We start from the raw sequence: 42,421 nt of genomic DNA, 5'->3' as shown, positions 1-42,421 counted from the left end.
TTGACCACGATGTTGTTCAACCGGCCCGCGCGTCGCGTGGGACCGAAGATGCCGGAGGGCGAACTCGCCCTCCAAGAGCCGCCACCGGTACCGGAATCGAAGAGCATGGCATCCCGAACGCGCCCGACTCACTGCCCGGGCTGTTCGTGGGAATCCTGTTGCCGGGTGTGCTGGTTATGTGCGGTTTCTGATCACTATTCTTCGGGTGCTGCTTCTTGCCGGAGGCAGATTGTCGGGTTTCCTTCACGGGGTGCCGCGAGAATGCGCGAAAGTTGTTGCGAGCAATGCATTTTCTCGGTTCCCAACGAGAATTCGACAGCCGTAGTCGCTGCGCGCGGCGACCCGCCGCTTCACCTACGGGCTCGGCCGGGCCGAAGACCTCGCCGGGCTGGTCATCCTCGCGATGATCGCGGCTTCGGCGGCGATGGCGGGCTGGGAGGCGATCCGGCGGCTGATCGACCCGCAGCAGGTCGATCACCTGGGCTGGCTCGCGGCCGCCGAGCTGCTGGGCTTCGCCGGGAACGAGCTGGTCGCCCGCTACCGCATCCGGGTGGGCCGGGAGATCGGTTCGGCCGCCCTGGTGGCTGACGGGCTGCATGCGCGCACCGACGGGTTCACCAGCCTCGCGGTGCTCGGCTCGGCCGGTGGCGCTGCGTTGGGCTGGCGGTGGGCCGACCCGGTGATCGGCCTGCTGATCACCGCGGCGATCGTCGCGGTGATCTGGGGCTCGGCGAAGGAAGTCCTCGGCCGGGTGCTAGACGCGGTGGACCCCGAGCTGGTCGGCCGCGCGGAACTGGCCTTGGCCAGCGCGCCCGGGGTGCGCGGGGTCGACGGGCTGCGGATGCGCTGGATCGGTCACGCGCTGCACACCGAGGCCGAACTGGACGTCGCCCCGGAGCTGAGCCTGGCGTATGCGCACCGCATCGCGCACGACGCCGAACACCGCCTGTGGCACGCCCTGCCGAGACTCGGCGGCGCGGTGATCCACACCCACCCGGCGGGCCCACAGGCAACCGCCGACCACGACCTGGTCGCACACCACCGGCGCTGAACAGGACCGCAAGCCGTTGAGCCGCTATCGAGGCTGTTCGGCACGCGGCGTTGTGGTGGGGCGCCTCGTGTCTCTGAAGCGTCGAGGCGCTCAAACTACCTACGGCAAATCCAGCGATGGGTGCGAGTGAACGGCCCGTTTGTGGCGTCTATGAGCCTGTTGCAATATCACGCCACTACGAACGATGATCAACCGATCACGGCTGAGATGGCCGCTGACAGCCGAACGGCAACGATCGAACCGGTTTTGGTGGGTCGGTTCGGCCGTTCTCGTCGAAAACACAACAGGCTCCTGTCCTTGTCACACCCAAAAAGGTCTACCCCCATCGGCCGTCGGCTGCGTAGCTTCGCGTGATCCAAGACGTGGGAGGTAGCGATGGCTGTGCCGGATCCGGATCGGGCAGAACTGCAAGCCGCAGCAGCGGAACTGGGGCTCGACCTCGACGATGCGACAACCGACTCCTACCTGGCGCTCATCGCGGCGAACGTAGAGGCGTACCGGGTGGTCGACGCGCTCTCGGAGCCTGTGGTGGAGATCCCGCAACGGCAGTGGCACGAGCCCGATGACGATACGTTGGGCGCGTGGTACGCGCGCACGGAGCTGCGCACCCGCGACGACGGGCCGCTGGCGGGTCGCACCGTTGCGCTGAAGGACAACGTGTGCCTCGCCGGGGTTCCGATGATGAACGGCTCGTCGACGCTGAAGGGGTACGTCCCGGACATCGACGCGACGGTGGTGACGCGGCTGCTCGACGCCGGCGCGACCATCGCGGGCAAAGCGCACTGCGAGTACTTCTGCTTATCCGGCGGCTCGCACACCAACGCCGACGGGCCCGTCCGCAACCCGCACCGGCCGACGCACTCCGCCGGCGGCTCCTCCTCTGGGTCGGCCGCGCTGGTCGCCGCCGGGCAAGTGGACCTGGCCATCGGCGGGGACCAGGGCGGTTCCATCCGGATCCCGTCGTCGTGGTGCGGCGCGGTCGGGATGAAGCCGACGCACGGCCTGGTGCCCTACACCGGGATCATGCCGATCGAGGCCACCATCGACCACGCCGGTCCGATCACCGCGAACGTCGCTGACAATGCGCTGCTGCTGGAGGTGATCGCCGGGCCGGACGGCCTCGATCCGCGCCAGGTCGGCACCCGGACGGGGGAGTACGGGAGGGCGCTCACCGGGGACTGCGCGGGCCTGCGGATCGGTGTGGTGCGCGAGGGTTTCGGCCTGGCTGGGTCCGAAGCCGACGTGGACGAGGCGGTGCGCGAGGCGGCGGGCGTGCTGGCCGGGCTCGGCGCGAAGGTCGCGGAAGTATCGGTGCCACTGCACAGCTCGGGCGTGGCGATCTGGAGCCCGATCGCCTTCGAAGGGCACGTGTGGCAGATGCTGCTCGGCAACGGGTTCGGCATGAACTGGCGCGGCCAGTACGTCACGAGCCTGCTGGAGGCGATGCGCGGCTGGCAGGCGCGGGTCGACGAGTTCAGCGAGCCGCTGAAGGCGTCGATGCTGGTCGGGAACCTGTTCCGGCGCCGCTACGGCGGTGCCACCTACGCGAAGGCGCAGAACCTGGCCCGCACCCTCACCGCCGCCTACGACGCGGCGCTGGCGGACTTCGACGTCCTGCTCATGCCGACGCTGCCGATGAAGGCGACACCGCTGCCGCCTGAGGACGCCTCGCGCGAGCTGATCGTGCAGCGGGCGTTCGAGATGATCGTCAACGTCGCGCCGTTCGACGCCACCGGCCACCCCGCGCTGAGCCTGCCCTGCGGGACCGGCGACGGCCTGCCGATCGGTATGATGCTCATCGGCCGCCACTGGGACGAGGCGACCCTCTACCAGGTCGCCCACGCCTTCGAGACCAACTCGGAAGCAGGCTGATCCGCGATCAAGGCCCGTGAGTGCTTTCTCTGCTATAGAGGCTGTTTCCGAACTCGTCCGGCGTGGCGCACTTCTCCACCATCAGGAACTTCGACGCCCACAAGCCCGGCCGGAACCGCCGGGGCGAGCCCGCGTGCGGCAAGCCCGCCGCGATGACGCGGGCTCGCCCCTCGGACGGCCGCGTCGTTCCCCTGTTCAAGGCCGTCGAGGCCGCACACGGAATCGTCTGGGTGGGCTGGTCCGAGGAGGGCCACCCGGACGCCGCCGAGAAGGAGGAGATCCCCGAATGAGCATGACCGCCATCGTCGGTGGCATCACCGACCCGGAGGAGCGTGAGGCCGCAGCGTCTCGCCTCCTCCGCGAGATCCGCCGCCGGAGTGCCGCCGCCGACACCGCCGAGCCCCGCATCACCCGCGCCGCGAAGCGCTGCCCATCCTGTGGCACGGTCAAGCCCGCCGCCGAGTTCGGACAGAACACCTCGCGCCCGGACGGCCTCCAGTCCGTCTGTCGTGCGTGCGCTAACCGAAGGCCCCGTCTCCCTCGTTGGGAGGCGGGGCCTTTTGCGTTTACACGGGTCGTGAGCGTTGCGGCACGGCGCGGCGGAGGGGCTGGAGAGTGGGGTTTTGGCCCTCAGAGTGGGATTTTGACCCCTTCTCCGTATCAACCCCTTATAGGACTCTCTCTATAAGGACTCAATACAGAGAGCCCCAAAACCCCACTCTCAGGCCCAAAACCCCACCTACTCGCCCGCCGCGTTTACACCCACCCACGTGAGCAATGAATCACGGCGCTCGCAGATATCACTAGTAGACCCCCTCGGACCTTCGAGGTCTGCCGATTGCGCGAGCCTGTTGGGGCGCCGCTGACCGGTCCAAGAGTGCGGGCGGGAGTGCGGCACTAGTCGCCCCGCCTGCCCACACCCCGCCGTGTGCGCTCCTCCTCTGCTACCGGGAGTTCGAGCGCCCGGCGGGACCTTTCCCCGCTAGCTCAACGGCAGAGCACCCGGTTGTTACCCGGGTGGTTCGAGGTTCGCTGATCAAAGATCTCCAGCAGTGATCAACTCGATCTCGGGTTTCGGGATCCATCGGCTGCCGACGATGCCACCTGCACCTTCGAAACCACCCGCAGCTGCGGCCTCCAACCTCTGCCCAAGCTCTACAGCAGATCCAGGCTGCGCGCTTTGGTGATTGCTTCGATCCTGTTGCGGGCGTCCAGCTTTCGCAGCGTGTTCTTCATATATCCCTTGACCGTGTTCGGGGAGAGGAACATGGCCGCCGCGATTTCGGTGGTGCTCTCGCCCAGCGCGGCCCTGCGCAGCACGTCGTACTCGCGGGTGGTGATCAAGCCGCGCTTCCGACGGCGCGGCGGTTGGGGAAGCCCATCCCCACGGGCGACCACCAGCAGGGTGCGCACGATCTCGCCGCGTCCCGCTTCTTTCGGCAGCACCCCGCGGGCCCCGGCGTTCATCGCGGCTTTCGCGATGGCGTGCTCCGGGGAGGAGGTGAAGACGACGGCGCGGACGTGCGGGTCCCTGCGCCGCAGTTCGGTGATGATCTCGGGCGCGAGCAGGTCGCTGAAGCACAAGTCGAGCAACACGACGTCTGGATGCGTGCGGGCGCCCGTCTCGATCGCTTCGCGCCCCGTCCCCGCGGACCCCACGAGCTTCAACGCCCGGCCGCCCCCGAGCAGTAAGCCGACTCCGGACCGCACCACAGGGTGGCGGTCCGCGACGAGCACTCGGACTTGCGAAGGGTTTCGCTGGTCGCCGAGTTGACGCTTCGCTTCCATGGCCGCTCCGTTCCACGCATCCGTTCCGACGGCCCGGCGGGGATTCCCCGGGGCCGGGTGTAGCCGGCTGCCGAGTGTGACCGGGCCGCCTCGACAGCGATCGAGAAGCAATCAGCGGACCAGGGTCCGCGGGACATCGGTCACCCGGACCCCGGCATGGGCCCGGTACCTGCGGTTGATGGAGATCAGGTTGGCGGTGAGCGCCTCCACCTGGCGGGAGTTGCGCAGCCCGCCGGCGTAGATCCCGCGCATGCCCGGGATGGTGTCCGCCAGTTCGATGACCGCATCGGTGGCGGCGCGGTCGTCGCCGACGACCATCACGTCGGTCTCCACCAGCGGTACCGACGGGTCCAGCAGCAAAGCCGCGGAGACGTGGTGGAAGGCGCCGACCACCCGGCTTTCCGGGCAGATCTGCTGCGCCTGCAGGCAGGCGCTGCCCTCCGGCACGTCGAGCGCATGGGCCCCGCGCTTGTCGAACCCCATCGGGACCACGCAGTCGACGACGATCTTGCCGATCAGCTCATCGGCCACTTTGGACAGGATCGGCGCGTGGCTGTCCCACGGAACCGCCACAACGACCAGGTCCGCGCGTGCTGCGCACTCCGTGTTGTCCATACCGGTCGCGATGGGGAGGTCTCGCGCGATCGAACGCGCCCGATCGGCGGATCGGGAACCGATCAGGACTTCGCGCCCGGCCAGGCCGAGCCGGCGGGCCAGGCCGCGACCTTGATCGCCGGTGCCGCCCAGCACACCGACCACCATGTCGGCTGGGCTCAGCGGGTTCTCAGCGGCGCGCGGGGCAGGCACCTTGACGTTCTCCTTCATCATCGGAATTCCTAGTCGCGTAGTTGGGGTAGAAATTCTGGCTGTTCGCCGGCCTCCGATGAACGGTTCGGCTACTGGCGGGAGGCGAGGACCCGCCAACACGCCATGCAGGTGTCCTCGCGTACCCAGGCGATCTCCGGTGCGATCCGCTGCAGTTCGTCAGTACTGACATCGACGCCGCACAACGCCTTGGCGACCAACCCGGGTTCGGCGTTTCGTGCGGCCCGATCGAAGGCGTGCCGACCACGGCTGACCGGCTGCCACCGCCCGATCTTCGTACCATCAGGCAACATTTCGACTCCTTCCGCTGATCGGCACTTGTCCGCTGACAGGCCATCTGGGAATTTGCTGCGACTGCCCCGCTCGCCTGTCGCCCGTGGCCGTGAGGCCCGCCGGTGACTGCCGGCCACTGCGAGAGCCTTGCGCTCTGGTCAGGTGCCCGCCGTCAGCGCGCGATTGTGATGGGCAGGTCCAGGAGGTGTCCGAGCCGGTCCCGCTTCGCCGTGAGGTAGTCGATGTTGTGCTGCGTGGGCTGCGTTTGCAGGGGCACCCGCTCGACCACCGGGATGCGGTGCTGCTGGAGGGCGTGCTGCTTGTCCGGGTTGTTGGTCAGCAGCCGAACGCGTTGAACGCCCAGTTCGGTGAGGACCTCCGCGGCGACCCCGTAGTCGCGGGTGTCGACCGGAAGCCCCAGGTGGGTGTTGGCGTCGACGGTGTCCAACCCCAGCGACTGCTGGACGTCGTACGCCTGCAGCTTCCGCCCGATGCCGATCCCGCGTCCTTCCTGCCCACGCAGGTACACCACGACGCCTCGGCCCACCCGCGCGATGGCGGCCAGCGCGGCCTGCAGCTGCGGCCCGCAGTCGCAGCGCAGGGAGTCGAACAGGTCGCCGGTCAGGCATTCGCTGTGGATGCGGACCAGCACTGGTTCGCAACCGCGCACCTCGCCGTGGACCAGCGCGACGTGCTCGACACCGTCCGCGGCGCGGTAGGCCACCGCCTGGAAATCTCCGTGCGGCGTGGGAATGGTCGCCCGACCTGAACAAGTGGTTGACCCGGTGGTGTCCACCGCGGGATGGGACATCGTGCCGCCTCCCTGACATTCGAACCGGACGCGGCGTCCGGTCAGTGACGTTGCCGTCGATCACGGTATGCACCGGCGGCGGTCGAACCGCCCGGACAATGAAATGTTGAGAATTACTTGATGGTGGTCTGATCTCGCCGGGCAACGCTGTTGCCGTGCTCACAAGAACGCTGACCGCCGGTGACGGGCGGACGCTGCACGGCTTGCTGGCCTGGCACGCCACTTACGCGCCTCGCCGCCCCTTCCTCGCCTTCGAGCAGGATCCGGGCCAGGTGCGCACGACCAGCTACGGCGAATTCTTCCTGCGGGCCCGGCAGGTCGCCGGTCTGCTCCGCGATGCCGGGATCCGCCCCGGCGACCGCGTCAACGTGCACCTCACGAACCAACCCGAGTTCTACGAGAGCTGGTTCGGCGCGGCGCTGGCGGGCGCGGTTCTGGTACCGACGAACCCGCTGGCCAGCGCGGACGAACTCGGCTTCGTGCTGCGGCACGCGAACTGCCGAGCGGTCATCACCGAGCGGGATCTACACCCAGTGGTGGTGGAGGCCGCAGCCGGAACACCCGTTTTCGTGGTCGGTTCCGGCGGTGCGGACGACTTCGACGCATGTGTCCGTGCCAGCTCGCCGCACGCGGTCGAGGACACGACGTCGGAGCAAACCGCCAGCGTCCTCTACACATCGGGAACCACCAGTCGCCCCAAAGGAGTTCTGGTCTCGCACGCCGCCTACGCCGCGGCTGGCGAGACGGTGGCCGGGCAGTTGCGGCTCGGGCCGGACGACCGGCAGCTCGTGGTGCTGCCGCTGTTCCACGGCAACGCCCAGTACTACTCGACGATGTCAGCCCTGGTGACCGGCGCGTCGATCGGCCTGGCACCGAAGTTCAGCGCTAGCCGGTGGTCGGCGCAAGCAGCAGCGCTCGACACCACGGTCACGAGCCTGTTCGCGGCCCCCATGCGCATGATCCTGGCGGCCGAGCCGTCAGAGCACGACCGCAGGCACCGGCTGCGGGCCGGGATGTTCGCCCAGAACGTCTCCGAAGCCGCGCTGCGGGAGTTCGAAGCCCGGTTCGGCGTACCGGTGGTGCAGCTGTACGGGATGACCGAGACCGTCACGCCGCCCACCATGGGGCCGTTGCACGGAGATCGCCGCCCGCACAGCATCGGCCGCCCGGTTCCGGGAGCCGTGCTGCGGATCGTCGACGAGTCGGGGAAGGACGTCGAACCCGGCGAGGCAGGCGAGCTGCTGGTCGGCGGCGAGCCGGGCCGGACGCTCATGACCGGTTACCTCGACGACCCGGACTCGACCTCGAAAGCACTGCGCGACGGGTGGCTGCACACCGGGGACACCGTGCGCGCCGATCAGGACGGCTACCTGCACTTCGTGGACCGCGCCAAGGACGTCATCAAGCGGTCCGGGGAGAACGTGGCGTCCACCGAGGTCGAACGCGTGCTCAACGAGCACCCCGCGGTCTTCGAGTCCGCGGTCGTGGCCGTGCCCGACTCGATGCGGGACGAAGCGGTCAAAGCCTTCGTGGTCCTGCACGCCGCCGCCGAAGCCGCCGCCGAGGAACTGCGGCAGTGGTGCGCGCAGCGGCTCGCGAAGTTCAAGGTCCCCGAGTTCGTGCAGTTCGTCGACCGTCTGCCGCGCACCTCGGTGGGAAAGATCCAGAAGCACCTGCTGCGCAACGAGTCTTCCGGCACTTCGCCGGAAATGTGAAGGGAGAACCATGGAGTTCAAGAAGGTCGTCGGCACCCGGCGGTCGATCCGCTACTACCAGCCGTGGCGCCCGGTGGATTCGGCGAAGATCCAGAAGGTGCTGGAAGCGGCCCGCCTGCAGTCCAACCACGGCAACGCCCAGCTGATCCGCAAGGCCGTCGTCGTGGTGCGGGAGGAGACGCCCAAGGAGATCTGGGACGGGCTCTGCGAGGCGCTGTACAACCAGCCGGCCGCGGCGCAGGCCCCGGTGCACATCTACTGGACCATCGACATGAGCGGCTGGGAGAGCATGCGTCCCGAACTGCTCAAGTTGATCGAAGTCGGCGCCCTGACCTCCAGCTACGGCTGGAGCGAGCAGTTCGTCGACGAAGTCCCGATGAAGACGCCGGACTTCAACGTGCTGGCCGGTGACGAGCGCTTCGCCGAGTGGCTGAGCGCGATCGAGATGGGCCTGGCCATCGGGGCCACCCTGCTCGCCGCTGTCGACGAAGGGCTGGGCACGGGCTTGTTGACCGGCAAGCGCGACCGGATCCGCGAGCTGCTGGGCATGCCGGAGCACGCCACCCCGGCGCAGATCCAGCTGCTGGGCTACCCGGCCGAGGACGCCGAGGCGGGCGGTCAGCGGCCGCGCCCGGACTTCGAGAAGCTGTACTTCCGCGGCAAGTGGGGCGAGAGCTTCGAGCGCGACCCGGAGGTCGTGCAGGAGCTGGTCGAGGCGGGCGAGATCCAGGCGGCTGCCCCGCAGCCGTGGCGCAAGGCGGAGATCCGTGCTCTGGCGGGGCTTTTCGGCCTGCCGGAGTGACGTGCCGGCGGCGATGTCGCGCTGCCGACATCGCCGCCACCCACCGCCGCAGTTCCACTTCGGGAGAGTCAATGTCACAGAATCTGTTCACCGACTTCGAAACCGTTCGCCGCTACGCCGACCAGCTCGACTCCGACCTGACCGAGGACGAGCGCGTGGGCCGCCTCGACACGCTGCGCGCGTTCGCGGAGTTCGTCGAGCGCACCCCGGACGAGATGGTCGCCGAGATCTTCAACACCCAGACGCGGAAGTACCGCAAGCGCGGCTTCTACACCGCGAAGATCAAGGAGTTCTCCGAGCAGCTCGACGTGCCCAGGGGGAAGCAGGTCGCCAAGGGCAACGTCATCCGGGCGTTCTTCATCGCCAACGGGCGGCGTGTGCCGCCGGAGATGCCGGAGTGGTTGATTTGATCACGCTGCTCGGGGGCGGCATCGGCGCCGCCCGGCTGTGGTGCGGCATCGCCGAGATCGCCGAGGAACCGCTGACCTTCGTCGTCAACACCGCCGACGACCTGTGGTTGCACGGGCTGCGCATCTGCCCGGACCTCGACACCGTCCTGTACGCGTTGTCCGGGCGCCAGGACACCGAACGCGGGTGGGGGATGGCGGACGAGACTTTCCGGTGCATGTCAGAGCTCAGCGGGCTGGGGGAGCAGACCTGGTTCCAGCTGGGCGATCGCGATCTGGCCACCCACCTGCTGCGGACCGGGCTGCTGAAAGCAGGCCGGACGCTCTCGGAGGTCACCGCCCGGTTGGCCGTCGGCATGGGAGTCCACCACCGGGTGCTGCCGATGACGGACGCCGAGGTCACCACGTTCGTGCGGGTGGCCACCGGGGAGACCCTTCATTACCAGGAATTCCTGGTGCGCCGCGGGGCACGCGACGCGGTCGAGGCCGCGAACTACCGCGGGATCGACGGCGCGCTCCCGGCTCCCGGCGTGCTGGAAGCCATCGCGCAGTCCAGGTTGGTGGTGCTGGGGCCGAGCAACCCGGTGGCCAGCATCTGCCCGGCGCTCGCTCTGCCGGGCGTGCGCGATGCGCTGCGAACGACCCCGGCCCAGGTCATCGCGGTGACCCCGGTGGTGTCCGATGTTCCGATCTTCGACCCAGGTGAGGCGACCCGGGCCCGCAGCCGCGCGGCGCTGCTGGCACAACGCGGTCTGCGCCACAACGCGGCCGGTGTCGCGGCGATGTACCGCGATATCTGCGACGTCTTCGTGGTCGACGAGGCGGACGCCGCGGAAGCCTCGGAGATCAACGAGATGGGCATTCGCACCGTCACGATGCCGACCCTGGTGAACGCGCCGCAGGACGGCGTGTCGCTCGCGAGGCAGGTGCTGGACGTCCAGGCAGGGACCGGGACGTTGGCGGCGACGTAGCGGCCTGCCGTTCGCCCGGGCCGAGTTCTCGACGAAGGAGTGTTGAATGAGTAGCACGGCGCGCGACCTGCTGCGGATGCCGCTGGCGGAGTTGCAAGCGATGGCGCGGGAGCGGCGGGATCGCACCCGCGGAACCACGGTGACCTACTCGCCCAAGGTCTTCATCCCGCTGACGAAGCTGTGCCGGGACCGCTGCGGGTACTGCACCTTCGCGATGGGGCCGCGGAGCCTACGCGCCCCGTACCTCTCCCGAGAGGAGGTCCTGCGCGTGGCGGTCCAGGGTGCAGAGGTGGGGTGCCACGAGGCGCTGTTCACCCTGGGGGAGCGACCTGAGCTCCGCTATCCGGAAGCAAACCGGTGGCTGGACGACCACGGCTATGAGTCCACTGTGGACTATCTGGCCGCGATGTGCTCGGCGGTCCTCTCCGAGACCGGCCTGCTGCCGCACGTCAACGCCGGGGCGCTGACCGGTCCGGAGATGGCCGCGCTGCGACCGGTGTCCGCCAGCCAGGGCATGATGGTGGAGTCGCTGGTCGAAGACCTGCCGGCGCACCGCGGTGCGCCCGACAAGGCCCCGGCGCGCCGGATCGCGACATTGCGCGAGGCCGGTGAACTCGGGATCCCGTTCACCACCGGCATCCTCATCGGCATCGGGGAACGCGATGACGACTGGATCGCGGCGTTGCAGACGATCGCCGAGATCCACCAGCAGCACGGCCACATCCAGGAAGTGATCGTGCAGAACTTCCTGCCGAAACCGGGCACCGCCATGCGCGACGCGCCGCCGTGCCCCGCCGAGCGGCACCAGCGCGCGATCGCACTGGCGCGCCTCCTGCTTCCGGACGACGTGCACCTGCAAGCACCGCCGAACCTCAGCGACGACCCGGGGGCGCTGCTGGACTGCGGCATTGACGACTGGGGCGGTGTCTCGCCGATCACCTCCGACCACGTCAACCCCGAGCGACCGTGGCCGCACCTGGACCGGCTGACCAGCGTCACCGAGGAACGGGGCCACCGCCTGGTACCCCGCTTGCCCGTCTACCCCAAGTTCGCGGCGGACCCGCAGCGCTGGTTGCACAAGGAACTGCGTTTCCCGGTGCTGGACCGCTCCGACGCCGTCGGGCTGGGCCGGGACGACCCCGGACCAGTGTTCCCGGAGCGGGTGGCCGCGGCCAAGAACGTCGGCGATGGGGCAGAAGTCGTGCTCATCGGGCGGCGCTCGGGCACCTGGGTCAGCGGCGGCACCGTCGATCCGCCGGTATTGGTCCCGGGCTCGCGGGGCGCTGAGCCCACCGCGGCGGTGCGGGAGGTCCTGGACGGGCACGCCTCGGGGCAGGAGCTGGAGGTCGACCAGCTCGTCACCCTGCTCACCGCTCGCGGACCGGATGTCGCCGCGGTCGCCGAGTACGCCGACCACCTCCGCGCCGAAGCGGTCGGCGACGACGTCACCTACGTGCGCAACCGGAACATCAACTACACCAACGTGTGCACGTTCCGTTGCCGCTTCTGTGGATTCGCCAAAGGACAGTCGTCGCTGAACCTGCGCGGGAAGCCCTACCTGCTCGGCCTGGACGACATCGCCGAACGCACCCGGGAAGCATGGCAGGGCGGAGCCACCGAGGTCTGCCTGCAGGGCGGCATCCACCCCAAGTTCGACGGTGACTACTACATCGACGTCGCCCGCGCGGTGAAGGAAGCGGTGCCGGACATCCACGTGCACGGCTTCACCGCCCTGGAGGTCTTCGAAGGCGCTCGCCGACTCGACGAGCCGCTGCGCGACTACCTGCGCAGGCTGGCGGACGCGGGATTGCGCTCGCTGCCGGGAACTGCGGCCGAGATCCTCGACGAGCCGGTCCGCCGGCTGCTCTGCCCGGACAAGATCTCCACCGACCAGTGGCTGGAATGCCACGAGACGGCGCACGAGGTGGGCCTGCGTTCCAACGTCACCATGATGTTCGGCGCGATCGAGCAGCCGGTCTCGTGGGCTCGGCACTTCATCGCGACCCGGGACCTCCAGCGTCGGACCGGCGGGTTCACGGAATTCGTCGGGCTCCCGTTCGTTCACATGGCAGCACCCATGTACCTGCGCCGTGAGGCCAGGCGCGGGCCGACCTGGCGGGAAGTGGTCCTGGTGCACGCCGTGGCCCGGATCTTCTACCACGGGTTGATCGACAACGTGCAGGCGTCTTGGGTGAAGCTGGGTGCGCCGGCGCTCCGCCAACTGCTGCAGGCCGGTGTCAACGACCTCGGTGGCACGTTGATGGACGAGAACATCAGCCGCGCCGCGGGGGCCGCACACGGGCAGATGATGAGCGAAACCGATTTCACGGCGCTGCTCGCGCCGTTGGGACGTGACCTGGTGCAGCGCACGACGCTGTACCAGCGGATCCCCACCGGCCTCGCAGTGGGCGCCTGAAACAATACTGGACCGGCTGCGGACCGGGATGATCCGCAGCCGGTCCAGAGCCGGGCCCTACGGTTCGAAGCGGTACCCGACGCCGCGAACGGTCCGGATCCGCCGGGGGCGGGACGCGTCGTCCTCGATCTTGTGCCGCAACCGGTGGATGTGCTCGGTGACCGTGGACTCGGCCTGCCAGTCCGGCGCGGCGTGCCACACTGCCTGCAGCAGTTGCCGTCGGGAGAAGACCTGCCGGGGAGCGGATGCGAGGTGGGCAAGCAGGTCGAACTCCTTCGCCGTGAGCTCCACGACCGCGCCGTTCACGATGACCTCGCGCGTTCCTCCGTCGATGACGAGGCCGTCGAACTCCAGCCGCGATCCGCCGCGCTGGTCGCGGCTGCTCCTGCGGAGCACGGTCCGCACCCTGGCGACGAGTTCGCGCGAGGAGAACGGTTTGGTCACGTAGTCGTCGGCGCCCAGCTCCAGGCCCAGCACCCGGTCGGTCTCCCCGCGCCGCGCGGTGACCAGGATGATCGGGATGTCCCCCTCGCCGCGGAACTGGTGCAACAGGTCCAGGCCGTCGACACCGGGCAGGCCGATGTCGAGCACCACCAGGTCCGTCCGATTCCGCCGCACGTGCTCGAAAGCCGCTCTGCCGTCCCCGGCTTCGCTCACGTCGAACCCGCCTTCGCGAAGGGCTTGGACGGCCAGCCGTCGGATGCGCTCATCGTCATCAACGACCAGCACGGCGTGGCCGGACGCGCGTGTGGGGAACATGTGTGGTGCGGCTCCTTCCAATAGATCGGTGTGCGTCGTGGACCAGTTCTCGTCCGACTGGTCGGGCGTCTTGGGTCAGTTCCCGGGCAGGGGGCAGCGGAGTTCGCGAGCGAGGTCCTGCAACCTGAACGGTTTGCGCAGCAGCCCGGTGAAACCGGCCTCGCGGACGCGCCCGTCGAGGTCCGGATCTGCGCTCCCCGTGCTGGCGAGCATCGGAATCCCGTTGTGGCGCAGCATGTCAGCCAGGGCGAATCCGTCCATTTCGGGCAGTCCGATGTCGACGATGATGACATCGGGCCGGTGCGCGTCGACGGCCTGCTGGGCGCTCGACGGAGCGCCCACGGCGAAGGCTGCGCACCGCAGCGCGGCGAGCTGGCGAACCAGCAGGTCGCGCATCCGGTGATCGTCCTCGATCACGAGCACACGCTTCATCAGGTTGCGTTCGCTTCCCCTGGAACCGGCAGCTTGCGGTCGAAGATCTCCAGCAGCTCGGAAAGGTCGACCGGGATGCGGAGGAAGTGCGGTGCGCCGATGTCGTCGGACAGTGCCGCCGCAGTGGTGTCGGTGAGGCACACCACTGGCTTGTCCGCGGTCAGCGGATGCCGGCGGACGAGGTTCAGGAGGCTGCGCGACCCGTCGGCGTCGTCGAGGTCGATCACCACCAGGTCGGGGTGTTCGAAGCGGAGCAACTCATCGACCTCGCCGTAGAGCTGGTACACGCACCGCAGCCGGATGCGTGGGCGTGCCCGTTGGGCTTCCGCGACGGCCTCGATGCTGTGAAGATCGCTGTGCAGGTACAGCACCACGGGATTCTCACCGCAGCGCTGCGCCGGGACCCACGGCGTGCGCGTTCCTTCGCGCACCTCGTCGTGCCGCGGGAGTTCGACCCAGAACCTGGAGCCGACGTCCGGTTCGCTGTCGGCGGCCATGCTCCCGCCCATCGCGGTGACGAGCTTCTTGGCGACGGCCAGGCCGAGGCCGTGGCCGGGCGGGTCCCCAGGCTGCACACCTGGGCGCTGGAACGGGGTGAAGATGCTGGGGAGGTTGGCCGGTGCGATGCCGCGCCCGGTGTCCTCGACGGTGAGCCGGGTGAACTCGCCGGCCGGCTCGATCCGCACCGTCACCATGCCGCCCGGCCGGTTGTACTTGATCGCGTTGGTCAGCAGGTTCAACAGCACCTGGCGCAAGCGCTGCCGATCGCCGAGGACGACGGATTCGCGGCTCGTGGGCAGCACGCGCAGCGCGACGGTATTGCGTTCGGCCGAGGAGCGCGTGAGCGCCAGGCTGTCGTCGACGACGTCCAGCAGGTCGACCGGTTCGGACTGGATGGGCAGCCGGCCGGCATCCGCGTGTGTCATGCACAGCGTGTCGTCGATCAGCCGTTCCAGGTGCTCCGCAGCGTCCATGATGTGTCGCGCGTAGTCCGCGGCGTCGCCAAGGGGCTGCCCACCCTCGGTGAGCAGTTCGGCGAAGCCGAGCACCGCGGTGATCGGGGTGCGCATCTCGTGGCTCAGTTGGGAGACGAACTCGCTCTTGACGAGGTTGGCGCGTTCGGCCGCTTCGCGTGCCCGGGTCTCCCGTTCGATGCGCAACCGGTCGGTGATGTCGCGGAGTTGGAGGCACACGAACCGGGTGCGGCCCTCGGAGTCCTTGACCGGGGAGATCACCACGGTTGCGGAGTGGAGCGTGCCGTCGGCGTGCCGGTACTCGTGCACCTTGAGGTAGCTCGTCGATGTGCCGGCGACCAGCTTCCGCACGGCGGCGCGCACGTCCGCGGAGCCGCCCCCGCTGATCAGGTCGGACACGTAGGTGCCGTGGAGATCGTCCACGTCGTACCCGGTGTCGGTGCACAGCGCGGCGTTGACGTGGATCAGCCGCCCTTCCCGGTCTCCCAACGCCATGCCGATGGCCGCGTCGGTGAAAGCGCTGCGGAACCGCTCCTCGCTTTCGTGCAGCGCGCTGAACAAGCGGTGGTGCTCGATCGCGACAGCGGCGAGGTGGGTGAACCGCTCGACGACCACCCGCTCCTCGACGCTCGGGCGGTGCGGAGTGTTGTGGTACACCGCGAAAGTGCCGAGGACGTCCGAACTCCGCGGACTCACCACCGGGGACGACCAGCACGCCCGCAAGCCGTGGCGCATCCCGAGGTCTCGGAAAGCGTCCCACCGCTTGTCTTCGAGGATGTCGCTGACGATGACAGGTTTGCCCGCATAAGCAGCGGTTCCGCACGACCCGGCCACGGGGCCGATGGACATGCCGTCGATCTCGGAGACGTAGCTGGCGGGCAGCGTCGGCGCCGCCCCGTGGTAGAGGCGGCAGGTGTCCGAATCGAGCAGGAGTATTGAGCAATGCGTCCCGGGCAGGTGCTCTTCCATTCCGCTGGCAAGCCTGGCCAGTGTCGCGGAGAGTGGTGCTTTCCTGGCGATCAGTTCGAGGACGGCCGATTGGCAGGTCAGCAGGTTGGCCGCATCCAGGTGGTTGGTGTTGCGGAGCGTGATCGAATTCCGCAGTGCTTCGGCGCGTGAGATCGCCTCGACGATCGTGCGGAGTTCTTGCCGCGCGGAGACCGGAAACTGTTCGGATTGGGCCAGCAGTTCGGCCGTGCCAAGCGCCACACCGAGTTCGTTGCCCATGTCGTGGAGCAACTGCCGATGCTCACCGCTGCCATCCGCAGGTGAGTCAGAGTAGCTCGGATGCCGCTGCGAGGCCTTCCTCGTCTTCATCGTTGCTGCTCCCCGATCATTCACACAACGTGACAAGAATGTACCGGCGCGTGGTTTGTTGTCACAACAGGGATCTGTTCAATTACGCTCCGTGTCTTGCGACGTGAAGGTTGGGGCGATGTTGAATTCCGTCCTCAGGCGACAAGAAGCGTTGGCGCACAGGGGCCGGATGGACGAAGTCGAGCGGCGCAGGTACCTGGCGGCCTTGCTGGAATTCTGCGCCGAGCATCGGTTCGAACCGGACAAATCGCTCGAAGGCTGGTTGAATTCCTCAGTCACAACGGGGTGACCATCTTCGGTGATCTCGTCTGCCTGCCAGGTAGGCCGGAGGATTTCCGCGATCAGGGCCCCGGTTCCTCGGCTGAGGTCGTTCGTCCTACTCGGACGGATATGGGCTGGTGAGGATTACCCCTGCGCGGACCGATCCGCCGGTGCGCGGCCGGGCGTTCCGGCGGCGCGGCGGCGGACACTCGGGGCTGCGAGCGAAACCGCCGTCCGCGGCTACCTCGCCGTGGCTGGGACACCGGCCACACCGCTGTTGGTTGTCGCAGGGAGTTCTGACGATGCGCACTTGGAAATCCACTCGGCGATCGAAACTCCGGAAAGGGCAATCGCCCCATTTAGGACTCGTCGTCGGGCGACGAGATTCGATCCTGCACATTCGACACCCCGACGAGTCCGAGGCGGGGCCGGGCGGGGAATTCGACGTGTTGGCGGAGCAGCCCGGCACGGTGGTCGTGGCCGCTACCGAAGGCGCGCTGACCGTCCCGACCATCCCCCGCGCAGTGCGCCAGGCCTGTGCTCAGGCGGTCGAGGAAGCGCTGGATGACGGGCGTGCGGTTCTGCACGTGTGCCTCGCCCTGCCGGCGGCAGCGTCCCCGTCCCCGGCCGATGGGCAGGTCTTCGCCCAACAACTGGCCGAGGAACTCGGTGTCGAAGTGATCGCCACCAACGCCGGCATCGCAACCGGGCCTGCTGGTTCGTTGTTCTCGGGAAGCGATCAGCCAGGGCACGGTTGGTACCGGTTTCGCCGACGCCGACCCGCGGAGTGGATCGGACACCGCTTGCCGGTGCCGGGATGGGAAAAGCTGCTGCCGCGCACCGACATCGCCGAGGGCGAGCTGAGCCTCGTGCCGATCCCCTCCGGGCTGATGGTGCGCAGATCCGATGCGTTGACACCGGGGGCGGTCGAGGAGGCGCGCGGTGTTCCGGCAGACCCCGGCAGACCCCGGCTGGTTCTCGGCCACCCGGCGGATGGTGAGGTCAGCGCGTTGGCGGTCGCCGAGCTCTTGCGGAAGAGCTCGCCGCAGTTCCAGGACTGCGTGCAGCTGGTGCCGACCGACCTGCAGACCTCGTCGGCCCGGTGGAACCAGCGCCTCGCCGACCTGCTCGGTCGCCCAGTGGTCGTGAGCACGGGCATGATCAGCGACGACGGCGCCGGCGGCGCGATCACGGTGGTGCACGACGGGGGCGGCGAACCGACCTGGCAACCGCCCGCGCTCGCTCTGCGTTACTCGCCGGATAAGTCGGCGGAGGTGGTGGAGGCGGCACCGCCCCCGCGCGGCTGGTTGGTCTTCGACCCGGTGCAGTACCGCCAGGCCCCACCACCGGGAGCTGTGGCGGCATCCGGAGGCTGGTTGGCGCGCGTGGTGCCGAGCGGTCTGGCGCTACTACCCATCGGACAGGATCCCGGCGAAGCCGACTCGCTGCCGTTCGAGCCGAACCGCATGACCGTGACGGTGGTCTGCTCCGAGGAACCCGAGGTGTCACCGGTTGGAGCGCTGCGCTCGCTGCTCGACGGGTTGCCAATGAGCAGTCGTGAGCGCATGCGGCTGGTCACCGTCGAATCGGTGCCGCCGAGGCTGGCGGAGGAGATTCGTGAACTCGCCGATGTGTACGGCGCCCAGTTCGAACGCGGCATGTCCGCCGGCCCTGCGATCGGAATCTCGATCGAGCCTGCGGACGGGCAGAGAACCCTTGTGATGGAGCCGGTTTCGCGCAAAGTGGCGGATCCCTCCGGTGCGGATGCCGACGAGCCGGATCCGGGCGAGGCGAAGACACGGATCCTCCCGGTCCCAGGTGCGCCCGTGCTTCGGGAACCGGAAGCCGTTCTTCTCCCAGCGCCGAGGAGTCCTGCCGTTCCGGGTGGAGGCCACGGCTTTTCGGCCGCCGACCGGCAGGAATTCGCACGCTGGTCCGGCAAATACCTCCACGACGCTGTCATGCCGGTGGACGTCAGCATGACGAGCGCCAACGCCCGCATCGACTACGCGGCGGTTCGGCTCTACCTGGGGCGCGGCGAATGGTCGGGCGCTGCGCTGAACAACGCTCTGCGCAGTTCTGGGACGGAAGTCCCGGCCCACTATGTCGGCTGTCTCACGGCAGGTTTGACGCGGTTGCCGAGTTATTGCGGGGTGGTCTTCCTGCGCGTGACCGACCGCGCCGGGCTCGACTTCGCCTATTCGGCGGGCGATGTGCTCACGGAGCCGGCGTTCCTGAGCGCGATGGGAGCCCGAACCCGAGCCGCAGCGGAGGCCTGCGGCGCGGAGTTGGTGATCTGGTCGCGAACTGCGCGTCGCACGGCTGTGGTGAATCCGGATCTGGCCGACGAGGTGGTGTTCCCGGCGGGGAGCAGGTTCAAGGTGCTGGCCGTCGACCCGCCGACCGACGAAAGCTCCCTCGTCGTATTCCTGGTCGAGCTGCCGTCATCCGAGATCGAGGTGCCGGGCGAACCGGACCTGGAGGGGGTGCTGCTCAACGAGCTGCGAGCGGCTCTTCGGCGCGGGCGGCGCGACCACCCGGTCGAGATGACCGAGGCGCAAGCGGAGCGTTGCGACGTCCCGGTCGGTCTGGTGGCGCGCCGTCGAACGGAGGTGGACCACGCGGGCAGGTGAGGCGGTCGGGTGGCGGACGCGGCGAATCCAGTTCACCGCGACCCGTTGCCCGAACCGGTCGGGAAGTCGCCGGTGAGCATCGCTGCAGCCAACTCGACGCGGGAGCGGTAGCCCGACCTCGTGAACATGCGAGAAAGCCTTGCCGCCACGCTTTTCTCACTGGTTCCGAACACGGCGGCCAGCTGTCGGTTGCTCAGCCCTTCGGTTACCAGCACGGCCAGCAGCTGTTCGTTTTCCCGCAGGGTTGCGCTGCGGCCGGGCACGCTCACGTCGTGGTCCTGCATGTGCCGCCGCAGGCGCGCCCGCCACAGCAGGGCCCCCAACTGCCCCAGCAAGCAGTAGGCTTCCAAGAAGAGTTCCTCGGTCCGCAGGCCGGTTTGCGCGATCCGGCTGAATGCGACTGCCCTCTCGAACGGTGACGAACGTTCGCGCGCCAGCGCGATGGCAGCTTCGGCACTGCGCGGATCGCCCACCACGGCGGCACGGGCAACGAGGAGTTCGAGCCGCGCCTTGTCGGTGCCGAGCTTGTCCGCGACCCGGGCGAGCCGTCGAAGGCTGCGTTCGGCCTGCTCGTGCTCGCCATGCCTGGCTTGGTGGTACGCCAGGTCGGCCAGCAGGGTTTCGGTGCCGAACACGACGCCCCCGGCTTCGGCGCGGTGCAGTCCCGATCGCAGCAGGTCATAGGCGGCGTCGCCATCGCCGAGCAGCCGCACCACGGTGGCCTCCGCGTGATCCAGCACGTGCTCCAGTTGGCCGCACCGGGCTTCCGCGGCCAGGTTGCGCGCCCGACCCACCCAGCCTTGGGCCGTCAGCACCTGGATCGCGCCGTGGTGCAAGAACAACCTGCCGACCGGGTCTGCTGCGGGTTCGCCGCCGATGCTGCTCCGGGCGATCCGCATCGCCTGGTCCCAGTTCCCGGCGCGCCATTGCACCTGGAAGCGATCGGTATCGGACAGCCGGAATCCAGCGGAATCCGTTGGTTCAAGTGCTTCCCGAGCGGGCGAACCTCCTACCAACGCGAGCAACGACGAGTGATACGGGGACACTGCGTCGTCGCATTCTGCTCCACACATGACGGTTGCGGTGAAGTCGAAAGAACGCCCCCACCACGCGGCTGACGGGACCACCTCGGTCCACTGCGAGCGGTACTGCCGAAGTTCGGAACCTGCTTCCGCCCAACGGTTCAGCAAGCACAAGGCGATCGCGCGAATCAGCCCGCAGTGCCGTCGGTCCGGCGGAAGCCAGTCGGCGCTGAGATCGATGACCTGTTGCAGTTCGGATTTCTCGCCGCACGAGCCCAATGCGAGGACGCGGTGGAGCGCGAGCCGAACCCATTGCGGCTGCTGAAGCGGTGGCGGTCCAGACTCGAACACCGTCCGCGCACTGCGCTCCGCTTCGGCCATCCGCCCGTGGCGAAAGCAGGCCGCGCAATGCTCGGCCAGCACGGCCGCTCGCTGCCGGCGTGTCGGTGCGAGTGAAGCGGCGGCGGCCAGCCACCGAATGACGCGGGGGTCGTCATCGAAGGATTCGTCGTCGGCGTAGCTCAGCAGCTCACCGATCGACCGCGCGGGGTCTGCGAGAGTGCCCGCTTCCACGAGGAAGTCGGCGAGCACGCCATCGTTGCGCTGCGGGATGTCGCCGGTCCGCAGTGCGTTGACCGCCACCGATGCAAGCAGTCGGCGTTCGAAAGGGCCGACGGCTGCACGCACGGCTTCGCGCGCTGCGGGAAGGAAAAAGCGCCAAGACGGTCGTTCGTGATCTTCGGTGCGCGGTCGTCGGAGCGTGCGGTCGGCCTCCAGGTCCGCGAGGGTTTCCAGCACGCTCTGAGTGCTCGCTTTGAGCGCTCGACCGGTGAGTTCGACGGCGTCCGCACCCAAGCTCTCGTAGGTCGCCATGCATTTGGTGACTCGCCACCGGAACCCGTCGGTGGTCCGCAGCCCGGGCACCGCATTGAGGCTGACCGGCGGCACGCTGCTTCCCCGGCGCAGCACGGCGTGCCGGTCCACGAACCGGATCACACCGGTCTGCCGGCATGCAGCGGCGCTCGCGAGCAGCAGGGCCGGATTGCCGCGGCTGGCGTCGTGCAGGGCTGTGACCACGGATGCATCAGGGACGGCACCGACCACACGGGCCAGCGCAGCCGCGCTTTGCTGCTTCGTGAAGGGGCGGATCGACCGGCTGCGGGCGAGACCACGGCGGAGCAAGCGGTCGAGGGCCCGGGAGTGTGCATCGCGTGTGGGGTCGCGGCGCATGGCGGCGACGATCGTGCATTCCGCGCCGACCAGGTGCTCGGCCAAGACCGAGAGCAGCTCAGCGGATCCGTCATCGGCCCAGTGCGCGTCGTCGACGAGGACCACCAACGGAGCGAGCCGGCGCAGCACCACCGACATCGCTACCGCGAGTTGGTGTTCCGTCGCTGGCCCAGCTATTCTCTCGCCGCTCTTGGCCAATGCCGTCATCACGGATGAGGTCACGGCTCCGTTCTCCGCGGAGGTGACGGCGGCCAACAGGCGATGCGCGGCGCAGAAGGTCGTGAGACGGTCGCCTTCAGCCAACCGCAAGCGCACCAACCTGGGAGACTGCACCCGAACGCTCAAGGCGTCGAGCAGCGCGGAGCTACCGATTCCGGCTGTTCCCAGCAAGGCCATCACCGGCACGGAGTCGTCCGCCACCACGTCCAGCACGACACGCACCAGGTCGTCCCGCCCGACGAGGGACGGACGTTCGTCGGTCACCGCGGAACGGACGACCGGTGTCTGGTCCTGCCGGTTCGCTGCTGTCGTGTACCCAACCAGCACGATCGGTAACTCCTTCCCAGTTGACGGCACGCACACGCTTGCCAGCCCGGGGAGACCCGCGCAGTCGCGAGAATTCTCCCTACCCGAAGCATCGTCGATCTCAGTTCTCCGCCGACACCTGCTGTTGGGGGGTATCAAGACGGGGAGTGTTGCCACGCGTGCGGGTGCCTGCTTCCGTTCTCCCGGAGACGTCCGGATGGCAGTTGGTGGGCGGGTTCGTCGAGCGGGAGGAACGGGACGATGATCCGGGAGAGCGGAGCGGTCGTCGGCCGGGACGGAGAGCGGGCCGCGCTGGCGGAGTACGTTCGCCGGGGCGTCGTCGTGGACGTTCGCGGCGACATCGGGGACGGCAGGACGGCGCTGTTGGACGCGGCTTGCGCGGACTGGGCCCGGGACGGCACTCCTGTCGTCAAGACGACTGCCTGCGGCGTACGGCCGTTGGACACCGTGGATGCGCTGCTCGACACCGTCCGGGAGCAGTTCGACCTGACCGCGAGCCCGCGTCTGCTCGAAAGCATCGCCACCGCAACGAGCCTGCGTTCCCGGTTCCGGACGGGCGGCAACGTGCTGGGGCTCGCCCATGAGGTCGGGCGCGCACTGGCCTGGGCGGTGGGCGGGCAGCGCGGCGGGGTCGCCGTCATCGACGACGTGGACCGGGCCGATGCCGTCTCCAGGACCGCGCTGGCCACGATCGCCGCGACGGTGTGCTCTGCTGGAGCTGCGGTGGTCTTCTCCGCCCGCCGCGGTAGCCCCACTCCGCTGGACGTGCTGGTTTCCGAAACCGTAGAACTCGCACCGCTTTCGGACGCCGACGTCCGCATCATGCTCGCCCGGCGAGTGCCACGGTTCCCGCTTGACGTAGCGGTGGTCGATGCGCTGCGCACGGCACTGGGGCCGCTGTTCCGCAACCCCGGCACTGTCCTGCAGACGCTGTTCGCGCTGTTGGCCGACCAACAGCTGGTAGTGGTCGACGAGCACTGGTGCCTGACCGCCCGGGGCGAGGAGATAGCCCTACCCGTCGATCACTGGTTGCTCCGCCCGTTGCGCCAGGATGCGTTGGCCGCGATGCTCTCGGCGCGGAGCCCCTTCAAGCTGGAGCACCTCGCGGACCTGGCTGACGTGGTGGGAGCGGACCTGGGGGAAACAGGTCTGCTGCTGGACGAACTGGTCGCCACCGGGGTTCTCGATTTCTCCGAATCCGGGAGCTCGGTGTCGTTCGCGGTTCCGGCACTGGCTGCCGCGGCAGGGGCAGTGGCGGACGAGGCGCTCGTCGCCGAATGCCGAGCAGCCCTGCGCGAGCACAGCCCGCGATCGACCTCCCGGGCAGGCCGGTCGGATCGAGCGTTCGTGACTGCACCGTCCCAGCGGGACCCGGGATGGTTGGGAATGCTGCGAGATCACGTGCGGGCGCGGGTCGCGGCGGCGAGGTTCGACGACCTCCACGCCGAATTGCGTCGGTGCTTCCCGGAAATCACCGCAACAGCACCTGATCCGATGCACCCCGATCGCCAGGCGCTGGACGAGATCCTGGCAGCCTGGATCGGTGCGCTGCTGCACGAATGGCGCACGGACTTGCTGCCGGAGGTGGTCGCCGAGCTGCGGTCGGCCGGGGTGGCCTTGCCGGAGGACTTCGCGGAATCCCTCCTGGAAGCCGTTTCCAGGGCGGACTGGCGGACGGCGGCGGCCCGGCTCGAAACGGTGTCGGCGTCCTGCGCCGGCTTCCTCGCGCTGTTGGGAGCGCTCACCGGCGACCACAGGGCGTTCATCGAGGCAACCAGCAGCTGGCCCAGGCTCCGGCGGATGGCCGGCGATGACCTGCGTGAGGTTGTCGCGCACGGCGATCTCGCCACTGTCCTGGAATGCGCGCTCGGCGTCCGGTACGGATCCGTCGAGCACAGCGACGCGTCCGAATACCAGCGGATGCTGCGCGCCTACCACGCGGGAGACCGGGAACGGGCGTTGTCGCTCGCGCGGAGGATGGAAGCGCGTGACCCCGGCCGTCGCAGCTCCCCGTTGCGGCAACTCTCCCGAGTGCTGGCCGGTGAGATCTGCGCCGACGGCGGCGACTTCGGCCGCGCGGCGCAATGGCTGAGGGGATCTTCGCACCGGATGTTCGGCGGCCACCTGGTGAGCTGGGCGCGCTGTGGTCTGCGCTACCGCACGGGCAAGGCCGCGGCAGCGGTCCACCACGGATGGCGGGAGTACCGCGAACACCGCAGCTGGGGACGCACGTCCGGGCTGGAGAAGCTCCTCGGTCGGCTGATCGACTGCTCGACCCGCGAAGGCGATCAGCACATGGCCGAAATCCTGCTCGACGAGCTGGAGGAACTCGACCAGGTGGTCCGGTCGGGATCGACGCGCACCGCCGTGCTGCTCGCGCACGGACTCGTCCGGCGTGACCGCGGCAAGACCGTCGAATGCGTGCGCCTGGCGCGGGAGCGCGAGGACGCGCCTTCGGTGGCGCGGGCCTGCCTGCTGCTGAGCGATCTCAGCGAGGACCCGCAGCCCTGGTTGGCGGAGCTGTACGCGTTGACCAAGCGGCACGGTTCGTCCCGGAGTCGCGCGAACCTGGTCGGCGCGATGCGGCGGCGCGGAATGTGGTTGCCCAGGCAGCGCAGCAGGGACGATTCCTTCGCGCACACCGAGGCCAGGGTGGCGCAGCTGGTCAGTAACGGCTGCACCAATCGGCAGATCGCCGCGGTTCTGGAAGTCAGCGAGAAGACCGTCGAAAGTCATCTGACCAGGATCTTCGCCCGAACCGACTGCCGAACCCGGGTCGAGCTGGCCGCCGCCTGGCTGGAGGGGCGAGTGACGGAGACAACGGCGTGACAACCCGCGCTGCGAGCCAGCCGCGGCAGGAGAAGAGGACCGGCAGATGATCTCGGTTTCCCAGGTGGTGCCGGGCGGTTTCCGCACGGTCTCGCAGGCCGTCAACGCGGCACCCGAGGGCGCGACGATCAGCGTGGCACCCGGTCGCTACCGCGAGAACCTGGTGCTGACCAGGGACGTCACGATCGTGGCCGAGGACGGCCCGGGGACGGTTCTGATCAGTTCCGATGCCGGCGCAGTGCTGGAGGTGGCGGCCGCGGTTGCGCTCAGCGGCGTCGAACTGCAGGGCAGCGACGCCGAACAGGCGCCGGTGGTGGTGGGATCCGGGCGTCTGGTGATGGTGGAATGCGCGGTCCGAGGTGACTCGTGGGCTGCGGCTCACGCCCACGGCAGCGGAAGTCTGGTGCTTCGCGACTCGCATGTCAGCAACCCGGCGGGGGCCGGTGTGGTGGTCACGTCACGGGCCGGGAGTTCGGTGCACAACTCGACCTTCGAGGACCTCGGCACCTCGGCCGTCGTGGTGGCCGATCGCGGTCTGCTGGACGTGCGCGGCAGCACCGTCCGGAAGAGCGGTGGGAACGGCTTCTACCTGAGCGGGAGTGCCGAGTTCACCGCCGTGGATTCCGGGATTGTCGACTGCGGCGACAAACCCGCGGTAGCGGTGGAGAACCACGCCACGGCGGTCCTCCGGCGGATATCGGTTCGCGGGACGGCGGGCCTCGGTTGCTTCCTGAAGACCACCGGCCCAGTCGAACTCACCGAATGCACCGTCGAGGACTCTGCCGCGGAAGCGTTCCTCGTGGAGGGGACCGGTCGTCTCGCGCTGCGGGATTGCGAGGTGCGTCGCAGTGCACGGCACGGCATGCGGTTCTCCGGTGCGGCGACCGCAGCGTTGCAGAACTGTCGAGTGTCTGATGTGGCTGGTGCGGGCGCGGTTGTTGAAGACCGGTCCACTGTGGAATGCGATGGGCTCGAAGTGCGGGCTTGCGGGGAAGACGGTCTCCAGCTGACCTCCAAGCAGGAGTCCGTGTGGCACAGGTTGACAGTCCGCGACTGCGCGCACAACGGCATCGTGGTCCGCGGCGCCGACGTGCGCTTCGAAACGCTCGAGGTCGAACGGGCCCAACGGGCCGCCATGGAACTCGCAGCGGGCGCGCACGTCCTGCTCCGGGGATGCAGCGTGCGGGACGCAGGCGGGGCGGGGGTCACCGTCTCCGACGCGATGCTCACGGTGGAGGAGGGTGATCTGCACGGCTGCGGGGGCGATGGAGTGCTACTCGCCGACGGAGCATCTGGGGTGCTGGTCCGCTGCCGGATTCGGGAAAGCGGCGGCCACGGTGTTCAGGTCGCCGCCACGACGAAGGCGCGTGTGACCGACTGCGAACTCCTGGGCAACGCCGGCGATGGCATCCGAGTCGCCACGGACCGCGAAGTCGTCGTGTGCGACTGCTCGTTGCGCGAGAACGGCGGCGCCGGGCTGCGCCAGCAAGTGGTATCGACATCGATCACGTTCGAGAACACCGAAAGCAGCGGCAACGGCTTCGCGGACGCCTTCGGCACCTCGCAGGCTGCGCCCGCTGCTGTCCCGGTGGAACATGCGGCACCAGGCGGTGGAAAACCGGCTGAGAGGCCGCCGGCGGACGAACTCCAGGCTCTGGTCGGCCTCGAGAACGTCAAGCGCGAAGTGGCCACCTTGGTCAACCTCAACCGGATGGCGAAACTCCGCGAGGAAGCGGGCCTTTCCGCCCCGCCGATGAGCAGGCACCTGGTCTTCGCGGGTGCTCCGGGAACCGGCAAGACCACGGTGGCCCGGCTCTACGGCGCGATCCTGGCCGAGCTCGGGGCGCTCCAGTCCGGTCACCTGGTGGAGGTCGCGAGGGCCGATCTCGTCGCGCAGATAGTTGGTGGGACGGCGATCAAGACGACGGAGGCGTTCCGCGAGGCGATCGGTGGCGTGCTGTTCATCGACGAGGCGTACACGCTGAGCTCGCAGTCGGGTGGCACTGGTCCCGACTTCGGACGCGAAGCGATCGACACCCTGGTCAAGCTCATGGAGGACCACCGCGACGAGGCGGTGGTGATCGTCGCGGGGTACTCCCGGGAGATGGCGGACTTCCTGGCTACCAACCCGGGCCTGGAATCGCGGTTCAGCCGGACAGTCGAGTTCCCCAACTATTCCGCGGAGGAACTGGTGACCATCGTGCGGCAGCAGTGCTCGCGGCACGACTACCAGCTCGACGAACGAGCCGCGGAACTGCTGGTGCGGTATTTCGAAGACATGCCCAAGGACGCCACCTTCGGAAACGGCCGAACGGCGCGGAAGACCTTCGAGCTGATCGTGGACCAGCAGGCATCGCGCCTGGCGGCCGCGCCCTCGGTCGCCACGTCCGACCTGACCCGCCTGCTGCCGGATGACCTCGCCTTCGCGCAGCTAGTCCCGTCTCGCAATGCGCTCGCCGATGAAGGTGGGCGCAGCGTGCATTCTTGAGCGGCAGCGGGCCGGTGGTGCCCATGCTACTGCCGCAACCCACTGATGTGTCCTGAGTTTCGTGGAGTCGGGTTACTGGGTTCTAGGCTACTGTCAGGGTTGTCGGTTGGAGTCGTTCGTACTCGATGGGTGTGAGCATGCCGAGTGCGCTGTCGGCGTTGGCGGTTGTAGAAGATCTCCAGGTAATCGAAGATGGCGTTGGCCAGCTCGATCCGTGTTTTCCACTTCCGAGTTCGGCATGGACCCGGTGAGCTCCGTAGGTTCCGCGGGAGTCGGTGTGGATCTGCAGGATCACGTCGGTCAGCCATGCGTGCCGCAGTGCCCGCGCCGAGGGTGCACGTTGCACCAGGCGTAGTAGCCCGACTCGGATACGCCCAGGACGCGGCAGGTGACCTTGGGCAAACTCACCCCGGTCGAGTTTGAGACCATCTACACCGCCGCTCAAGCGGCCTGAACCCAGTCAACCCCCAGTGACAACCGAACACTGGGCAGACCCCACTGCCCGGGCGTGGAGTTTGGGCGGTTGCTGGTCTTCCGCAGTTTGAGGTCGCCGTAGTTGGCAAGCTGTCCACGATGAGTGGCCCGAAAACGGCGGTGGTGTCAGCGCCGGACTGGACGGCCGATGTTCTCCAGCGGCAGCGAGGTGGTGGCGCAACGCTTGCGGGCCTGGGCGCGCTTGGTTCCCGGGCCCTCGTCGACTGGCCTGGGCCTGACGCGCCTGCGTGGTTGTCGTGTGCCTCGATCAGCCTGCTAATGCGGTCATGCTTGGTTTCTGGGCTGCGCCCGGTGGTCGGCGGCGGTGGTGACGTCCGCGAGGTGCGGCCAGCGGGGTTGATCACCCTTCGGTTCGTCGCCCAGTATCGTCACGCGGTGCCCGATCCTGCGTTCGGTGTAGTCGTTGACGGCGTAGTGCTGGGTGGTCCGGTTGTCCCACAGTGCGATCGCGCCCGGCCTCCAGCTGAACCGGCAGATGTTCTCCGGGCGCTCCGCCACGGTGAAGAGGTGTTCGAGCAGCACGTCGCTCTCCGCGCGGCGCAGCTGGGGGATGTTCATGGTGAACATCCGGTTCACGTACAGCGATCGTCTGCCGGTCACCGGGTGCACGCGCACCACCGGGTGTTCCGCCTCGAAGGAGGTGCCGTTCGGGTGCACGAAGGCGTGCACGGCCGTCAGTCCGCTCAGGAAGTCCCTGAAGGGTGCGGAGAGGGCTTCGTAGGCCAGGTACTGGTTGCTCCACATCGTGTCGCCACCACGTGGCGGGCACTGCACGATCTGCAGGATGGACGCGATCGGAGGTTTCGCCGCGAAGGTCACGTCGGTGTGCCAGACATCGGCCTTCGCGCCCTGATCTGAGTCGAGCACCACGATCTCCTGATGCTCGTCCATCTTGGGCAGGAAGGGATGCACTTCCAGCGCGCCCAGGAAGCGGCCGAAGTTCTTGTGGGCTTCGGGGGAGAGCGGATCGGCGTCCGGGAAGAAGAGCACGAGGTTCTCCATAAGCAGCTCGTGCAGCTGCCCGAAGGATTCCCCGGTCAGCCCCTCCAGATCCAGCCCGCGCACCTCGGCGCCCAGCGCTCCAGAAGCAGGGCGCACGTCAAGGTCGAAGCTGCTGCTCGCCATTCGTCTTCACCTCATTGTTGCTCGATGTCAGCTGTTTTCGGGCATGACGATGCGGATTTGCTTCGTCGGGGATCGGTTTCCGGTGCGGAACCGGAGCGCGCCGTCGCGGTTGTTGACGCGACGGAAGACGGGAAGTAAGGATGGAAATGGCGGTGGTGGTCGGGTATTCAACTCGAGAGGAACTTGATTTCCATGGATTCTGCGGAATCTCAAGAGCGTGCAGTCGATGCGAGTGCTGAGCTTGCTGGACTTATCGATCTGGCAACGCCTTTCGCGATTCGCGTCGCGGTGACGATGCGGCTGCCGGAGCTGGTGTCCAAGGGTGCGACTGAACTCGGCCCACTCGCGGCCGCTGCGGGAGCACATCCGGAATCCCTGGAACGGCTGCTGCGCCACCTGGTCCACATTGGACTGTTCACGGAGGCGGAGCCGGGTGTCTACGGGCTGACGGACTTGTCCCGCCAGCTGCTCTCCGCGGACAGCACGTGGTTCCGGAGCTGGCTCGACGTGGAGGGGCCCGGTGCCCGGATGGACCTGGCCTTCAGCGGCATGCTGCACTCCATCCGCACCGGCGAGTCGTCCTACGGTGCCGTGCACGGTACCCAGTTCTGGGACGACTACCAGCGGAACGACGGCCTGCGGCGCTTCTTCGGCGACGTCATGGCAGCCCACGCCTGGCAGACCGGGCCGGTGCTGGCGGCGGAGTTCGACTGGGAGTCCGTTCAGACCGTCATCGACGTGGGCGGCGGGCAGGGGGCGTTGCTCGCCGAGGTCGTTCGGGCCAATCCGCACCTCCGTGGCGAGGTCCTCGATCTTCCGGCGGTAGCCCCGGAAGCCGACCAGGCCTTGAGCGAGGCGGGCATGGCGGGCACGATCTCCTTCGTGCCCGGCAGTTTCTTCGATCCGCTGCCGCCCGGACGGGACGTCTACGTGGTCTCCCGCGTGCTCACGGACTGGAATGACGAGGACGCGGTGCGGATCTTGCAGCGCTGCGCCGAAGCCGCCGACGACAGCAGCCGGGTGCTGGTCGTGGAAGTCCTCGCCGGCGTCGACCACGCCAAGTACAACACCTCCTTCGACCTGCAGTCCCTGGTCCTGCTGGGCGGCCAGGAACGCAGCGTCGCGGACTTCGAGGCGTTGGTGGACAAGGCCGGGCTGAGCCTGGTCGAGTCCCGCACCTGGCCCGGTGGCCTCGTCGTGGTGGAGTGCGGACTGCCGCGGTGACCCCGGTGCGGCGCCGGTCCTCATGCCCATCGGGGTCGGCGCCGCGCCCGCGGATCTGGTAGCAACCCGAGTTGGCAGAGCCGGTCGAACAGCGAGAGCGGGTGCAGACCGAGACCGGCGAGGTTGTGCATGACGGTGAAGCTGAGTCGCTGGTTGGCACCGGTGTTGCGGAGCGCCCGCTGGCCGAGCGTGCGGCCTACCCGCGACAGCTCGGTCAGCATGCGCGCGGCGTTGTGGCTGATCTTGCCGATCTGGATCAGTTCGGGCATGCGTCGCTCCTGGTACTCGAGCAAGGCCGTGTCGACATCGGATGTTTTGAGGGACGGAGCTCGATCGGCTAGGCACGTGGCCAAGGCGTGAGCGTCGTAGATAGCGCTGTTCATGCCTTGGGCCGCCATCGGATGTACGGAATGTGCAGCCTCGCCGACCAGTGCCATGCCGGGTGCGGACAGCCCGTCGGCGACGAACCGGGCAACCGGCAGCATCTGCCGATCGTCCAAGCTGTTTCGCAACTGGTCCTCGAACGCCGCCAACTCGGGTAGTTCCGCGATCAGCGCGTCTCCCCAGCCTCGCATCGCGTCGTGATCCATGCCGCGCAGTTCGTTCGGTTCTGCCTGGACGTAGAGCCGAACCCGGTCTCCAGGCAACGGATAGCGCATGCGTAGACCGCGGTCGGTGACGTGGGCGGTCACTGCTTTCTCCGCGGCTGGCACATCGGGGATGTCGAGGGCGACCAGCCGGTGCGAGTAGTCCTTCCGATCCGCGCCGATACCGGCAGCACGCCGAAGCCGCGACGAAACGCCGTCGGCCGCGATCACCAGCGGCGCACGAACTTCCCGCTCGGATCCGGCTTCCCGCACGACGAGCCCGGCGACTCGTCCGGCGTCGTTGTGAACAGTCCCGCGCACCGTCACACCCCGGCAGAGCAAGACGTTGTCCGGCAAGCTGTCGATGAGTGCGCTCAGGATCGACTCGTGGTCGGCCGACAGCAGCCAGTTGGTCGTGTCCGGTAGCTGCGCGTAGTCCAGGGACATCCGAGCTTTCCCGCCGTCTCCGCAGGCGACGAGCGCGGAAAGTCGTATCGATCCCCGGTGCTCCAGGAGTTTGGTGACACCCCACGCGTCCAGGATCTTCAACGCCCCGGGCTGCAGCACTTCGCCCTTCGGTACCCGGGGCACCCTTGACTGCTTCTCGAAGACCAGAACCTGCAACCCCAGCGAACTGAGCGCATGCGCGGCTGCCAAGCCTCCCACGCCCGCCCCGCAGACCACGACAGTGCTGTTCATCGCGCCTCCCGCACGGTGTCGCAACAGGACGCTGGCGCATGCAGGGCGAGGCTGACTTGCGGGCCGGAGGGCCACAGCGCAGTGGGGGAGCTCATGTCGGCTGGCCCTCCTTGTCGTCGGCGGCGATTTCGTACTTCGACCGCATCGAGGCCTGGGTCCACAGGCTGAACACCAACATCAGCCCGAGCAGTGGAACGACTGTGGCTGCGGGAACAGTGCGAGCCAGGACAGCACTGGCGAGAACGAGGCGTTCGGCGACCAGGAGCTCGTGCGCTCGCAGCGCGCGGGCCTGAGTCAGCGTTGGCGCCAGGGACAGCAGCGGCAGCACTGCGACCGAACCAACGCAGGCCGCAACGACCAGCAGCACCGGGTAGCCGAGCCGGTGCGGAAGTAGGAGTCCGAGCGCGGCGGTGACGATCGTTGCGGCGTACAGAGCCGCGGCCAGCCGGGTGGCGTGACGAATCCCGCTGCGCACGGGTACCGACCGGTAGCCGGCGGCGCGATCACCGTCCACGTCGCGCAGCGTGCCGACGAGATTGGACGCCGCATCGTGCAGCAGGAAGACCACGGAAAACGCGACTGCCGCCCACCCGGGCAGCGGAGTCACGACCATCGCACCGATCAGGAACGCCAACGCGGTGATCAGGCCGCGTACCAGATTTCCTGAGAAGCCGCGCGCCTTGCAGAACTTGCTGTAGGCCACGATTCCGCTCAGCGCCAGTACGACCAGCAGCAGCGTGCGCCAGTTCGCCCACGCCAGCAGCACTGCCGCGGCGATCGCGAGCCCCGTGCCGCAAGCGAGCGCGGTCCTGGGCGCCAGCCTCCCAGACGGGATCGGGCGCTGCGGTTTCGCAATTCGGTCCAGCTCCCGGTCGAAGTAGTCACCGAGGTAGTGCCCGGCCAACCAGCCGAGTGCGGTCCCGCATCCGGCGATGGCGAACTCGGTGAGTCCGGAAGCGCCGCCGACACCTGCCCCCGCGACGCCTACGAGCACCGGATGGCAAAGCGTGTACGGCCGCCAGATCTGCACGTGCGCCCAAGAGATTCGGCGTGTTGCCGCCCATCGGTCGCGCATCGCTACCGGCTCCGGGCGATGGCCAGATCGGCGATGGTCAGCATCAGGTCGACCGCGGCCGTCCCCGGCAGGTTCGCGATGCTCTCGCGGGCTCTGGTGATCTCCTCGGCGGCGTGCTTCCGACTGAGCTCCAGCGCTCCGGTGGTGATCAGGAGCGTTCGCATGAGCCGGTGCGAATCCGCCGTTGGCATCCGGCCCGACAACGCTTCGGCGAACCGGTTCCGGTCGGCATCCCCTGCGGACTGGTAACCGACGAGCACCGGGAACGTCGGGCGCAGATTGGCCACATCGCTGGTGGCCGGTTTGCCCGTGGTCGGGGCGGCCGCCAGGTACGGCAGCAGGTCGTCGAACATCTGGAAACCCACGCCGAGGTGCTCGGCGTACCGGGTGGTGGCCTCGATGTGTTCGGCGGTTGCACCGCCGAGGATCGCTCCGGCTCGGCAGGCACCCCGGAACAGCGCGCCGGTCTTGAGCGCCACCATTTCCCGGTAGTCGTCGACCGGGCAGTTCAGCTCGCCGACCATTCCGGACTCCCGGACCTGGCCTCGACAGACGTCGGATCCCGCGGTGGCCAGGACCCGGGCGGCCTCGAGCACGGCGGCGGGCTGCACGGCCGTGCATTCGAGGAGCGTGCTGACCATGTTCAAGATCAGGAAGTCGCCAGCGACCAGCGCGTCGGGCACGCCGAAGTGGGTGTGCACGGTGGGCTGGCCCCGGCGCAGCTCGTCGTCGTCGATGATGTCGTCGTGAACCAGCGTCGCCACGTGCAGGTATTCCACCGCCAAGGCGGCGGGGAGCAACCGGGAGCTATCACCGCCGGTGGCCTCTGCTGAAGCGAGCAGCAGCATCGGTCGCAACATCTTGCCGGGTGCCAGAAGCGCGTAGCCGGCCATCTGCTCGGTCCGCTCCGCGACCGTCGACCACCTTCTCCGCATCTCGCAGTTGAGCAGTTCAGTCAGTTCCGGGGAGCTGAATTCGGCTGCTGCTGCGCAGGTTTCGGCTTTGGTCATGTCACGAGCGCTCGGCGGTAACCGACTGCGACACCTGGGCCTCGTCGCCCGGCGGTTCGTCTCCGCTGAGGAAACGCCGGGTCAGTTCGAGCAAGGCGTCGTTGGCCTCGGGCGTGCCGACCGTCACCCGGACCCCGGCGTTGTCGGCGAGCGTCCGCACCTCGACGCCACCAGCCGAGCAGAAGCGCACGAACGAGTCGTTCGCCTCGCCGAGTGGCAGCCAGTGGAAGTTGCCGTGACTGCGGGGCACCGCCAGGCCGAGTGCCCGCAGCTGTGCGTGCACCCGGTCTCGTTCGGCGGCGACCTTCGCGCATCGCTCCCGCATGGCCTCCTCGGCCCGCAGCGCGACGATCGCGGCATCTTGCGACACGGTGCTGACCCGGAAGAAGAACGAGCCGGGCTGGAGTTTCGCGACCACCACCTCGTCCGCGATCAGGTAACCGACCCGGAGCCCGAGCAGCCCGTGGGACTTGGAGAAGGTGCGCACCACGCACACGCGCGGATCCTCATCGGCGAGCCGGACACCGTTGGCGATCGCCGATTGATCGGCGAATTCGGCGTAGGCCTCGTCGATCAGCACGAGGACGTCGTCGGGCAGCCGGTCCAGGAACGCTCGCATCTCGGCTTCGTCGAGCACGGTCCCCGTCGGGTTGTTCGGATTGCACAGCAGCACGACCTTGGTCCGCTCGGTGACTGCGTCGGCCATCGCCGCCAGGTCGTGCATGTGCTCGCGGAGCCCTACCGGTACGGCCTCAGCGCCTGCATTGCGCACCAGCAGCGGGTACATCTCGAACGACGGCCACGCGTGCACGACCTCGCCGCCGCCCGCCAACGCGGTGAGGAATTGCTGCAGGAGCGCTCCTGATCCGGGACCGACGAACACCCGCGCGGAATCCACCCTGAAATGCCCGGCGATGGCCTGCGTCAACCTGGTGGACATTGCGTCGAGCGTCAGGTTGACCCGACTGGCGCCGTCCACAATAGCTTCGTGCACACCTGGTAGCGGTGCCGAGAAGTTCTCGTTCAAGGACAGCTGGTGCCGAGCGGTAGTCACAGGCTGATCTCCGTTCATGACGTGCGCGTGCGTCTGCTGCGCAGATCGGAATCCGATCCGGCTGGGAGCAGCGAAAGGTGAACAGGTTTGACCGGAATGCAGAAGTTGGGATTCGGGTCGGGCAGATCGGAGACTTTCGGTCGACTCGTTGCGAAACCGGCGCGATGGCAGGCAGATTCAGACTGTCTCGTCGACTATTCGAGATAACGATCTTGATTACATCGGCCAGATGTCATCGCGTCAACGAGTCCGAGTGAGGAAGTGCGCGAACGTACGTGGATGTTGCCCGAATGGGCAAAGATTCATCACCGGTGCGGTTCGTCGTGGACGCGTAGCCGGAAGGCCTGGCCGGGTCAGGAGTGGCTGAGTATGGTGAGTCACGCACGAGATCAGTTGACGTGCAACGAATTTCGCTGGATATCGGCTATTGCGGTACCGGCGACGTACCCGGTGGAAAGGCTGTCGCCGCGTTAGCGGTCGTGCTCAGGAGTGCAGATGTCGCCACTCCCAGGAAGTTCACCTCGCGGCCGTGAGGCATCGAATCCCACGACAGGGCTGGAGGAATCCGCATGACGACGGTGCAGGCCGACCCCGATCCGTTTCCGGACGCGCTTGACGAGGCGATCTGCGAGGGGGCGGAGGCGCTGTTCGTCGCTCAGCGGGCTGATGGAGTGTTCGACTACAGCGAGGACAATCTGACCTCGACGCTGGGGACGGTGGGTGCGCTGTCTGCGCTGCATTACGCCGATCGGGATGGCAGCGCCGATCTGATCGCCGCAGGCGCCGGGTGGCTCAGGCGCACCCAGAACACCGACGGCGGCTGGGCGATGGTTCCCGGCCTGGTCAGCGAGGCCGGGCCGACGGCGGTCAGCTCGGCAGTCCTCCACCTGGTCGACCCCGGGGGCAGCTCGGCGTCGGTGCGGGCCGGGCAGCGCTGGATGGCGGACTTCGGCGGCTTGGACGCGATCCCGCACCCCGAAGTGGTCGCGTGGTGCCGTCAGTACTACGGCTTCGTCGGCTGGCTGGCTCCAGAGGAGATGCGCCGCTTCCCACTGGAGGTGGCACTGTGGCCGGGCTTGTACCGCAGGCTGTTCGACCTGCGCATCCCGATGGCGTTCGCGCTCGGCCTCGCCCAGGCCCGGCACAAGCCGCTCACGCGCTTCCAGCGGGTGCTGGCGCGCCTGGGGAAGCCGAACGCGCTGAAGGCGATCCGGCAGGTCTACGAGCACGAGGGCTCGACCGGGGCTTGGTGCGAGAACGCCTGGGTGACCGGTCTCGTCTGCACCGGTCTGGCCCGTGCGGGCCTGGCGCCGGACATGGTCGAAGCCGCAGTCGGCTGGTTCCGCCGGACGATGCACCCCGACGGCTGGTGGCAGACCGGTCCGCTCGACGCGGCGTGGACGATGTATGCCGCGCGCGGCCTCGCCGAGGCCGGTTACGAGGATGACCCGAGGCTGGCTTCGTCGGTCGGGCTGTTCGTCCGCCTCCAACAGCACCGTCCGTTCCTCGCCTTCGGGTGCCCACCGGGCTACTGGGGCTGGGCGGGCACCGAGGGCTGGCCCTCGACCTTGGAAACGGGCGAGATCCTTTCCGTGTTGTGCCGGCTGCCCGGCGAGCACCAGGCGAGTGCGGTCGAGCGGGGCGTTGACTGGCTGACCCGTGTGCAGGACACCCGAGGCTCCTGGGGACTTTGCGTGCGCAACACCAAGGTCGCCAACAGCGGGCCGTGCCCGATGACCACCGTGCAGGCTGTCGATGCGCTGCTCGACGCGGGCGTCCCGGTGGACGACCGCCGGGTGCGTCGTGCGCTGCGCTGGCTCGCCAAGGCCCAGCTGCCGGACGGTGCCTTCGAATCGGTGTGGTACCGGCACCACACGATGGCTACCGCCGCCGTGCTCGAGACCTTCTCCAAAGCCGGTTTGGCGGAGGGTGGGACCGCTCGCCGCGCGAAGGCGTGGTTGGAACGTGCCCGGCTGTCCGACGGTTCGTGGGGTGACGGGCACGATGCGCCCGCCACCGTCGAAGAGACCGGGTGGGCGATCTCGGGTCTGCTCGCCGCGGGAGTCGATCCGGCTGACGTGCGTCCCGGCGTGGACTGGTTGCTGGAGAGACGGACGCCCGGCGGTGGGTGGCCGGCGGAGAGCGTCCACGAGTACGTGCGATACGTGAGCCGGTACAGCAACCCCGCGTTCACCCAGGGCATGGCCCTTCGCGCGCTCGGCCGCTACCGGGATGCGGTGCGCTTATCCCGCGCGTCCGTTTCGGCAGGGCTCTGATCGCGCGATTGCGCTGCTGGTTCACCGGATGTTCTGAAGAACGGAGAACTCATGACAGGTTCGATGCAGGAGGATTCCTTCACCGAGCACTACTGGCGAGACCCGCACGGGGCGCTCGCCAGGACGCGTGAGACCTGCCCCGTCCGCGAGGTCGACTTCGAGGGTGGACGGACCTGGTTGGTCACCCGGTACGCCGACGTACGAGCGGGGCTCGCCGACGAGCGGCTGGCGAAGGACTGGCGGTCCAGCCTGGCCGCCGAGGAACGCGCATCCGCGCCGGCCGGCCTACCCGCCCCGATGTCGCACATGCTGACCTCGCTCGACCCGCCGGAGCACACCCGGCTGCGGAGCCTGGTCACCCAGGCGTTCACCACCCGCCGGATCTCCAAGCTGCGCCAACGCGTCGAGTCCGTTGCCGAGGAACTACTGGCAGATCTGCCCGAGGACGAACCGGTCGACCTCGTCGCGAGCTACGCGATCACGCTACCGATGGTGGTGATCAGCGAGCTGCTCGGCGTCCCCGAGATCGATCGCGACGAGTTCGCGCGCCTGTCCACCATCCTCATCGACGAATGCCCCGAACCCGAGCTGCGGCGTGCCTCCGCGCAGATGGCCACCTACCTGGAGGGGCTGGTCGCAGCCAAGCGCGCTGTGCCGGACGACGCGCTGCTCTCCGGGCTGATCATGGCATCCGACGAGGACGACCGGCTCTCCGACCTGGAGATCGTGGCGATGGCCATGTTGCTGCTCATGGCAGGACACGAGACCACCGCGGTGTTCATCACCAACAGCGTCCGCGCCTTGGTGGCCGACGATTCCGCGCGCCAGCGCCTGGCCAGCCCGGAATCGGTGCCGCCGCTGATCGAGGAACTCCTGCGCTGGCTCTCGCCCGCCCTCAACGCCTCGCTGCGGTTCGCCACCCAGGACCTGGAGATCGGCGGGGTCGAGATCCCCAGGGGCGCCTCGGTCATGCTGTCGACGGGCGCGGCGAACCGTGACCCGGCGCGGTTCGAGGAGCCGGACGTGCTGGATCCCGACCGGAACACCGCTGGCCACCTCGCCTTCGGCTACGGCATTCATCGATGTCTGGGTGCGGCCCTGGTCCGACTGGAGGGGGAGGTCGCACTGGCCGCACTGTTCAACCGCTTCCCGCGACTGCGCATCGTGAGCGAACCCGCCGAGCTGACCTTCCGCCGCAGCGTCCACGTGCACGCCCCGCGCACATTGCAGGTGGTGCTAGGTTCCCGCGCCGGGGGCTGAACACGGCTCGACGGTGCTCAGAAGCAGTTGGGGCACCCCGACTTCAGGGGTGCCCCACCTGATCTGCAGGTTCATTGGTGATCGCGAACCAGAACTCCATCTCGCCGAAGAGCTTCACGGAGACGAGGTTCAGCGAGAGCACGACCGCCAGCGCGATCAGCGGCAGTACCCATTGCGGTACGGCGGTGAACAGACTCCAGTAGTTCGCGTACAGGGCGATCGCGGTGATGTCCGCGATCCCGGTGGTGGCCCAGTTCAGGAAGTACGTCCAACCGGCGACGTACGCGCCCTTCTCACCCATGAACTCGCGTGCGTAGGACACGAACGCGCCGGACGAAGGCCGGTAGGGGATCAGCTCGCCAAGTGCGCGCACGACGAAGAAGGCGCACACGGCGTAGACGATGGCCAGCGACGGCTTGGCCTGGGCGAGCCGCCCACCCGCGCCCAGGAAGCCCCGTGCCGATCGCGATCATGTTGACGTGCCGGGGTTTCAGGGACTTGCTGCACATCGCCGGGGTCCACGTGAGGTTGGGCAGTCTGCTGCCCGTGGCTGTTCAGAGTCTGTTCGCTCACTGAATTTGCTCGTCTCAGACGCTGATCGTCCGCGGGTTCGCGCAGTTGATCGACATCTCTTCTAGTAGCTCAGGACGGGAGCCGCTGTGGATCGCCAGTTCTCGCTGAACCACAGGGCTTCAGCGAGCAGCGCGGCGGTCGGCGCGGCCACGTCGGGCAGGCGCGATGGCAATACGTCAACTGCTGAAGGGGCAGTGAAGGGGCACGAGCGTCGGCACGATCGTGCAGTTCTGCTGGTCGTTTCGGACGTGGACCTAGCTGAACGGTGACTGTTACCGTCAAATTGATTGCTCATATGCGGGCAGGTGCGGTGAAGTGCCAGCGTCCACCGCTGCATCACCCAATGCCCCCAGCACGTTTCGTCGAACTCGCCGGACTTCAAGTCGCCCGACCGTGCAAGACGATGGGAGCTCTTCCGCTCATGCCCCGTGCCTCCAGCACTCCGTCCGTCGTGGCCCCGCCGGTGCGGTCGAGCACTGTGGTCTCGGTGCTGGCGTTCACCGGGATCGTCGTCTCGCTCGCGCTGGCCTTGATGATCCCGCTGGTGCCGAAGCTTCCCGAGATGCTGGAGGCGAGAGCGGCGGACGCCGCGTGGGCGATCACTGCCGCGCTGCTGGCCGCCGCCGTCGTCACGCCTACTGTTGGACGGCTCGGCGACATGTACGGCAAGCGGCGGATGCTGTTGTTCAGCCTCGGAATGCTCGTGCTGGGCTCAGCCGTCTGCGCACTTTCCGACGGGCTCGCCCCGATGCTGGCCGGACGGGTGCTGCAGGGCTTGTCCGCCGGCGTCATCCCGCTAGGCGTCAGCATCCTGCGCGATGAACTGCCGCCAGAACGGCTCGGTGGCGCGACCGCGGTCATGACCGCTTCCCTCGGCGTCGGCGGCGCGCTCGGGCTTCCAGTAGCCGCGTTCATCGCTGAGAACGCTGACTGGCACACCCTGTTCTGGCTGGCCGCGGCACTCGGCACTGTCGGAGCCGTGCTGGTGATCTCGTTCGTGCCGGAGTCGAAGGTACGCACTGGCGGGCGGTTTGACCTGTTGGGTGCGGTGGGTTTGTCGGTGGCGTTGCTGTGCCTGCTGCTGGTGATCTCCAAGGGTGCTGACTGGGGCTGGACCGGTGGGTTGACCCCGAGTCTGTTGGTCACTGGGCTGGTGGTGCTGGCGGGGTGGGGCTGGTGGGAGCTGCGCACGCCGCAGCCGCTGGTAGACCTGCGCACTACCGCGCGCCGACAGGTGCTGCTCACCAACATCGCTTCCGTGGTGTTCGGGTTCGCGATGTTCGCGATGTCCATGGCCCTTCCGCAGCTGCTGCAACTGCCCGAGGTCACCGGTTACGGGCTCGGGCAGTCGATCCTCGTCGCGGGTCTGGTGATGGCGCCGAACGGGCTGATCATGATGGCGATGGCGCCGGTCGCGGCGCGGATCTCGCGGACCAGGAGCCCGAAGGTCACGCTGATGGTCGGCGCGCTCGTGGTCGCAGCCGGGTACGGCTTGAGTCAGGTGTTGATGTCGAGCATCTGGCAGCTCGTGATCGCCTCCAGCATCATCGGCGTTGGTGTCGGACTTGCCTATGCTGCGATGCCCACGCTCATCATGGCCGCCGTTCCGGTGTCCGAGACTGCGGCGGCCAACAGTCTCAACACGCTGATGCGTTCCATCGGCACTTCGCTGTCCAGTTCGGTCGCGGGGGTCGTGCTCGCGCACATGACGATGGAGCTGGGCGGTGCGGCGGTCCCCTCGCTCAACGGATTCCGCGTCGTGCTGGGCATCGGAGCGGTCGCCGCACTCTTCGCGCTGCTGATAGCTGCCTTCCTACCGGGCTCCGCGCGTTCCGGGGACCGGTAGCTCGCTCGTCAACCGAAGAGGTCAGGCGTCCGAAGAGGTCAGGCGTCCGAACGAACCGACCGTGGCCTACGCCGCTGAGCCGTACGGGGAACCTCCGCGTCGGGTTCGGCCCATCGTCCGATGTGGAGGCCTGAGATCCAGTAGCGATCGTCATCTCAGATACCCATCGCGACCAACGCGCTCGGCATGGTCATCCAGAACCGAAACCTGAACGCGGGAGCCATCATTCACTCCAGCCATGGGGTCCAGTGCACGTCCTGGGACTTCACCCGCAGGGCCCAGGAATCCGGGCTGGTGCCCTCGATGGGAGCGATAGGCGACTGCTACGACAACGCCGTCATCGAATCGTTCTGGGGCCGCATGCAGACCGAACTGCTCAACCGCAAGAAGTGGAAAACACGGATCGAACTGGCCAACGCGATCTTCGAGTACTTCGAGATCTTCTACAACGTCAACGCCGACACAGCGCACTCGGCATGCTCACACCCATCGAGTACGAACAGCTCCACCCGGCAGCCTTGACAGCAGCCTAGATCCCAATTGGACTCCACGAAACCCGGGGCACATCAATGGCCGTTGCACCGCCAGCGGACGTCAGGACCCCGCGATCGGCGACGTACAGCGGATTGATGTCGAGGTGGACTGCGGGGAAGAGCCGGCAGTCGCGGATCAGCACCTGCACAGCGGGCACGACAGCCAGTTGCCACAGCGCTCGCCGCGCACCTCAGAGTGCCGCCAGGCGGGAACTGCACCTCCTGCACGGCGTCACGCGCAAGCCAGGGGCGCCGGTGCCCGCATGGCGATCTGCCAGAGCACAGCCGAATGTCGCGTCGCGCAGCTCGCGTCAGCGCCAACCTGCCCGCCGCGCCCCAGCGCGGCGCATCACCGCCGACCCACGCGATGCCGCCACAGCCACGTCACGCTCGTCGCGAACGACCAAACCAGCGCGCCGAGCGCGAGCGCGGTGATCAACACCGGCCACGGCGGCGGCAACACCTGGGTGATCACGACCACCAGAACGACGCCCTGCGCCGCCGCGACGATCTTCGCCGAGTACCGTGGCGGGAGCTCACCACGAAGCCACGGCATGGCCCACCCGGCCGCTACGAACACGTACCGCATGGCGCCGATCGCGATCGCCCATCCGCCGACCACCGTCGTAGCGTGCATGCTCAGCACCAGCAGCAGGTACGCGTCGACCTCCATGTCAAACCGCGCCCCGAACGCGGACACGGTCCCGGTGGATCGGGCGACCCGGCCGTCGACTGCGTCGAGTACCAGTGCCACCGTGGCCGTCCCGACCAGCAGCCCGGCCGAGGTCATGCCGCCGGCGAGTCCGTCGGCGACCAGGGCCGCGCACCCGCCGACCAGTACGGTCCTGGTCGCAGTGACGACGTCCGCCGGCCCCAGGGCGACGACACCGGCCCGCCGGGCTCCCTGGGCCACCACCAGCAGGAGGAGCAGTACGTGCAGCGCCCCGACGACCAGTCCGACCGGGCCAAGCCCGGCTACGACCAGGGCCGCCAGCAGCGCGACGTGGCCAGCACCAGCCACACCGAGTTGCTTACCGACCCCCCAAGAATGCACACCACGCACGGATCGGCTGCTGATCATGACCACAACGCTGCCAGAACCGCGACCGGCGCACGGGATCGGGGTCCTGCCCGCGCTTTCTGGCTTCGAACCCCGGGGCACGGGGAGATCCGCGAGGTCGATCTGCCCGCCCGGGGGCCTGGTGACGTCCTGGTCCGCACCCTGCACACCGGCGTCAGCCG

General features: G+C 68.2%; 30 protein-coding genes, 1 tRNA gene and 3 pseudogenes. 18 read left to right on the top strand and 16 right to left on the bottom strand.

Features of this window, described 5'->3' with window-relative positions; all coding sequences use genetic code 11:
• Positions 1-331: 331 nt before the first annotated feature.
• The 4 genes and pseudogenes from ACWCO2_RS17545 to ACWCO2_RS17530 form a co-directional block, all read left to right on the top strand.
• Positions 332-1,051 (top strand): annotated as a pseudogene (locus tag ACWCO2_RS17545) (cation diffusion facilitator family transporter); the annotation flags it as partial.
• A 375-nt stretch (positions 1,052-1,426) separates the two neighbouring features.
• A complete protein-coding gene (locus ACWCO2_RS17540; protein ID WP_450128768.1) occupies positions 1,427-2,923 on the top strand; it encodes an amidase in 1,497 nt (498 codons plus the stop codon).
• 62 nt (positions 2,924-2,985) lie between these two features.
• Entirely contained in the window at positions 2,986-3,213 is a 228-nt protein-coding gene (locus ACWCO2_RS17535; RefSeq protein WP_450128767.1) for a hypothetical protein, read from the top strand.
• Between the two features lie 687 nt (positions 3,214-3,900).
• Positions 3,901-4,007 (top strand) — tRNA-Asn (locus tag ACWCO2_RS17530).
• 71 nt (positions 4,008-4,078) lie between these two features.
• Here the strand turns inward: ACWCO2_RS17530 and ACWCO2_RS17525 are convergent.
• The 4 genes from ACWCO2_RS17525 to ribA form a co-directional block, all read right to left on the bottom strand.
• Positions 4,079-4,711, bottom strand: a complete 633-nt coding sequence (locus ACWCO2_RS17525; protein WP_450128766.1) for a response regulator transcription factor — start codon at positions 4,709-4,711, stop codon at positions 4,079-4,081.
• Between the two features lie 111 nt (positions 4,712-4,822).
• The gene (gene npdG / locus ACWCO2_RS17520; protein ID WP_450128765.1) at positions 4,823-5,539 is read right to left on the bottom strand and encodes an NADPH-dependent F420 reductase; all 717 of its coding nucleotides are present in this window, start codon (positions 5,537-5,539) and stop codon (positions 4,823-4,825) included.
• Positions 5,540-5,607: 68 nt separating this feature from the next.
• Entirely contained in the window at positions 5,608-5,829 is a 222-nt protein-coding gene (locus ACWCO2_RS17515; protein ID WP_450128764.1) for a zinc finger protein, read from the bottom strand.
• A gap of 152 nt (positions 5,830-5,981) precedes the next feature.
• Positions 5,982-6,620, bottom strand: coding sequence for a GTP cyclohydrolase II (gene ribA / locus ACWCO2_RS17510; RefSeq protein ID WP_450128763.1), 639 nt, complete (start codon positions 6,618-6,620; stop codon positions 5,982-5,984).
• 155 nt (positions 6,621-6,775) lie between these two features.
• Between ribA and ACWCO2_RS17505 the strand changes: the two genes are divergently transcribed.
• The 5 genes from ACWCO2_RS17505 (at position 6,776) to cofH (ending at position 12,931) form a co-directional block, all read left to right on the top strand.
• Positions 6,776-8,335, top strand: coding sequence for an AMP-binding protein (locus tag ACWCO2_RS17505; protein ID WP_450128762.1), 1,560 nt, complete (start codon positions 6,776-6,778; stop codon positions 8,333-8,335).
• 10 nt (positions 8,336-8,345) lie between these two features.
• Positions 8,346-9,137, top strand: a complete 792-nt coding sequence (locus tag ACWCO2_RS17500) for a nitroreductase family protein (protein WP_450128761.1) — start codon at positions 8,346-8,348, stop codon at positions 9,135-9,137.
• 71 nt (positions 9,138-9,208) lie between these two features.
• Positions 9,209-9,547: a hypothetical protein gene (locus ACWCO2_RS17495; protein WP_450128760.1), complete on the top strand. Its 339-nt coding sequence runs from the start codon at positions 9,209-9,211 to the stop codon at positions 9,545-9,547.
• Complete coding sequence (gene cofD, locus ACWCO2_RS17490) at positions 9,535-10,515, top strand: 2-phospho-L-lactate transferase (RefSeq protein WP_450128759.1); 981 nt, start codon at positions 9,535-9,537, stop codon at positions 10,513-10,515. The genes ACWCO2_RS17495 and cofD overlap by 13 nt, the downstream gene beginning before the upstream one ends.
• 46 nt (positions 10,516-10,561) lie before the next feature.
• A complete protein-coding gene (gene cofH / locus ACWCO2_RS17485) occupies positions 10,562-12,931 on the top strand; it encodes a 5-amino-6-(D-ribitylamino)uracil--L-tyrosine 4-hydroxyphenyl transferase CofH (protein WP_450128758.1) in 2,370 nt (789 codons plus the stop codon).
• A gap of 57 nt (positions 12,932-12,988) precedes the next feature.
• On the opposite strand, the gene ACWCO2_RS17480 is transcribed toward cofH, so the two are convergent.
• The 3 genes from ACWCO2_RS17480 to ACWCO2_RS17470 form a co-directional block, all read right to left on the bottom strand.
• Entirely contained in the window at positions 12,989-13,690 is a 702-nt protein-coding gene (locus ACWCO2_RS17480) for a response regulator transcription factor (RefSeq protein WP_450128757.1), read from the bottom strand.
• A 75-nt stretch (positions 13,691-13,765) separates the two neighbouring features.
• Positions 13,766-14,122, bottom strand: coding sequence for a response regulator (locus ACWCO2_RS17475; protein WP_450128756.1), 357 nt, complete (start codon positions 14,120-14,122; stop codon positions 13,766-13,768).
• Positions 14,122-16,413, bottom strand: a complete 2,292-nt coding sequence (locus ACWCO2_RS17470; protein ID WP_450128755.1) for an ATP-binding protein — start codon at positions 16,411-16,413, stop codon at positions 14,122-14,124. Before ACWCO2_RS17470 ends, ACWCO2_RS17475 begins: the two co-directional genes overlap by 1 nt.
• Positions 16,414-16,531: 118 nt before the next feature.
• On the opposite strand from ACWCO2_RS17470, the gene ACWCO2_RS17465 reads away from it, so the two are divergent.
• Together ACWCO2_RS17465 and ACWCO2_RS17460 are read left to right on the top strand one after the other, a co-directional pair.
• The gene (locus tag ACWCO2_RS17465; RefSeq protein ID WP_450128754.1) at positions 16,532-16,702 is read left to right on the top strand and encodes a hypothetical protein; all 171 of its coding nucleotides are present in this window, start codon (positions 16,532-16,534) and stop codon (positions 16,700-16,702) included.
• Positions 16,703-17,120: 418 nt separating this feature from the next.
• Positions 17,121-19,307 (top strand): hypothetical protein, encoded by a 2,187-nt coding sequence (locus ACWCO2_RS17460; protein WP_450128753.1) that lies wholly within the window; start codon positions 17,121-17,123, stop codon positions 19,305-19,307.
• Positions 19,308-19,339: 32 nt separating this feature from the next.
• Here ACWCO2_RS17460 and ACWCO2_RS17455 read toward each other — a convergent pair whose 3' ends face one another.
• Complete coding sequence (locus tag ACWCO2_RS17455) at positions 19,340-22,105, bottom strand: AAA family ATPase (protein WP_450128752.1); 2,766 nt, start codon at positions 22,103-22,105, stop codon at positions 19,340-19,342.
• 240 nt (positions 22,106-22,345) lie between these two features.
• Here ACWCO2_RS17455 and ACWCO2_RS17450 point away from each other — a divergent pair, with 240 nt between their 5' ends.
• Positions 22,346-24,934, top strand: coding sequence for a LuxR C-terminal-related transcriptional regulator (locus ACWCO2_RS17450; protein WP_450128751.1), 2,589 nt, complete (start codon positions 22,346-22,348; stop codon positions 24,932-24,934).
• 46 nt (positions 24,935-24,980) lie between these two features.
• Positions 24,981-27,422 (top strand): right-handed parallel beta-helix repeat-containing protein, encoded by a 2,442-nt coding sequence (locus tag ACWCO2_RS17445; protein WP_450128750.1) that lies wholly within the window; start codon positions 24,981-24,983, stop codon positions 27,420-27,422.
• 82 nt (positions 27,423-27,504) lie between these two features.
• Here the strand turns inward: ACWCO2_RS17445 and ACWCO2_RS17440 are convergent.
• Together ACWCO2_RS17440 and ACWCO2_RS17435 are read right to left on the bottom strand one after the other, a co-directional pair.
• Positions 27,505-27,652 (bottom strand): annotated as a pseudogene (locus ACWCO2_RS17440) (IS3 family transposase); the annotation flags it as partial.
• A gap of 529 nt (positions 27,653-28,181) precedes the next feature.
• A complete protein-coding gene (locus ACWCO2_RS17435; RefSeq protein ID WP_450128749.1) occupies positions 28,182-29,042 on the bottom strand; it encodes a TauD/TfdA dioxygenase family protein in 861 nt (286 codons plus the stop codon).
• Between the two features lie 192 nt (positions 29,043-29,234).
• On the opposite strand from ACWCO2_RS17435, the gene ACWCO2_RS17430 reads away from it, so the two are divergent.
• Positions 29,235-30,266: a methyltransferase gene (locus ACWCO2_RS17430; protein WP_450128748.1), complete on the top strand. Its 1,032-nt coding sequence runs from the start codon at positions 29,235-29,237 to the stop codon at positions 30,264-30,266.
• Between the two features lie 20 nt (positions 30,267-30,286).
• Here ACWCO2_RS17430 and ACWCO2_RS17425 read toward each other — a convergent pair whose 3' ends face one another.
• From ACWCO2_RS17425 to ACWCO2_RS17410, 4 genes are all read right to left on the bottom strand, one after another.
• Positions 30,287-31,552, bottom strand: a complete 1,266-nt coding sequence (locus tag ACWCO2_RS17425) for an FAD-dependent oxidoreductase (RefSeq protein WP_450128747.1) — start codon at positions 31,550-31,552, stop codon at positions 30,287-30,289.
• Between the two features lie 91 nt (positions 31,553-31,643).
• Positions 31,644-32,546 carry a UbiA family prenyltransferase gene (locus ACWCO2_RS17420; protein WP_450128746.1) on the bottom strand — a complete coding sequence of 301 codons (903 nt, stop codon included), beginning with the start codon at positions 32,544-32,546 and terminating at the stop codon, positions 31,644-31,646.
• An 83-nt stretch (positions 32,547-32,629) separates the two neighbouring features.
• The gene (locus ACWCO2_RS17415) at positions 32,630-33,637 is read right to left on the bottom strand and encodes a polyprenyl synthetase family protein (RefSeq protein ID WP_450128745.1); all 1,008 of its coding nucleotides are present in this window, start codon (positions 33,635-33,637) and stop codon (positions 32,630-32,632) included.
• Position 33,638: 1 nt separating this feature from the next.
• Complete coding sequence (locus ACWCO2_RS17410) at positions 33,639-34,691, bottom strand: aminotransferase class I/II-fold pyridoxal phosphate-dependent enzyme (protein ID WP_450128744.1); 1,053 nt, start codon at positions 34,689-34,691, stop codon at positions 33,639-33,641.
• A 569-nt stretch (positions 34,692-35,260) separates the two neighbouring features.
• Here ACWCO2_RS17410 and ACWCO2_RS17405 point away from each other — a divergent pair.
• On the top strand, positions 35,261-36,967 hold the full coding sequence (locus tag ACWCO2_RS17405) for a prenyltransferase/squalene oxidase repeat-containing protein (RefSeq protein ID WP_450128743.1): 1,707 nt from the start codon (positions 35,261-35,263) through the stop codon (positions 36,965-36,967).
• A gap of 51 nt (positions 36,968-37,018) precedes the next feature.
• Positions 37,019-38,227 (top strand): cytochrome P450 family protein, encoded by a 1,209-nt coding sequence (locus tag ACWCO2_RS17400; RefSeq protein WP_450128742.1) that lies wholly within the window; start codon positions 37,019-37,021, stop codon positions 38,225-38,227.
• Positions 38,228-38,306: 79 nt separating this feature from the next.
• Here the strand turns inward: ACWCO2_RS17400 and ACWCO2_RS17395 are convergent.
• Positions 38,307-38,749: pseudogene (locus ACWCO2_RS17395) on the bottom strand (amino acid permease); the annotation flags it as partial.
• A 472-nt stretch (positions 38,750-39,221) separates the two neighbouring features.
• Between ACWCO2_RS17395 and ACWCO2_RS17390 the strand changes: the two are divergent.
• Both ACWCO2_RS17390 and ACWCO2_RS17385 read left to right on the top strand, forming a co-directional pair.
• Positions 39,222-40,646 (top strand): MFS transporter, encoded by a 1,425-nt coding sequence (locus ACWCO2_RS17390; RefSeq protein ID WP_450128769.1) that lies wholly within the window; start codon positions 39,222-39,224, stop codon positions 40,644-40,646.
• Positions 40,647-40,832: 186 nt separating this feature from the next.
• Complete coding sequence (locus ACWCO2_RS17385) at positions 40,833-41,168, top strand: transposase (RefSeq protein ID WP_450128741.1); 336 nt, start codon at positions 40,833-40,835, stop codon at positions 41,166-41,168.
• A 360-nt stretch (positions 41,169-41,528) separates the two neighbouring features.
• Here the strand turns inward: ACWCO2_RS17385 and ACWCO2_RS17380 are convergent, their stop codons facing one another.
• Complete coding sequence (locus ACWCO2_RS17380) at positions 41,529-42,200, bottom strand: CDP-alcohol phosphatidyltransferase family protein (RefSeq protein ID WP_450128740.1); 672 nt, start codon at positions 42,198-42,200, stop codon at positions 41,529-41,531.
• Between the last annotated feature and the right edge of the window lie 221 nt (positions 42,201-42,421).

The sequence above is a fragment of the Saccharopolyspora sp. NPDC002376 genome, assembly GCF_053593195.1.
The sequence above is the reverse complement of the archived record's forward strand: the minus strand, read 5'-3'. Positions and strand labels throughout refer to the sequence as shown.

What these genes read in the sequence shown, in the direction of transcription:
- ACWCO2_RS17540 (WP_450128768.1), top strand. Translation starts at nt 1,427, where the DNA reads ATGGCTGTGCCGGATCCGGATCGGGCAGAACTGCAAGCCGCAGCAGCG.
- ACWCO2_RS17525 (WP_450128766.1), bottom strand. Translation starts at nt 4,711, where the DNA reads ATGGAAGCGAAGCGTCAACTCGGCGACCAGCGAAACCCTTCGCAAGTC.
- npdG (WP_450128765.1), bottom strand. Translation starts at nt 5,539, where the DNA reads ATGATGAAGGAGAACGTCAAGGTGCCTGCCCCGCGCGCCGCTGAGAAC.
- ACWCO2_RS17515 (WP_450128764.1), bottom strand. Translation starts at nt 5,829, where the DNA reads ATGTTGCCTGATGGTACGAAGATCGGGCGGTGGCAGCCGGTCAGCCGT.
- ribA (WP_450128763.1), bottom strand. Translation starts at nt 6,620, where the DNA reads ATGTCCCATCCCGCGGTGGACACCACCGGGTCAACCACTTGTTCAGGT.
- ACWCO2_RS17500 (WP_450128761.1), top strand. Translation starts at nt 8,346, where the DNA reads ATGGAGTTCAAGAAGGTCGTCGGCACCCGGCGGTCGATCCGCTACTAC.
- ACWCO2_RS17495 (WP_450128760.1), top strand. Translation starts at nt 9,209, where the DNA reads ATGTCACAGAATCTGTTCACCGACTTCGAAACCGTTCGCCGCTACGCC.
- cofH (WP_450128758.1), top strand. Translation starts at nt 10,562, where the DNA reads ATGAGTAGCACGGCGCGCGACCTGCTGCGGATGCCGCTGGCGGAGTTG.
- ACWCO2_RS17480 (WP_450128757.1), bottom strand. Translation starts at nt 13,690, where the DNA reads ATGTTCCCCACACGCGCGTCCGGCCACGCCGTGCTGGTCGTTGATGAC.
- ACWCO2_RS17475 (WP_450128756.1), bottom strand. Translation starts at nt 14,122, where the DNA reads ATGAAGCGTGTGCTCGTGATCGAGGACGATCACCGGATGCGCGACCTG.
- ACWCO2_RS17470 (WP_450128755.1), bottom strand. Translation starts at nt 16,413, where the DNA reads ATGAAGACGAGGAAGGCCTCGCAGCGGCATCCGAGCTACTCTGACTCA.
- ACWCO2_RS17465 (WP_450128754.1), top strand. Translation starts at nt 16,532, where the DNA reads ATGTTGAATTCCGTCCTCAGGCGACAAGAAGCGTTGGCGCACAGGGGC.
- ACWCO2_RS17450 (WP_450128751.1), top strand. Translation starts at nt 22,346, where the DNA reads ATGATCCGGGAGAGCGGAGCGGTCGTCGGCCGGGACGGAGAGCGGGCC.
- ACWCO2_RS17445 (WP_450128750.1), top strand. Translation starts at nt 24,981, where the DNA reads ATGATCTCGGTTTCCCAGGTGGTGCCGGGCGGTTTCCGCACGGTCTCG.
- ACWCO2_RS17435 (WP_450128749.1), bottom strand. Translation starts at nt 29,042, where the DNA reads ATGGCGAGCAGCAGCTTCGACCTTGACGTGCGCCCTGCTTCTGGAGCG.
- ACWCO2_RS17430 (WP_450128748.1), top strand. Translation starts at nt 29,235, where the DNA reads ATGGATTCTGCGGAATCTCAAGAGCGTGCAGTCGATGCGAGTGCTGAG.
- ACWCO2_RS17425 (WP_450128747.1), bottom strand. Translation starts at nt 31,552, where the DNA reads ATGAACAGCACTGTCGTGGTCTGCGGGGCGGGCGTGGGAGGCTTGGCA.
- ACWCO2_RS17415 (WP_450128745.1), bottom strand. Translation starts at nt 33,637, where the DNA reads ATGACCAAAGCCGAAACCTGCGCAGCAGCAGCCGAATTCAGCTCCCCG.
- ACWCO2_RS17405 (WP_450128743.1), top strand. Translation starts at nt 35,261, where the DNA reads ATGACGACGGTGCAGGCCGACCCCGATCCGTTTCCGGACGCGCTTGAC.
- ACWCO2_RS17400 (WP_450128742.1), top strand. Translation starts at nt 37,019, where the DNA reads ATGACAGGTTCGATGCAGGAGGATTCCTTCACCGAGCACTACTGGCGA.
- ACWCO2_RS17390 (WP_450128769.1), top strand. Translation starts at nt 39,222, where the DNA reads ATGCCCCGTGCCTCCAGCACTCCGTCCGTCGTGGCCCCGCCGGTGCGG.
- ACWCO2_RS17385 (WP_450128741.1), top strand. Translation starts at nt 40,833, where the DNA reads ATGGTCATCCAGAACCGAAACCTGAACGCGGGAGCCATCATTCACTCC.